Below are 55,759 nucleotides of genomic sequence, written 5' to 3' on the forward strand. Positions count from 1 at the left end.
AACTGGCGAAAGGTGCGGCCAGTTCGAAGGATTAAACCATTCGTGCTAAGCGTTCACAGCTTGTCGCCATAGGAGAGGACGCCGAGATGGACAAACGGGCTGAAGGAGACGCGGAGAGATTGGCTCGAGGCGAGTTCGAGCTCAAAGCCGAACGATATGGCGTGAACGCCTTTCTTCTCGTTGTCGAACTTATAAATCTGCTGGAAAAGCGCGGAACAATCAGCAGCGACGACGTCGCGAAAATAGCCGAGGCCGCCGCACTTGCCGTTGCCGCATCCAGCGAACCCGACATGAACAGCATCAATCTGTTGCAGGCCATCGCCGCCGCACGCCGGCCCAAATAGGGCAAATCCGGCAGCAATCGGCGCGAACCGATAACGCTATATTGAAACTGATCTCGATCGAGCGTCCGGAGCCATATTAATGTGCAATGACTACGAGCAGCACATCGCCTGGGCCGAGTATTGCCGGATGATGGCTTTGCTGACGCTCAATATTCCCAGCCATCAAACCGAACTGGATCTGCCGCAGGCGGATGACATCCACATCAACGACCCCGCGCCTGTAATGCGGGCTGCCGGCAACACAATCGAACTGGCGTCGATGACGTTCGGCTTTCCTCCGGCCGGACCAAAAGGCGGACCTGTATTCAACTTTCGCTCGGAGGGACGACAGTTCGGCAACAGCAAACGCTGCCTTGTCCCGGCGTCGGCATTCTTCGAATTCACGGGAACGAAATATCCGAAAGCCAAGCACAGGTTCACGCTGAATGGCCATCCGTTCATGGCGATTGCCGGGCTTTGGCGCGAGGCTGTCGGCAACAAGCCGCCGACGTTCACGATGCTGACGACCGATCCAAGCCCGGATGTCGCGCCGTATCACAATCGGCAAGTGGTTGTGCTGCGGCCATCGGACTGGGCGGCATGGATCCATCTGAGGAAGTCCGAGGCTGAACTCATGCGGCCGCTGCCGGAAGGGTCGCTCAGAGCGGAAACAGTTCGCGCAGGTTCCGAGTAGGAACCATCGGAAGAGCGTGGAAAAGATTATATGATTGCGCCAACATCGCAGGTAAACTTGTCGACCAAAACTGATGCCGATCTTCTCAGTCCAGCATACGACGGTCTATCGCTATAGCCGGCCGGTGAGGTTCGGCGAGCATCGGCTGATGTTCAGACCGCGCGACAGCTTCGATCAAAGACTCCTGGACCACGCCTTGTCTGTCGATCCCGAGCCGAAAGAGGTTCGCTGGATCCATGACGTTTTCGGAAACTGCGTGGCGGTGATCGATTTCGAGAACCCCGCGAAAGAGCTGCGCTTTGCGACAGACATTCGGCTGGACCACACGCCGCAGCATGCGCCCGATTTCCGTATCGACGAAGCTGCGCTTCACTATCCGTTTTCCTACGATCCCGACGAAGCCGCCGATCTCTCCCAGACGATGGAACGTCAATACGAGGATGACAGTGACGAGGTTGGCAAGTGGGCACGACAGTTCCTCAGTGCCGCAGGGCACACCGGGACCGGCAATCTGTTGATGACGCTTTGCTATGCCCTCCACGAGAGCTTTGTGTATTCCCGTCGAAGCGAGCCAGGGACGCAGCCGCCGCTGATGACGTTGCACCTGCGTCGCGGCACATGCCGGGACTTTGCGCTGTTCATGATGGAGGCGGTTCGTTCGCTCGGCTTTGCCGCCCGTTTTGTGACTGGTTACGTCTATGTGCCGAGCCGCGACAGCGCGACGGTTCTTGGCGGCGGGTCGACGCATGCCTGGTGCCAGGTCTATCTGCCGGGTGCCGGCTGGGTCGAGTTCGACCCCACCAATGGCATTGTCGGCAATCGGGATTTGATCAGGGTGGCCGTGGCCCGGCATCCTCGTCAAGCCATTCCGCTTTCCGGGAGTTATTCGGGAAGCGCGTCGAGCTTTCTTGCAATGACCGTCGAGGTGAATGTGGCGAAGGAGATCGGTGCGTAGGAAAATTAGCATCCGCTGATGTTTTCCCGGAACTGTTTGGCCGACGCGGAGTTTGCCCGGTTGCTGAATGACAACAATCGGAGCGTCGATGCGGATCCGCGCAGGTTACACCCTCACCTACGAATGTCCGCAGCCAACGCCGATGCTGTTGGCGCTCGAAATCCATCCATCGCGCCGGGTCGATCTGTTGACGGAACAGGTCATCGATTTCGATCGTCCCGTCGAAGCACGCGGCTACGTCGACGGTTTCGGCAACGCCTGCACGAGGATCGAGGCGCCCTCGGGCCAGACGACGATCTCAACCACCTTCGATATCTACGATAGCGGCGAGCCCGATGCGGTCGCCGAGCAGGCTGTGCAGCACAAGATCAAGGACCTGCCGGACGAGGTGCTCGTCTTTCTTCTCGGCAGCCGCTACTGCGATACCGATCGTCTTGGAGATTTTGCCTGGGCGAAATTCGGCAATACCGCGCCTGGATGCGCGCGTGTCCAGGCGATCTGTGATTTCGTTCACAATCACATCGTCTTCGATTACCAGAAAGCTGACCCGCTGCGGACGGCTCACGACAGCTTCACCGACCAGGCCGGCGTTTGTCGTGACTTTACCCATTTGGCGATCGCGCTATGCCGTTGCATGAATATTCCCGCGCGGTACTGCACCGGCTATCTCGGTGACATCGGGGTACCGCCGGCGCCGTATCCGATGGATTTCAGCGCCTGGTTCCAGGCCTATCTCGCCGCCACCTGGTTCACATTCGATCCTCGCCACAACCGCCCGCGCATCGGGCGGATATTGATGGCAACCGGGCGCGACGCGACCGACGTCGCCATCTCAACCAGTTTCGGTTTTTCGCGGCTTACCCGTTTCGAAGTCGTGACGGAGGAGGTCCAGGCCGAACCTTCCCTGGCGTCTGTCGAAAATTCCGCGTTCTCACCTTGAGCTGCAAGGTTCGTAGAGGTGGGTCGACGATGTCCCGAGGCCCCTCTGACCTCGAGGTCAGGGCCGCGCCGCATAGTCACGGCGACGCGCGCCATGCTCAGAACGAATGCCCGCACGATATAAGCGCTTCAGCCCCGCTTGACGTAGCCGGCGGTGACCTCGTCTTTGTGGGCGGCGAAAGCTTCCAAGACTTCGGTTTTCTCAGGCTTCGGAATTTTGAAATGATCCAGGGTTCGCCCGAGTTCCGCTGCGACCTCATCGAATTCCGCCGGGGAAATCCGCAGGTCGCGATGCGCCTCCTCGAGGCCGAGCGGCGTCGTGCCGGGCTTGGTGGCGACGAACTTGAAGGGCCCACCAGAAACGTCGCAGACCCACAGCGTGCGCATGAACTTGAGGCCGGGCAACCTTTCAAGGTTCTTGGTGTGCCATTTGCGCAATTGTGGGTTCTTCGACTTCTTGCCGACGATCGGGTTCTTCACGACGGCGTCGCTGAAATGATCGATCACCGCTGCGATGGCGAACACACCCCCCAGCCTCTCATACAGACTTTCTTCAGCTGTGGTTTTCTTGGCCTGGGCGAGTGCGTTGTCGGCAGGCAATACCGCCGTCGACGCGGCGGCCAGCGCCAGCGCGGCAACAACACTTCGTCTTGTCAAAGAGGTCGAAACGGCCGTTTTCATCCCTGGTTCCCTTCGAGGTTAGGCCAGAGCAAGCCGCAGCCTGTCTGGCGGGCTTCATGAAGTGACATTCGGACACACTTTGTCATATTTTAGCATCGTCTAAGGAACTAACGAGCCCTTCGCCCGAATTATTCCGATGGACGGCATTCTCACGGTCAACATGCGTAAAAAGGGCGAAGGCCGCGCGGATGAGGAAGGCTTAAGCACGCGTCGCTGCACGCGGCAGAGGTCGCGAAGCCACTTCGGCCGCATCGGCGGCCCGATCGATGTTGCGGGCACCGTAGTGTTCCTGGCCTCGCTGGCGGCGGTCGCCTGCGGCCAATAGCCTGTGCTTTTCAAAGATCGCTAGCTTCTGCGGATAGGTGATCCGCACCTTTGCGTTGCACCCGTCGCATTTGAAGTGCGCGATTGTTCTTAGTGCAGAGCCCTTTCTTACCGCCGGATGCGAGCAATCCGGACATTCGAATGTGAGCGCGACATCCGATAAGTCTTTGGCTAAGCCCATTTCCATCCCCTTCGCAAGCTCGGTGGCTACACTCTGGCGATTCTCAATGGGCAATTCAGATGCCAAACGGCTGTGCCAAAGCGGGATTAGACCAATTCACCTCGGAACGCCGCAAAGCTAGTGCGCCTTCTCTGTGCCCTTTGAGCGACGAAGAGACCTAACTTCCTCCAGCAGTTCGCGCTCATTGGTAGTCAAGTTTCGGAAGATTGGGACAATCATCACCGCTAAGGCTTCGGCATCCAGGCTTAAAAGGTCAATGTGTTCATCTGCGCAAACCTGATCAAACACGCGTTCACAAATAGCCAAATCGTGAGGGCTGAGGCGAGTGCTATTGAAACGCCGGCGCGACATTTGCGAGCCTTCGACGCCCGCCGCCCTGTTGCAAAAGAAGCGGGCCCTGGCAAGAAACGCGAGTCGTTGAGTGGTTGTTCCCGGCTGCAAGCTTTGCTAAGCCGCCTGCAGCAGGGGCAGACCAGAAGCCTTTCCCCGCACGCATCATGGCGCATGCGAACGGAGCTGTGCGCCGACCTTGGCATCTCAGACATTTTCGAGCGCCCGCCTGAACGGCTCTGGCTACCATGCGCGGACCGATTTTGGACGGCTGGACCGTTGGACTCACGTCAGACACAGTAGCCTGGGGGCAAGACCGCTTCAAACCATAAACGGGGCCGGCTACCCATTTGACGACGCGGAGGAGCCACGCGTTTCGCTGCTGGCACTCGTCATCGCAGCCAATGCCACCGCGACGACCTAGTTCCAATACTTGAAAACTCTCCCGAGACGGTTTGGCATCATGAACAGTCTTCTTTGGCGGCAGGCGCACTAGGGTGGCCCGAAATTGGTCCGCGCCGTAAGGCGGTACATATGCTAATAGCTAATATTGGGTCGAGGGGGCGACCATGAAAAGGGAGGACCAACCATGAAGCCGCATTCCCTCAGCGCCCGCCGTATTAGCCTGCTTATATTCTCGGTGTGTGCTTTCGGGCTGATGACGTCAGTCTCAATGCCCGCAGACAGCAAATTCGCCGTCGAGCCGGTGGTTGAGAAAAAGGTGACGGAACTGCCCTCCGGACCGTTGTACTGGCGGCTGGATAATCTGCCAACGCTGGCGCAGGCCCAAAGCGCGGCGGGCCCGACCTCGCTTGCGGCGGAGATCGCAGGCAAGGTCTGGCTGTTCACGCTTGGACCGAAGGATGGCTCGACAACCGGCGGAACCAAGGTCATCGAGATCGGACCGATCCCTCCGATCAGTGCAAGCGAGTATTTGCTGCGCGTCAACCGCGCCGGTGGAGCGCCCGGCGTCAAGACGAAGATCCATACGCATCCGGGACCGGAGGCCTTCTATGTGCTGGTCGGCAAGGTCGGCCAGAGAACGCCCCACGGAGTGACCTATGCTGAAGCTGGCANCGGAGGCCTTCTATGTGCTGGTCGGCAAGGTCGGCCAGAGAACGCCCCACGGAGTGACCTATGCTGAAGCTGGCACGGCCATGATCGGACACGGGGCCAACACGCCGATGGAGGTGTTCAACGCCGGCACAACCGATCTCGATGAGCTGGCCATCTTCGTGGTCGACGCCAAGCAGCCGTTCTCGTCGCCGGCCAGCCTCGACTGAGGCGACATTTCCCGGGGTGGTACTTCCGCTCTCCACCTGTTNCAGCCGTTCTCGTCGCCGGCCAGCCTCGACTGAGGCGACATTTCCCGGGGTGGTACTTCCGCTCTCCACCTGTTGCAGACAGTCGGTCAACGAGCTGTGAATGTCTGCCCTGGGTCGAACTCGGGTCGTTCAGCGTGGTGGGTTTTGACCCCAACGCCATCGGATTGGGTTCGCCTGACCTGCATAGCCGTCCATTTCCCGCTCGGGGCTCATATTTCCAGCGAGGCCTGACAACGACGGTCCAGGCCTTCATGGGGCGGGAAGTTTCACGATCTTGTCTCTTCTGTAGTCATAGCCGGTCTTCGGAGTTCCGTTGCGATAGTCGTTATAGGTCCAGCGGCCGGTGGCCCAAGCATTGACAAAGTCGGTGCACCACTTCACGCCTCCGGGAGGAGGTCGTCCTCGAACCCATCTCTTTTTCGATGTTACGCCTTTGAGGCAGTGCTGAATTGCAGCGCGCCTCTGTTCCGGACTCTGCAGTTTCGCTCTGCCTGCTTCAAACTGGGTTCTACCATCGCTTTGACAGCCAGCAATCAGCAGTGCTGTTGCGACGATCAATTTGCCGGCGCATTTCAAATGAGGCTCTCCAAATCGGGCACGTCAGTGTACCGCAATTAATTGGCACATGGACCGTCCCGCCACAATCGCTTGGAACGATCAACCGTGCGTCTTCGGCACGCCTGCATCAATTGTGTCGAGCCCCGGCATCTATACACGCCACCGCGAGGTCATCGCGGATGCGATGATGCGGCATGAACGGAACTTGAGAGGTGAAACGGCGAGAGGCGCTCACTTCGGTGGTGGCATCGGCGGCTTAATGTCGGTCCGGTAGAACCAATATCTTGTCCACTCAAAGGGTCCTTTACACACCATCTTTAGGGGTCTGTATTTTGGAGTTTCAAGCCAAGTGGTGCAGCGGTACGACTGGTGTTGGTCGTTGATCATTTTATCATATCTGATGACCACGGTATTTATGCCGTCCAACTTCTCTTCACCGACGCGGCTGCAAGTTCGGTTTATCGGCGTCCCGTCCGGATTCAAGTCGCTGCCCGGAGGACGTGCCGTCGCGATCCAGCGCCCAAAAGGCTGGCGTCGTGAGTATACCATATCGCCTATGTAGATCTCTTCTTGATGCAGAAACCCAGGTTGGTCACCATACCTAATTAAGTGGTCCGTAACCTGAATGGCGGGCGTCCTTAATACTCTTTCGTTGGCTTTGTTTAGAGGACTGCACGCCTCGGCCTCCTGCACATCGCGGGATGCTGTGGAGCCTGGAGCCGCTTTGGATTCCAAAGGCAGACAGATCAAGCAGACTGAAAGGGCGAGGATGAATCGAGCAAAAAGGCTCATCGTCCTTGTAAAGCACGTCCCATCGAGCACCGTGAGATAGACCCCGACTGAATTTACTCCATATCCGGCACGTCACCGCTGGTGAATAGCACGGTCGGCGGGCCGTAGTCACCAAGCGCCGGGTTCGCGTCACGGCTCCATGCGATTACGCCAACGTGCTTCCCTGCGAGCGTCTTAGCGGTGCGGATGGCGCGTTCCTCGCTTTGCTGATCAGCCGGACCAAAGGTGGGAAACAGTTCGCCGTCCTCGCCACGATCGAACGCCACGACGACGATCAGCTTGGGCTGCTTCTGGCCAGGCAGAATATGATCCGACATGGCGGTAAGCTATCACATCACAGAGGATTGAGTCGCGTTCGAGACTCGGGAGGTGAGCGTGCAAGACGATCATTTTTGACAAGCCTGCGCGCGTGGCACTCGGCAGGTCGCGGGGCGCCTATTTTTCGGCAACCTCGCCAACCGTGCACAATCATCATCGAGCAGGTCAAGCGGCCTTGGAAGGTGCGCTAGCGAAAACGATCTGGTGCTGCGAGAGAGGATTGAACTCTCGACCTCTCCCTTACCAAGGGAGTGCTCTACCACTGAGCTACCGCAGCCGCCGATGGCGGGGCTTCTGCCATATCGAACCGGCAAGCGCAAGGCCAAGACAAAGACGGGTTGAAAGGCCGCACCAGGCGATTGTTCCGGACATGGCCATGCCACAATGTTGGCTATCCCTTGATCCGCACGGGCGGGTCGCCGGCCGGGGACGGGACGATGAACGACAAGACAATTTCTCCGAACAAGGATGGTCTACCAAAAAAGGCTGGCCGGAAGGACCGGCTGGCCGAGCAGTTGCGTGCCAATCTGCAGAAGCGCAAGGCGCAATCGCGCTCACGGCGAACCGGCGGGGCCGACCAGCGGCCGGACGGGCTGCAGGCGGCAAAGCAGAAGGATTAACGCGAATCGGCTATGTTGGTCGCCGGTATTTTGGCCAAGGTATCGTGGGCCAACGCGGGGAAATAGCCTGTTTCTTGAACCAAGCCGGCCAATGGTCTAGATGGGCCGCAACTGACTCAACCGATTTAAACCGGCTTTTCGGCCGAGGGGACGCTCTTCATGGATCGCATCAGAATTGTCGGCGGCAACAAGCTTGCCGGAAGCATCCCGATCTCGGGCGCGAAAAACGCCGCGCTGCCGCTGATGATCGCCGCGCTTTTGACCGACGACACGCTGACGCTGGAAAACGTGCCGCATCTGGCCGACGTCGAGCAGCTGATCCGCATCCTCGGCAATCACGGCGTCGACTATTCGGTCAATGGCCGCCGCGAAAAGCAGCATGAGGGCTATTCGCGCACCATCAATTTCTCCGCCCGCAACATCGTCGACACGACGGCGCCTTACGAGCTGGTGTCGAAGATGCGGGCGTCGTTCTGGGTGATCGGCCCTCTGCTGGCCCGCATGGGCGAGGCCAAGGTGTCGCTGCCCGGCGGCTGCGCCATCGGCACGCGGCCGGTCGACCTCTTCCTGGAAGGCCTGCAGGCGCTGGGCGCCGATATCGACGTCGACACCGGCTATGTCATCGCCAAGACCAGGAACGGCCGGCTGGTCGGCAACCGCTACGTGTTCCCGAAAGTCTCGGTCGGCGCCACCCATGTGCTGATGATGGCGGCCTCGCTGGCCAAGGGCGAGACGGTGCTCGAAAACGCAGCCCGCGAGCCCGAGATCGTCAACCTTGCCGACTGCCTCAACGCCATGGGTGCGAAGATCTCCGGCGCTGGCACCGCGACCATCACCATCGACGGCGTCGAGGCGCTGTCGGGCGCCCGCGTCAGGGTGATCCCCGACCGTATCGAGACCGGCACCTATGCGATGGCGGTGGCGATGACCGGCGGCGACGTCGTGCTGGAAGGCGCGCGGCCCGACTTGTTGCAGACGGCGCTGGACATCATTTCGCAGACCGGTGCTGAGATCACGCAGACCAATTCCGGCATCCGCGTCAGGCGCAACGGCGCCGGCATTTCGCCGGTCGACGTGACGACGGCGCCGTTCCCGGCGTTCCCGACCGATCTGCAGGCGCAGTTCATGGGCCTGATGACGATGGCCAAGGGTAAGTCGCGCATCACCGAGACGATCTTCGAAAACCGCTTCATGCACGTCCAGGAGCTCGCCCGGCTCGGCGCCCACATCACGCTGTCCGGCCAGACGGCGATCGTCGACGGCGTGGCGAAGCTGAAGGGCGCGCCTGTCATGGCAACCGACCTTCGCGCCTCGGTGTCGCTGGTCATCGCCGGCCTTGCGGCAGAAGGCGAGACCACGGTCAACCGCGTCTATCATCTCGACCGCGGCTTCGAGCGGCTGGAAGAAAAGCTGTCCGGCTGCGGCGCGGAGATCGAGCGCATTTCGGGGTAACGATAGCAGGCTCAGGTCAGCGCCGCCCCTCATCTGCCTGCCGGCATCTTCTCCCCGTATAGGGACGGGAGAAGGACCGTCTGGCGAAGGATTTCGCCAATCTCCAGCGTTGCGGAGAGGGTGCCGAGGTTGCGGCCAGCCTCTTCTCCCGTCCCTATACGGGGAGAAGATGCCGGCAGGCAGACGAGGGGCGGCGCTGACCGGGGCGATTGCCTGGCCAAGACCTCCGGTGCGGTTGCACGAGCCGGAAAGACCGCCTAACAGAAGGTCGAATAGTCAACTCGCAGGTGCGAATTCCGCATGAATGGCCTTAAGCTTGTCGCGCTCGACGATCAGGATCTGAGCATCATCTCGGCGCATGTCCAGGATGCCGTGATGAAGGTCAGCGATCTCGAATACCTGCCTTCGGTCAAGCGCTTCGTGCTGACCATGAACCGCTTCGTCTGGGAGGCGAAATCGGGCTTCTTGCGCCAGCACAATGAGCGGCGGCAAGCGGTGCTGCATTTCGACCGGGTGCTCGCCGCCAAGACCAGCGGCATTGCCCGCGACAAACCGGACGAGGTGCTGTCGCTGCTGGCGATCAGCTTTCTCGCGCTAGACAAGCCGGCCGGCATCGTCGAGCTGATCTTTGCGGGAGGCGGCGCCATCATGCTCGATGTCGAATGCATCGAGGCGCGGCTTGCCGATGTCGGCGGTGCCTGGGAAGCGACCTCGCGCCCGGTCCACAGGGCCTGAGCCGATGGCCATCACGCTTCGCCAGTCCGACGCCGATTTCGAGCAGCGCTTTGCCGCGTTCCTGCTGACCAAGCGGGAAGTCTCGGCCGACGTCGACGCCGTGGTGCGCGAGATCATCGCCAAGGTGCGCGCCGACGGCGACGCGGCGCTCGTCGCCTACACGCAGAAATTCGGCGGCGGCGACCTGACAAGGCTCGGCATTGCGGTGTCCAAGGATGACATTGCCAAGGCTTACGATGCAGCCGATCCGCAGACGGTCGAGGCGCTGAAATTCGCCCGCGAGCGCATCCGCTCCCATCACCAGCGGCAGCTGCCTAAAGACGATCGCTATACCGACGCCGCCGGCGTCGAGCTCGGCTCGCGCTGGACGGCGATCGAGGCCGTCGGGCTCTATGTGCCGGGCGGCACGGCGAGCTATCCGAGCTCGGTGCTGATGAACGCCGTGCCGGCCAAGGTCGCCGGCGTCGAGCGCATTGCCATGGTGGTGCCAGCCTCCGGCGGCGACGTGCCGCCGCTGGTGCTGGTCGCGGCCGACCTTGCCGGCGTTTCCGAAATCTACCGCGTCGGCGGCGCCCAGGCGATCGCAGCCCTTGCCTATGGCACCGAGACGATAAAGCCCGTCGCCAAGATCGTCGGCCCCGGCAATGCCTATGTCGCGGCGGCCAAACGCCAGGTGTTCGGCACGGTCGGCATCGACATGATCGCCGGGCCTTCGGAAGTGCTGGTCGTCGCCGACGGCAGCAACGACCCCGACTGGATCGCAGCCGACCTGCTGGCCCAGGCCGAGCACGACGTGTCGTCGCAATCGATCCTGATCACCAACGACCCTGCCTTCGGCGACGCGGTCGAACAGGCGGTTGAACGCCAATTGCAGAACCTGCCGCGCGCCGCGACGGCGGCGGCGAGTTGGCGCGATTTCGGCGCCATAGTCCTGGTGCCGACGATCGAGGCAGCACTGCCGCTGGTCGACCGCATCGCGGCCGAACATGTCGAGCTTGCCATCGACGACCCAGAGCCTTTCCTGGCGCGGATGCGCAATGCCGGTGCGGTGTTTCTCGGCCGGCATACGCCGGAGGCCATCGGCGACTATGTCGCCGGCTCCAACCACGTGCTGCCGACGGCGCGCTCGGCGCGCTTTTCGTCCGGGCTTTCGGTGCTCGATTTCGTCAAGCGTACCTCGATCCTGAAGCTCGGGCCGGAACAGTTGCGGGCGCTGGCGCCGGCGGCGATCACGCTGGCCAAGGCGGAAGGACTCGATGCGCATGGACGCTCCGTCGCCATCCGGCTGAACATGTAGAAATGTCCGACTACGACGAAACCCGCGCCAGGCTGATCGATGTCGAGCTCGACGAGACGATCGGCCGATCGACGCCCGATGTCGAGCATGAGCGGGCGGTGGCGATCTTCGACCTGATCGAGGAGAACCGTTTCCAGCCGGTCAATGACGACGGTGCCGGGCCATACCGACTGAAACTGTCGCTGGCCGAATCCCGGCTGGTGTTCGCGGTGGCGCGCGAGGACGGCGCAGCCGTGGTCACCCATATCCTGTCGCTGACGCCGCTTAGGCGCATCGTCAAGGATTACTACATGATCTGTGAAAGCTATTACGACGCCATCCGCACCGCGACGCCCAGCCATATCGAGGCGATCGACATGGGCCGGCGCGGCCTGCACAATGAAGGCTCGCAGACGCTGATGGACCGGCTTGCCGGCAAGATCGACATCGATTTCGACACGGCGCGCCGGCTGTTCACGCTGGTTTGCGTGCTGCACTGGCGAGGTTAAACTGGCCGCCCCGCTGCCCCGCTCGATCCTGCCCCGCTCGATCCTGTTTGTTTGCGGCATGAACGCCGTGCGCTCGCCGATGGCCGAATTGCTGGCGCGCAAGGTGCTCCCGCCTACCACTTTCGTCGCCTCGGCCGGGGTGCGCGGCGGCGAACGCGATCCGTTCGTCGATGCCGTGCTGGCCGAAGAGGGGCTGTCGCTCGGCGAACGGCACCCGAGAACGATGGACGACCTCGAAGACGATTATTTCGATCTGATCGTGACGCTGGCGCCGGAAGCCCACCACACCGCGCTCGAACTCACCCGCTCGCTGGCCGTCGAAGTCGAATATTGGCCGATGCCCGACCCGACCGGCGTCAGCGGCACGCGCGAACAGATCATGGCTGCCTATCGCGACGTGCGCGAGCGGCTGAAGGCGCGGATCGGCCGCCGTTTTCTCGGCAACGAGGCTGAAAACGCCGCGGATTAAGCGTGTTCACAAGCGGACGTTTATCATATAGGTTCCGCGCAACTTTCCGGCCGGGGCGCTGGAAGTACCCATCCAAGCAAAGGTATCGAATGCCGAAGGAAGAAGTCCTCGAGTTTCCGGGTGTCGTGACGGAATTGCTGCCCAACGCGATGTTCAGGGTCAAGCTCGAAAACGAACATGAAATCATCGCCCATACGGCCGGCCGCATGCGCAAGAATCGCATCCGCGTTTTGACCGGCGACAAGGTCCTGGTCGAGATGACGCCCTACGACCTGACCAAGGGCCGCATCACCTACCGCTTCAAGTAAGTTCAAGGACCCGGCCGGGATCGCGATGGGCATTTTGCAGAAGCTCGTGCTTGCCTCGGGTTCGCCGCGCCGGATCGAGCTGTTGCAGCAGGCCGGCATCGAGCCGGATCGCGTGCTGCCGGCCGATGTCGACGAGACGCCGCTGCGCGCGGAGCATCCGCGGTCGCTGGCCAAGCGGCTAGCGACGCAGAAGGCCGAGAAGGCGCTGGTCTCGCTGAAAACCGAGACGGACTACCTGCCGAGCTTCGTGCTGGCCGCCGACACGGTGGTTGCCGTCGGGCGGCGCATCCTGCCCAAGGCCGAGACGCTCGACGATGCCGCCAACTGCCTCGGGCTGCTGTCCGGCCGTTCGCACCGGGTCTATTCCGGCATCTGCCTGATCACGCCGGGCGGCAAGCAGCGCTTGCGGCTGGTCGAGACCAGGGTGCGCTTCAAGCGGCTGCCGCGCGAGGAGATCGACGCCTATATCGCGTCGGGAGAATGGCGCGGCAAGGCCGGCGGCTATGCCGTCCAGGGGCTTGCCGGCGCCTTCGTCGTCAAGCTCGTCGGCTCCTACACCAACGTCGTCGGCCTGCCGCTCTACGAGACGGTGGCGCTGCTGAGCGGCGAAGGCTTCAAGGTGCACGTCAACTGGCTGGCGGGTGCGCGGATATGAGCCCGGACGACAAGGTCACGCCGCTGCGACCCAAGCGGCCCTGCCCCGAATGCGGCAAGCCATCGGCGCGCGAAACCTACCCGTTCTGCTCGAAGCGCTGCAAGGACATCGACCTCAACCGCTGGCTGAAGGGCGTCTACGTCATCCCGGGCCGCGACGACGAGGACGACGACGACCACCAGAAATAGCGCCGTCCGCCTGCAGTTTTCCACAAGCTCGGGACGGTTTCGCGGCCGCGATTGTGACCGATGATCGGCCTTGCCGACTGCCTGTCGCTTCCCGCCTGAACTCAATGTCCAGAAGCTGTTCCATCCGGGTAGAGTCGGATGGAACAGGTTCTGGCGTTTTGCCTGAGCATGATCTTTTCCGAAAACCGGATTCCACTTTTCGGGATCATGCTTTTTGTTTGAGCATGATCTTTTCCGAAAACCGGATTCCACTTTTCGGGATCATGCTCTAAGCGCTGGACAGGCCGGATTCCCGTGCTATAACCCACGCGCTTTCAAGGGGTGCCGACGGCGCTTTCATGAACCCGGTGTGCAGATTGCCGCCCGCCGGAGCAGGCCCAGATAGCTCAGTTGGTAGAGCAGCGGACTGAAAATCCGCGTGTCGGTGGTTCGAATCCGCCTCTGGGCACCACTACTTCCTCGTATAAAGTCAATGGCTTGCGGTGTCGCCAGCTTGGCGACTTACGGCATTTCATGTCGCGCCGTGTTGCGAACTGTTACCGTTGAGTTTCAAGGGTTTCCTGCGACTGTCGGCAACTCCACGCGACATGAACTTCAACAAAGACCAGCCTCATGGCAAATGCTCGGTTTCAAATTTCATGTGCCCGCCGGCTTTACCGCTTTCTGGCAACCACCAGGAAATTCTGCGCAAGCTCCGCCGGAATCCTGGCACTTGCGCAGGTCCTTTCAAACGGCACCATCAATATTTCGCACAGTCTTGGCAGCAATTTCCCGGGTCGCGGCAAAAAACCGTACCCAACTATCCGCTCGACAATAAAGCCATTTGCAATGAGCGTCTGCTCGTATCCTTTAATGCTCAAAGTGTGGCGGACTGTCCCTCCTGCATAACGGTTCAGAATGCGGCAGACCAGCCCTATTGGGGAGGTCGCATTCATGTGGATATTCGAGATTAGCAATCCACCTTCGTTCAAATGCGCGCTGATGGCCGACAGTGCATCCTTCCTGAGCTCATCTTCAGCATTGAGGAAGAATCTGAATGCCGTGACCACGTCGAACCTTTCGGCAAGCGGAGAGAACGTAAGATCAGCGCGGACCAATTTCACGTTCTTCGGAACCCGTGCGCTAGCCAGCATAGATTGGGAGATGTCAACGCCGACGACTTCACCAAAAAATGGAGCTGCGATATTTGCTATGCGGCCTGTGCCGCATGCGAAGTCCAGGCATTTCCGGTTCGGCCCGCCGACAGGCAGGAGAATACGTTCGACCAAAGGCTTTTCGATACCCGACCACAGAGCTGCATAGTAGCCGGACCGGTACGTGTCGGAGTAATGGGCACCGTACCCAGCCGTCTGGTGGCTTGCTCGGTAATCCCGACGAGCGGGTGCACGGTTCTCATGGACGCTCCCGAACGGTCGCCGCTGCGCCCGCAGAAATCTGCGAATGCCAACGAACGATCTCACCGTGAACACCATGCAACTCGCGCCTCTAGTCTGGCCCGACGCATGCCGTCGCGGGCAATCCGTGCCCCACGATGCGCGCGACGACCTGTTCGAAATTGCGTGGGTCGAGGCCGTCGACACGCATCAGCGGCCATTTGTCTTGCAGGCATTGGCCGATCTCCCTCGCGATATCCGCTTGCTTCAGGCCCCTGACCACTCCGACTTCGAGAAGGCGCTCGAGGTACGGCTGCCGCGCATACCGCTCAATGAGGCGGTGGCGCAGCGTTTCCCCGGGCGCGTCGACTTGAATGAGGAGATCCGGTCGCGGCAGGAACGTCAGGCAATTACGAACCATGTCGATACTTGGATTTCGTCCCAACAGGACGAGCGCACACAACGCCTGAACGATGCCCTCTTCGAAAATGAAGTACCCTTCTGAGGCCTTCGCCGTATTCCAGGCTTCGAAGAGCAAAACGACGTCGATCTTCAGACGCAACGCCCATATTCGGCTTTTTGGAGGGATCGATGCCAAAAGCCGCGCAGCGGCCCCCTCGCTCGGCGGGGTCGAGAACAAGACCGGACTCGCGGTGGCGAGCTTGTGCACCAGACGCTGGATACCATGGCGTGTCTCCGGGCTTTCATCCTCGACCGAATCGACTTCGCTGCCGACAGACACAAAATCAATCCGGCGATAGCCATTGACTGTCTTCACACGGATGTCGTGTTTCGCCAGCTCACGGCAAAGGGCGCGGAGAAGGGTCGTCTTGCCTGCACCAGGCGGACCGAACAACTCGATAATCATGTAGGGATCTCCCGAACAGGAAGCAGAAAGATCGGATGAAGCGAGCTCGCCCGCTCCGGCGGTGTGGCGAGCGTAAACACTCTGGCATCCGCCTGGCCGAGTTGACCCCGCTCGCTGGCATCCTGCTGACGCCGCAAAAAGCTTTGGAGGAGATGCGATGCGGTGGAAGACTGCCTTTCCATGGCGTGCAGTCCCGCCTGTTGAGCCGCGACAGCGTTGCCGGTTGACTTGAGAACTTGCAATTGCTTCTCGATCGCCTGCGCTTGCGGCTGGTTGACACGCCTGTCGCTGTCGAACTGGCTCGTCGCCCGTGCCATCTCCTGATCGATCGAGCACCCCACGGTTGCCCGTTGGTCGACGTCGGTCGTCGTGGCTTCCAGGCGTGCGAGGCTCGACGACGCCGACCCCGCCGCCTGCGCCAACACCTCCGTCGTCGCGCCGCTTGCGCCCATAGGGAACATGGACCTCAGAAAGTCTCTAAATTGCCTGGGGATCAGTGCTTACTATGAGTGCCGAACCATACCATCATCCATCTGAATGACTGTCGGCACCACGGCACGCGCGTTTGGGCGCTGAACAGGGCAACGAGTTCAGGCCGAGCGGGCGGTTTTGGCTTGACGCGACACAAACGCGACATTCGGCCTAAAATCTGAACAATATCAATCACCGACAGCGGACTGAAAATCCGCGTGTCGGTGGTTCGAATCCGCCTCTGGGCACCATTTTTTCCCTGTACGGCCCGGAGACATAGGTAACAGTTTATACCTAGACATGGGTGACAATCTCGCGCCGAGCGGATTGTCGAGGGCGTGCAAGAATTATCTGGACCATGGCGCCAGAGGCTCCTGCTCGCCGGCCAAATGGCGATGAAGAACGCCTTCAGCATCTTGGATTCCGCTCCGGCCACAACCGCTCTAAAGACCGAGGGCGCAGCCGTCCTTGCGCGGTTCAGAACCACCCAGCAGCGTCCCGTTTGCCCAATCGATGCGGATGGCCTGCGCACCGCCGATCGGGTCCGTGGCAGGAATGATTTCGAAACCGCGCCGGCTAAGTTCAGCTACGGTTTCGCGAGCGAGCCCGTGTTCGGCCTGGACCTTCATCGTGCCGCTGACAGGGGCGACCCGCGGCAGATCGATCGCCTCCTGCAGATCTATCCCGAAGTCGAGCACCTTCGTCAGCAGGTGCGCGTGGCCCATTGCCTGGTAGTAGCCACCCATAACGCCGAAAGGCATCTCTGCCCGGCCGCCTCTCGCAAGCATCCCGGGTATGATGGTATGCAGAGGTCGCTTGTTCGGCGCCACTGCATTGGAGTGCCTGGGGTCAAGCGAAAAGCTTTGCCCGCGATTGTGCAAGACGACACCGGAGCGTGGCGAGACCAGGCCCGAGCCAAAGCTGTCGAAGACCGAGTTGATGAAACTGACCGCATTGCGATCCTTGTCGACAACGGAAATATAGACCGTGTCGCTGTGCAGCGGCATATCGAACGCCGGCAGGTCCGCGCGGGCGCGCTTTAGGTCAATCATGCCCGCCAGACGATCGGCCCAAGCATTCGACAACATGTCGGCCACCGGGACCTCGGACGCATCAGGATCGGCGACGAGCACGTCACGCGCGGCGTAAGCGAGGCGTGTCGCTTCGATTTCCAGGTGAAGCCGGTCCGCGGATTGCGGGTCGCCGTGGGCTTCGAAGCGCGAGAGGATGTTTAGAATCAGCAATGCGATCACACCCTGGCCATTCGGCGGACATTCGAACACATCGCAGCCTCGAAACGCCGTGCTGATCGGGGTCACGTACTCGCCTGTTGCCGAGACGAAATCTTCGACTGTGTGCAATCCGCCGAGCCCACGAAGATAGGCGACCATGTCTTCGGCCACAGGGCCAGTGTAGAAGGCCTCTCGTCCCTTCTCGGCGATCAGCCGCAGCGTTGCAGCCAACTCAGGCTGGCGATGCACTTCGCCAACGCCTGGCGCGCGGCCGTTTGGCAGGAAAATCCGTTTCGCGGTCACATCGGAGGCCAGAAGTTCTTCCTCCAACGCCCAGTCACGATGGACCCGCGGTGAAATGGCGTAGCCTTCCTCGGCGAAACGTATAGCGGGGGCCAGGATTTGATCGAAGGGCATGTGCCCGTGATCAGCGTGCAACCTGGTCCAGGCATCGATGGCTCCCGGGATGGTGACGGAGCCAGGAGAATTGCGGGCTACCTCCGCCATGCCACGTTCGAGGAACCAGTCAATTGTGAGGGCGGCGGGTGTCCTGCCCGATCCGTTATAGGCGATGACCTCGCCGGATCCGTTTCGCGACAGAAGAGCGAAGCAATCGCCTCCAATGCCGGTCGAGGCTGGCTCGACGACACATTGCACCGCGCAGGCTGCGATGGCGGCATCCATGGCGTTGCCGCCGGTCGCCATGATCTCCACCGCCGTCAGGGTCGCCGACGGATGAGAGGTGGCGGCCATGGCCTCGCGTGAAACGACGACCGAGCGCGTTGGTTTCTCAAAATTTCGCATGCTATGCCCTTCTGATCGTGCTCAAGAGGCGGCGTCCCTCGTCGAGGGGCGGTGCCGCAGATGCCGCGACATCCAGTATTCGAGTGCCGCCAAGGCACGGATGATCGCGAAATTCAAAGTGAGATAAATGGCGCCCGCGCAGATGAAGACTTCAAAGGCGCGGTAAGTCTGGGAGATCAATCCCTGGGCAATTCCAGTCACCTCCATCAAGGTCACGATGGAGGCCAGAGACGTGCCCTTGATCATCAGGATGATTTCATTGCCGTAACTCGGCAGAGCCTGGCGAAAGGCCAGCGGCAGGATAACATGCCGATAGGTCAGACAGGTGGACAGGCCGACAGACCGGGCCGCCTCGACAAGGCCGCGCGGCACCGATTGAATCGCGCCGCGGAGGATTTCACTGCCATAGGCGGTGGTGTTGAGTGTCAGCGCGATGATTGCGCACCAGTAGGGTTCGCGGAAAACGGCCCATAATCCAATTGCCGACAGTTGGTGCCGGAACTGACCAAGGCCATAATATGTCAGAAAAATCTGCACCAGCAGGGGCGTGCCCCTGAACACGGCAACGAAGCCACGGATCGGCAAAACGACGAAGGGCGATTCCGATTGCTGGGCAAGCGCCAATGTGACGGCAAGGACGAAGCCGGCAACAATGGAAGTCAGGGCCAATTCTATCGTAAGCGGCAGGCCGGCGAGGAGCTTCGGCAGGATTTCGAGGAAAAAACTGAAATCTATCATGCCGACCGGACGCGCCACGGCGCCTTTCGTTCCAGACGGTAAAAGGCATGGCCCGTGACGGAAGCGATAGCCAGATAGAGCAAGGCTGCAGCAATGTAGAAGATGAATGGTTCACGGGTCGAACCTGCAGCGATCTGTGCCTGGCGCATCAGTTCAACGAGGCCGATTACCGATATCAGCGACGAGTCCTTCAGAACCAACTGCCACACGTTGCCGAGACCTGGCAGCGCGTAGCTCAGGAGCTGGGGAAAAATAACCTGTCGCAGCCGCTGCAGCCGGTTGAGACCAAGCGCGCAAGCGGCATCGTGCTGTCCTTGGTCGATGGCGAGGTAGGCCCCTCGATAGACCTCGGCTTGATAGGCGCCCGAGATGATTGCGATGGCCAAGGTTCCAGTGGCAAAGGCCGGAACGCCGACGAATCCGGACCCGCCCAGGCTATGACCAAGCGAGGTCAGGGCGACACTTCCTCCATAGTAAAGCAGATAAATGGTCAGAAGGTCGGGCACGCCTCGGAAAACCGTGCAATAGCCAAGGGCCAAGAACCTCAATACCTTGGAGTTGCGGAGACGGCCGGCCGCTGCCAGCCCACCGAATACAGCGCCAAGCGCAAAGCCCAGCACAGACAGAAGCACTGTAACCGAGGCCGCCATGAGAAGAGCAGCCCCCCAACCTCCGTGCTGGAAACCAAGTAGCCGGAATGCGTCAACCATCGATACCCCCGGCAGGGCGAACGGCTCAGCTCCGGAACGGGTCAGGAATGGCCGTTCGCCGACAAGCGCCTACTTGACTGGAGTGACGTCGCTCTTGAGCCATTTAAGCGACAGGGTTTTGATCGTGCCATCGGCGATCGCGGCGTCGATGGCCCCGTTGAGCATATCTTTCAGCTTGATGTCCTCTTTGCGGATACCGGCACCGGAGCCAAGACCGAAGAGCCCCCCGACAAATCCCGGCCCGGCAAGCGTATAGTCGCTGAACTCCGGTTTGCCCAGCGTGGCGGCCAGCGCTGTCTGCTGTGCGAAGAGCGCGTCGATGCGACCCGCGGCAAGATCGAGATCGTGTTGCTCGGTGGTCTTGTATTCGCGAATCTCAGCGACGTCCGAGAAGTATTTTTTCACAAATTCCAGGTTCGCCGTTGCGGCCTGAACTCCAATGATCTTTCCCTTCAGCAATGGCTTGAGCTTGTCGATTGCCGCCTGCGCAGAGGCTTCATTCTCCAGCTTGAACCGCTCGTTGGAAATGCCGACCTTGCCCAGTTCGCTATCCTTTGCGACCGCGAAACCTGAGGGATCCACCGCATATGGCTGGGTAAAGTCAATGATCTTCAGACGTTTTTCAGTGATGAACATGCTCGCCATGATCACGTCGAACTTGCCGACGGTCAGCGCGGGGATCATGCCGTCCCAGTCCTGTGCGACGATCTTGCACTCGATCTTCATTCGCCCGCACAAATCATTGGCGAGATCGACTTCGAAGCCGTCCAGTTTGCCGTCGGCTGTTGTGAAATTCCAGGGCGCGTAGGCTCCTTCGGTGGCAATGGTAATTGCCTTTGGTGTTTCTTGTGCGACGGCGGCCTGGACCAGGCCGAACAGGACCGACGCAATGGCTGCGATGCGGCTAATTTTCATGTCATTCTCCTCTTTTTTGCCGGTATGGCAGTTCCCTTTCGTCGTGCCGGATTATCTTCCGGCTTCAACGAGTTAGATGGCGTTTTCTAGCGGCGGCCGGGACTTGCGAAGTTGGCCAGAAGGGGCGCTGTCTCGACGATATGATCCCGCATGACGATCTCTGCCTTGCCGGCATCACCTGACCGCAACACCTCAATCAGGATCTCGTGCTCGGCGCGCGCGCTGGCGGGCTTGTCGACATAGTCGAACCAGATGCGCAGGTAGGGTTCGATCACGACGTGCAGGCTGGCAATCTGCCGGACCAGCTTGGGTCGGTTGCTCAGTTGGCAAATCTGCAAATGGAAGGCCTGATGGCGCACGACCCAGTCGCTGCTGCCGGTCTGGCTGGCGCGCTCCATGCGGTCGAGCTGGCGTTCCAGTTCTTCAAGCACTTCGACATCGATGTGCGGCATGGCAAGCCTCACCGCCAACCCTTCGAGCACCGAGCGCATTTCAAAGGTTTCGTAAATCTCATCGAGGGTAAGCCCGGCGACGATGCAGCCACGGTTCGGGCGAATGACCACAAGACCTTCCGCGGCCAGCTGGCGGAACGCTTCGCGAACCGGCATGCGGCTCATGCCGATTTCCGTCGCGATCTCTTCCGGGATAAGCCGGTCCCCGGCGCGGTAGCGCCCCATCCTCAAGGCACGCTGAATGTGGCGATAAGCCTCCTCCTCGGCGGTCGTGATGCCCAGCGGCTCGATTGCGTCTGCTGCCATGTCCTTGGTCCAATCAGAGCGTATCTGTGTATCCACTTATCCAGTTGTCGCGACCTGTGTCAAGCACCGAAGCTTGTGCGCGTTAGAATTTCTCTTGTGAGAATAAACACTTGGGGGGAAAATGGGGCAAGCACACCGTCATCAGCTAAGCCGCTGATCGGCCGCTTTCAACGTCCGGCAAAAAGGCCCGCCGCTCCATTTGCGAAGCGGCGAGGCCCCATATTCGGGGACGATCGCCGGAGTGTTCCCCGGCATTGCCTACAGTGCAATTCAGGTGCCAGAATCATTGACCCAAAACGGGTCACCGCACCGGAGGCGAGAAGGCGGACCTTCCGCGATCACGCTACTGCCGCGCTTTGCCATTGCTGCTACATTACTTTGCGGCGGACCTGATTTTTCCGCCTGGCCGGCGTCCGTCAGGCAACTTACCCCAACGCGCCCCCCCAAGTGACGCCGGCCATTTTCCCCATATTGCAGCACGGGCGCGCCGATTCCGTTATGCGCTTTCGAGCTATGGCAATCCGCCGGCGAGCCGCTTTGTCCAGCCTGCAATTGTCAGCCCGAAGGCCATTCCGGCGCAGTCGGCCACCCAGTCGAATAGATCCGGGTGGCGCCCTATCAGCTGCACGGCCTGAAGGCCCTCGATCGCCGCGCCCGTGAGCACGAGGAGGACGATCAGCTTCGCCTTGTGTTCCGGCCAGCCGAGACTTCCGAGAGCCGCCAGCACGACGAAGGCGGCGGCGTGATTGAGCTTGTCGTGACCAAACGTGAAAGCCAGGCCAAGACCCTGCAGGAGCTGCTCCGGCAAAAGGGCAAACAGCAGAACGCCGGCAAACGCGGCGGGAAAAGCAATCCTTGCCACGATCTGATAAGAATCCAGGCGCAACAAGGGTGAAATGGCCTTTCGTCCGAAATCTGCAGGGAACACCGCTGGCCGCTGAATCGAGAGCGAACGCGGCGTCCAATTTCCGCCGTCCGGGCGTCCGGTGCATCGTCAGAATGAATGAATGCTTCGGGTCAGCCGCTGCACAGGCCGGGCTCGTGGCAAGTGGTCTGCAATGGTGTGGCTTCCGCGATCACGCAATTACCCGCCGCGTCAACGCAGCTACTATCTGGCTGCGGCGGACCTGATTTCCGCTTGGCCGGCGCTGCATCTTGATGCATGTCGTTATCGCAAAACCGCTTCACACTTTTGCGCGACATGCATTGGATTTCCACCGGTTGCGCGATGACCCGGCCCGCATCAAAAAGCCCGCCGCCCTGTCGGACGACGGGCTCCGTTGCCTGCGCGCCAGGGCGCCGCGGTAGCGACTTCTGCTACTTATGCTCCCGCAGGTTTCCAATATGCTGCCACCGCATGGCGTTGCGCATCGGCTAAACAAACGAAGCCCGCGCCTCTGGCGGAGGGCGCGGGCCGACCGGGTTGCACCCCGATCTGCAGCAGAAACCCAGGAGGTTCCCGCTGCTTAAGATAACAATTAGAGACTTCTAATGTTCCCTTGGGGAAGATGCCGGCTGCTCCAGAAATCTCATGGTCGGCACGACAACGATCGGGCCGTCAACTCATGCGCATGTTGATCTGGAAAATCCGTTCGTCGAAATGCCGCGTTTCGACGGCAAAGGTCAAAGCCACTTCAAGCACCAGACCGTCATGGTCGTTCCGGACCTTGACTGTGATCCTACGGTGAGGAAGGCCATCCCTGGCCATCTCGCCCAATTTGCGAAGGGCTTCTTTCCTGACCAGCGGGAAATCGTCACATAACGTTCCCTGATCGTCGGAATAGACGATTTCGTCTTCATCGGAATCGAAGAAATAAAGGGGCATTGGCTTGGCCGAAGCAGCGGCATCCGGGCACGTTGTCGATAGCTGACCGGAATTCTCGGCAGATCGTGATCAGTGCCTTTCCAACCGCCGGCTCCGCCGCCGTCTCACTTGCGCTCGCGCAATGCTTTCACCGCTTGCGAGAGGATCATCCGGTCGCCACCGGTCCTTTTGATCAGCTTGCTCACCTGGCTGGGCGAGACACCATTTTCCCGCGCGAAATATTCGACCTCATAATACTCATCCGCCGACACGCGGTTGCGGTCGCTGAAGTCTCGCTTGCTCTTGTCATCGGCCATTTCTCTTCTCCTCGTCTCTTCTCCTCGCCTCAGGGTCAACTTTGGTCAGAAGCACGCTGCAATTGAGGGTTCGCCCGCCACAAAAATGACGCGCGAACCCTATCGGCGCAGGAAGGGACAGGGCTGCGCAGATGCCAGGTTCGATCGGAATGGAAACAGCCAAGATCGGTGCGAGCAACCGTCGACATTTTCCAAAGAATCCTCCCGGAACGTGCAGCCAGCAACGAGTTTGAGCGGCGGCGGTTCCGGGCTTCGCGACAAACCTACCCTTTGCCCGCGAGGATCAGACTTAGGTCCTGCGGCAACACGTCGATTGGTCCCCGCCGGGTGGGACCGAAGCCCCGTCGACGGAACGTTTTCAGCTGGCTTCCGTTCGAATGAGCCTTGGCGCGAAGAGCGGACCGAGTTCGCAAAGGAGACGACCATGAGAATGCATCTTTCCACCGCGGCGGCGGGACTTTTGCTGCTGGCAGGCGTCGGCGCCGCTGCGGCGCAAGACGTTGTCATCGAACCGCAGCAGGAAACCGTCATCAGGGAGTATGTGAAAAAGCAGCCGCTGGCCTCGGTGAAAATCCCTGGGGTGGAGCTCAACATCGGCTCGACGCTCCCCGACACCGTCGAGCTTCATGAGGTCCCGAACGTTAAATATCGTTATGTCGTCATTGACAACCGCACCGTTGTCGTCGACCCAGGCACGCGCAAGGTCATCAAGGTCATCGAGTGACGTGAAAACTCGGGCAGCCGTCGCCCGTCGCTCGGAAATGAGCGGCGGGTGACGTTTGCGTCAGGCGGTTCCTCGGCGCTCAGCTGGGACCCGCCTTACCGTCGAGGGCCGGGGGGCCTCACAGGCAGTTTCAATGCGAACAATCAGCAGACTTTTCGATTCCCATGACCAGGCGGCCCGTGCCGTCGAAACGCTTCAGGCAGCAGGAATTGCTCGCCAGGAGATCAGCGTCATCGGACCCTACGATGATGAAATCGGCGCCGTCTTGCGCGATCCAGGTACGGGTGCCGTCCTTGGCGCGGCAGCCGGTTTGTTGGCCGGCCTCGGCGCCTTTGATATGCCCGGCATCGATCCCCTCGGCGCGGGATGGCTGGCATCGGCCCTCGTCGGTGCAGTCTTGGGCGGCGTTGCCGGCGCGACATTGTCCCGTATCGGCAAGCAGCCGGGCCAGCCGGATGCCGCACAAGGTGTGATCCTGGTGCTGGCGCATGTCGATGAAAGACAGGCCGACACCGCACAGGCGGTGCTTGGAGCTTCCGTTCAGGCGACGCAGTCTTTGGCCAGGGCGGCTTGAAGATTAAGCTCGGGCAAAGCACTTTGATCAGACCGAGCAGCAGGGCGATCAAAGCACGCACCCAAAAATCTCTGGCAAGCCGCCGCCAGAAAGTGTTGAACACCGTGCCGATCACATTCGGCGAGCGGTTGCGCTCGGCGAGGCTTGATGATTTGCTGTCGGTTTGCGGAGAACGAATGATGCATGAGCCTGTCGGTCAAGACGAATATGGGTCGACCAGCCCGTTCGATCCGGACGATCTGTCGAGGTTGAACGCGATCGGCCCGAGCGCCGGCAGCAACGATTTCGAAAAATACGCGGTAGCCGTGATCATCGTATTCGGCGCCCTGATCATCGGCGGCCTGATGGCCGCCGGCTTGAGCTTCGGGCGCCGCAGCACCTTCTTTTTCGCGCTTGGCGGCGCCACCGCGGCATGGATATCCGGCAACGCGCTCCTGCTCGATCGGCCGCGCATCTACGCCCTGTTCGTCGGCGTCGCGGCGTTGATGCTGATTGCGTCGACCATCGCGCTGGTCACCTGAAGCAAGGCGAATCTTCCTATTGACCGTGACCTTATCCGAAAACCGGTTCCGCCTTTTGAGACCATGGTCTAATACCCGATAGCCTCGCCGGATGCGGCGCGGCTGTCGATAGCACCGTTGTAGCGGGCGCCGCCGCCCTTCTCGATTTCCGCCAGACTCTTGCCGCCGACCAGGATGCCGGCCGCCTGGCCCCAATTCGCCTCGGCGAGATCGAGGCGGTAGCCCATGCCGGTAAGCAGCTTTTCGGTATCCGGCGACAGGCCGAAGGGTTCGATATAGACCGTGTCGGGTAACCATTGGTGGTGGATGCGCGGCGCGTCGATCGCTTCCTGGATGTTCATGCCGTGATCGATGACGTTGACGATCGCCTCCAGCGTGATGGTGATGATGCGAGATCGGAAGAGCACACGTCTNGTCGATCGCTTCCTGGATGTTCATGCCGTGATCGATGACGTTGACGATCGCCTCCAGCGTGATGGTGATGATGCGTGAACCGCCAGGGCTGCCGATGACCATGAACGGCTTGCCGTCTTTGGCGAGGATGGTCGGGCTCATCGACGACAGCGGCGTCTTTTTCGGCGCGATCGCATTCGCCTCGCCCTGGACGAGGCCGTAGAGATTGGGCACGCCGGGTTTCTGGGTGAAGTCGTCCATCTCGTTGTTGAGCAGGATGCCGGTGCCGTCGGCGACGACGCCGGCGCCGAAAGAGCCGTTCAGCGTGTAGGTTACCGCGACGGCGTTGCCGTCATTGTCGATGATCGAATAATGCGTCGTCTCGTTGCTCTCGCCAAAGCCCTTCGGCATCAATTCCTGCGACACGCCGGCCCGGAACGGATCGATCTTTTCGCGGATTTCCCTGGCGTAATTCTTGTCGAGCAGTTTTGCCACCGGATTGTCGACGAAGCCGGGATCGCCGAGCGCCGAATTCCGGTCGACATAGGCGTGGCGCATCGCCTCGACCATGACGTGAACCGTCTCGGCCGAACCAGCGCCGAGATAGGACAGCGGGTAGAACTCAAGCACGTTGAGGATCTCGCAGATGATGACGCCGCCGGAGCTCGGCGGCGGCGAGGACGTGATCTCGTAGCCGCGATAATTGCAGGTCGCCGGCTTGAGCTCGCGCACCGCGTAGTTTTCGAAATCCGCCTTGGCCAGAATGCCGCCCTTCTCGCCGCTCGCCTTGACGATGGCGTCGGCGATCGCGCCTTTGTAGAAGGCATCCGCACCGCGTTCGGAAATGGCGGCAAGCGAAGCCGCGAGATCGGGCTGAACGAGGCGCTCGCCGACGGTGTAAGGCTTGCCGTCCGGCTTGAGGAAAACGACCGCCGCCGCTCGGTCCCTCGCCAACCGCTCCGCACCGCCCTGGAGCGAGGCCGCATCGCCCTGCTCCAGTACGAAGCCTTCTTTGGCAAAGCGGATGGCCGGCGCCAGCAAGTCCTGCCGCGTCAGCGTGCCGTATTTCTCCCGCGCCATCTCGAAGCCGGCGACCGAACCCGGCACGCCGACGGCCAGATAGCCGTCGAGACTGGCGCCCTTTACCGGCTTGCCGTCCTTGTCGAGATACATGGTTTTGGTTGCGGCGAGCGGCGCGCGCTCGCGGAAATCGAGGAAGGTCGAGCGGCCGTCCTTGAAGCGGATGGTCATGAAGCCGCCACCGCCGATATTGCCGGCGGTCGGATAGACCACGGCCAGCGCATAGCCGACGGCGACCGCGGCATCGACGGCATTGCCGCCCTTCTTCAGCACCTCGACGCCGACTTCAGACGCAAGATGCTGGGCGGTCACCACCATGCCGTGCTCGCCCTTCGCCGGCTGTGGCGAAGCGGCGAAGGCGAGGAACGGCAAGAAGGTCAGGGTGAGGGAAAGGCTGACGGCGATTAGGGTTCGGCGGTGCATGGCCGTTCTCCGTGGCTTGGGGTGAGCCTAGGAAACGCGCTTGGCGCGGTTGAGTCTACTGACAATAATCGGAAGATACGGCGAGGCTTCGCGCCTCCGGCTGAGCTGCCGATCTCCCCCCTTGCGGGGAGATGGCCGGCAGGCCGGAGGGGGGTGCTGTCCCTCGGACCTCTCCAGCAATGCGCGGGCACATCCTCTGGCTATTTTGCAGGTTGCACGGTTCGACGTTGGAGATCCTTCCCACCCCCCTCTGTCCTGCCGGACATCTCCCCCGCAAGGGGGGAGATCGGATTTCGCCTTTGGTTTTCGCCAACATTCAACGCTGGCGAGCAACTTTGTTCTTGCTTTGTGCCGGCAGCTATGCTACTAATCTATCTATGGTGCTGAATCGCACCGCGACCCGCCTCTGGCGGGTTTTTCATTTTTCACCCCGACATCAAACAATCCCGCCGCCGACGCTCGCCACCGCCGGCCGTTCGGCTGCGACCTTCGCCCGGTAGCCGGCGGCGCGGTAGGCTGCGACCGGATCGATGGCGCCGCCGGTCTTTAGTCGTGCCATGGCGAGGATCGGCTCGACATCGGTGCGATAGGCTATCTTCAGCGTCTGCGTTGCCATCAGCGCATCATTGGCGTCCTGGAAGCCTTCGAGCGCCTTGCGATCGACCAGCAGCGCCTGGGCATAGGCGCGCTGCACTTCAACCGCCGACAGCATCAGGCTTTCGATCGGATCGGTGACGTTGTGGCTCTGGTCGAGCATGTGGGCCGGATCGAACCCTTCGGCACCGGAAAGCTCGGCATCGACCAGTTCGTTGAAGACCAGGAACAGCCGGTAGGGATCGATCGAGCCGGCGTCGAGGTCGTCGTCGCCATATTTCGAATCGTTGAAATGGAAGCCGCCGAGCTTCTTGAACTGGATCAGCCGCGACACGATCATCTCGATGTTGACGTTGGGGGCGTGATGGCCGAGGTCGACCAGGCAGAACGCCTTGTCGCCAAGCTCTTTGGCGATGATGTAGTTGGTGCCCCAATCCTGCACGACGGTCGAATAAAAGGCCGGCTCGTACATCTTGTGCTCGGTGAACAGCTTCCAGTCGTCCGGCAGTCCGGCATAAATCTCCTTCATCGCGTCGAGATAACGCTCGAACGCCTTGGCGAAATTAACCTGGCCGGGAAAATTCGAGCCGTCGCCGATCCACACCGTCAGCGCTTTCGAGCCCAGCGTCCTGCCGATCTCGATGCATTCGAGATTATGCTCGACCGCCTGCCGGCGTGTTGCGGCATCGGCATGCGACAACGAGCCGAACTTATACGAAAGTTTTTGGTCCCTGGCGTCGGAGAAGGTATTGGAGTTGATGGCGTCGAAGCCGAGGCCGAAGCGGGATGCCGCCTGCTTCAGCCGGTTCGGATCGGCCTTGTCCCACGGAATATGCAGCGAGACGGTCGGCGTCGCCTGCGTCAGCTGGCGGATGACGGCGCAGTCCTCGATCTTGTCGAAAATGTCGCGCGGCTCGCCAGCGCCGGGAAAGCGGGCAAAGCGGGTGCCGCCGGTGCCGACGCCCCAGGACGGGATGGCGACGGCGAATTTCTCGACCTTGTCGCGGATGGCATCGATGGCGATGCCGCGGCGGTCGAGGCGCTCGCCGAGGGACTCGTAGTCGCGCTTGAGGTCGGCATTGCGCGCGGCATTGTGCCTGTCGACGAGGTCGGCGGAGATGATGGTTTCGGACATGGTGGTTTCCTCCCAATTTGCGTTGGTCGGCGCTGCCCCTCACCCTTACCCCTCTCCCCGTAAAGAACGGGGAGATCACCGGCGTTGGAGCGCTTCCCTTCTCGGCGTCACTATTACGGGGAGAAGGTGCCGGCAGGCGGATGAGGGGCAGCGCAATCCTCAAAGACGGTCGCTTATCGCGTAAAACTCTGCGCGTTGCCGGCATCGACGTTGATGATGTTGCCGGTCGATTTTGCCGACATGTCGGAGGCGAAAAAATAGATCGCTTCGGCGATGTCCTCGGGGAATACCGACCGCTTCAGCATCGAGCGCGAGCGGTAATGCTCTTCGAGATCGTCGGTCGACATCTTGTAAGCGGCGGCGCGCTGTTCCTTCCATTCGCCGGTCCAGATCTTCGAGCCGCGCAGCACGGCGTCGGGATTGACGACATTGACCCTGATCTGGGCTTCCGCGCCTTCCAGCGCCAGGCAGCGCGCCAGATGGATCTCGGCAGCCTTGGCCGTGCAGTAGGCGGCGGCGTTTGGCGATGCGGCAAGGCCGTTCTTAGAGGCGACGAAGACGACGTTGCCGCCGATCTTTTGCGTCCGAAACAGCCGGAACGCCTCCCGCGAAACCAGGAAATATCCCGTCGACAAGATGTCCATGTTCTTGTTCCACAGCGCCAGCGTGGTGTCCTCGATCGGCGCCGAGGAGGCCAGGCCAGCGTTGGACACCAGGATGTCGATGCCGCCGAACTCGACCGCTGTCTCGGCAAAGCCGGAGATCACCTGATCCTCGGACGTGACGTTGATGACGACGGGCCGCACGAAATCCTTGCCGTAGGCCTTGGCAAGCTCGTCATTGGCGCTGGCAAGGGCTGCCTCGTCGATATCGGCCAGCACGACGCAGGCGCCTTCGCGCAGCAGCCGGTTGGCGGTGGCGCGGCCAATGCCGCCGGCGCCGCCGGTGACCAGCGCGATTTGGCCGGCAAGAGCTTTCGGTTTCGGCAGGCGCTGCAGCTTTGCCTCTTCGAGCAGCCAGTATTCGATATCGAAGGCTTCCTGGTCGGGCAGCCCGACATAGGTCGACACCGTCGAGGCGCCGCGCATGACGTTGATGGCGTTGACGTAGAATTCGCCCGATATACGCGCCGTCGCCTTGTCGCCGGCGAAGGTGAACATGCCGACACCGGGCATCAGATAGACCACGGCGTTCGGATCGCGCACCGGTGGCGAATCCGCGTGCTTGCAGCGGTCATAATAGGCCTGATAGCCGACGCGATACTCCGCCACATCGTCGACAAGACGGGCAATGACGGCATCGACATCGGGATTCCTGGGATCGAACTCGATGACCAGCGGCCGGATCTTGGTGCGCAGGAAGTGGTCCGGGCAGGATGTGCCGAGTGCCGCCAACGGCCGCAAATCCCTGGAATTGACGAATTCGAGCACCGCAGGAGAATCGTCGAAATGGCCGAGCTTGTGGCTTTTCTCCGAGATCAGGCCGCGGATCCTCGGCATCAGTTTTGCAGCCACAGCGCGACGCGCCGGTGCATCGAGCGATTTGACGATTTCGCCGCCGAAGATCGGCTTGCCCTGGCTCTTGCGCTCGAACCAGTCGATCGCCTGGTTGATCACCGAAATCGTCGTCTCGTAGCATTCCTTCGGCGTGTCGCCCCAGCTGAACAGGCCATGGCTTGCCAGCACGACACCCTTGGCCTCGGGGTTCTCGAGGCAGAATTTCTCCAGCCACAGGCCGAGTTCGAAGCCCGGGCGCTTCCATGGCAGCCAGCCGATCGTGTCGCCGAATATCTCCTTGGTCAGCGCCTGCGAATCCTTGGCGGCGGCAATAGCGATGATGGCGTCGGGGTGCATGTGGTCGACATAAGGCTTCGGCACGAAGGCATGCAGCGGTGTGTCGATCGAGGCCGCGCGCGGGTTGAGGTTGAAAGTGCAGTGGGGCAAATAGCCGACCATCTCGTCTTCATGTTCGAGGCCACGATAGAGACCTTTCAGCGCGCGCAATTTGTCCATGTAGAGCGTGGCGAAGCCGTCGAGTTTGATCGAGGCGCTGTCGCCGCCCGAGCCCTTGACCCACAGCACTTCCACGCTCTGCCCAGTGAGCGGATCGTTTTGCCAGATCTTGGAGGAGGTGTTGCCGCCGCCATAATTGGTGACGCGCTTGTCGGAGCCAAGAACATTCGAGCGATAGACCAGACGTTCGGGCTCGCTCATCGCTTGCGCTTTTGCGTCATCCCAAAGATTGGCGAGGCGCGTGCCGGAGCGCTTGTCGAGCATAGGTAATCCTCCCTTTGGGACACGCAAACGGCGCGGGTCCCTTTTGTGCGAATTTCTACGCAAGCGGCTGTCTTGTCAATCACAAACGATCAATATCAATCATATTGCACTGCACAATGAAATTATCTGATCGGAAATGATTGACACTGCGCGCTTTGGGTGCCTAGATGCTCAAGCAGGGAGGAACCATGCACGAGAAAGAGCGCCACAGGATCATTCTGTCCGCCGTCCAGGAAAAGCCTGTGGTGACGGTGCAGGAGATGGTCGACCTGACGGAGTCGTCGGAGGCGACGATCCGGCGCGACATCGCGGCATTGCATGTGCAAAAGCGGCTGCGCCGAGTGCGCGGCGGCGCCGAGGCGCTCTCGCCTCCGCAGTTCATCGGCCTTGCCGGCCGGCCGTTTTCCGTCAACGAGACGATCAACGCTTCGCAGAAGCGGGCGATCGCACGAGAGGCCGTGGAACTCTGCAAGGACGGCGAGCCGATCATCATCAATGGCGGCACCACCACGTTCCAGATGGTGCATTTCCTGAGCGGCCGCCGCATGCCGATCTTCACCAATTCCTTTCCGATCGCCGAGCACCTGCTCAGGCATTCCAAGAACACGGTGATGCTGTCGGGCGGCACCATCTACCGCGAGCAGAACATCATCCTGTCGCCCTTCGACAATGACGTGACGCGCAATTTCTACGCGCGCCGCATGTTCATGGGCGCGCAGGGACTGGGGCCGCTGGGTCTTATGGAAGGCGACCCGCTGCTGATCCAGGCCGAGCAGAAGCTTATCGACCAGGCGGACGAATTGGTGGTGCTGGTCGACTCCTCGAAATTCCGCAAGCGCTCGAGCCTGATCCTGTGCGGCCTGTCGCGCATCGCCACGGTGATCACCGACGACGGCATCGAGGATCGCGAAGCCAAGATGCTGGAGACCGCCGGCGTGACGCTGATCGTCGCCCGCACAACGCTAGGCAATAAGGAAGAATCTTCGCTGCAGGCCTGAGAAAACTCACGCCCGCAGCGGCGATGGAATGCAACGCTCAAGGGAGGATATTCGATGAGCTTTCTGAAGAAACTGATGGTTACGGCGGCGTTTTCCGCCGCCATGTTCGTGAATGCCGCCTATGCCGAAAACGTCAAGATCGCGCTGGTGGTGAAGTCGCTCGGCAACGGCTTCTTCGACGCCGCCAACAAGGGCGCCGAAGAGGCGGCCAAGGAACTCGGCGACGTCGAGATCATCTACACCGGCCCGACCAAGGCGACCGCCGAAGCGCAGATCGAAGTGGTCAATTCGCTGATCGCCCAGAAGGTCAACGCCATCGCCATTTCGGCCAATGACGCCGACGCGCTGGTTCCGGCGCTGAAGAAGGCGATGGAACGCGGCATCACCGTCATCTCGTGGGATTCAGGCGTCGCGCCGGAAGGCCGCCAGCTTCACCTCAACCCTTCCGACACCAACCTGATCGGCGAGACCATCATCAAGCTTGCCGCCGACTACCTGCCGGAAGGCGGCGATGTCGCCATCCTGTCGGCTTCGTCCACCGCGACCAACCAGAACGCCTGGATCGACGCGGCCAAGAAGGTGCTGCCGGAGAAGTTCCCCAAGATCAAGCTCGTCGCCACCGTCTATGGCGACGACGACTCGGCCAAGAGCACGGACGAGGCCAAGGGCTTGCTGAAGTCCTACCCGAACCTCAAGGCGATCATCGCACCGACCACGGTCGGCGTCGTTGCCGCCGCGCAGGTGGTGACCGATGAAGGCCTGATCGGCAAGGTCAACGTCACCGGCCTGGCGCTGCCGTCGGAGTTCAAGAAGTTCATCGACAACGGCGCCAGCCAAGCGGTTGCGCTGTGGAACCCGATCGACCTCGGCTATTCGGCCGTCTACCTCGCCCACGACCTGGCGGTGAAGAAGGAAGAGGCGAAGCCCGGTGCTACGCTGTCGATCGGCCGCGTCGGCAAGGTCACGCTCGACGACACCAACTCGGCTGCGATGGCTCCGCCCTTCCAGTTCGACAAGTCGAACATCGAAAAGTTCTCCAAGATCTATTGATCCTGGAGCCTTCGAACTGGTGCGGCGGGACCGTGGCCCCGCCGCGGCCTCAACCGGACCTAGTTTCAGGGCTTGATACGATTATGGACACGACAGCCCAACACGAAGTGGCGAAGGAAGCGCCTTTGTCTCCCGGGCCGCGGCTGACGCTGTCCGGCATCTCGAAAAGCTTTCCCGGCGTGCGCGCGCTGCACGATGTCAGCCTGTCGCTCTATCCCGGCCAGGTGACCGCGCTGATCGGCGAGAACGGCGCCGGCAAGTCGACGCTGGTCAAGATCATGACCGGCATCTATCAGCCCGATTCAGGCACAATCAACATCGACGGCCAGCCCGTCGCTTTGCCCAGCGCCCATGCCGCCTTCGGGCATGGCATCACCGCCATCCATCAGGAAACCGTGCTGTTCGACGATCTGACGGTGGCCGAAAACATCTTCCTCGGCCATGCGCCGCGCACCCGCTTCAAGACCATCGACTGGCGCACCATGCGCAAGAATGCCCGCGAGGTGCTGGACACGATGGGCGCCGGCCATATCGACGCCGATGCCAGGCTGAAGGATCTCGGCATCGCCAACAAGCATCTCGTCGCCGTTGCCCGCGCCATGTCGATCGACGCGCGGATCGTCATCATGGACGAGCCGACGGCAGCACTTTCGATGAAGGAGATCGAAGAGCTTTTCCTGCTGATCGAATTCCTCAAGAGCGACGGCAAGGCGATCCTGTTCATCAGCCACAAATTCGATGAGATCTACCGCATCGCCGACCGCTATACCGTGTTCCGTGACGGCGAGATGGTTGGCGAAGGCCTGATCAAGGATGCCGGCCAGAGCCAGATCGTGCGCATGATGGTCGGCCGCGCGGTCGACCATATCTTTCCGCAGCGCAAGGCCGAGATCGGCGCGCCGGTGCTGGCCGTCTCCGGCCTGTCGCATCCGACCGAGTTCGATGATATCGGCTTCGAGCTGCACAGGGGCGAGATCCTCGGCTTCTACGGTCTTGTCGGCGCCGGGCGCAGCGAGGTGATGCAGGCGATATCAGGCATCACCCGCACCAGCGGCGGCACGATCACGCTGGAAGGCAAAGCGATCGCGCCGAAATCGGCGGCGGATTCGATCGATGCCGGCATCGTCTATGTGCCGGAGGAACGCGGCAAGCAAGGCGTGGTGATCGGCCTGCCTATCTTCCAGAATGTCTCGCTGCCTTCGCTCAAGCGAACCTCCAAATCCGGCATATTGCGGGTGGCGGAAGAGTTTGCGCTAGCCCGCTCCTACACAGAGCGGCTCGACCTGCGCNGCAACCAGCAGAAGGTCGTCATCGCCAAATGGCTGGCGACCGCGCCCAAGGTGATCATACTGGACGAGCCGACCAAGGGCATCGACATCGGCTCGAAGGCCGCCGTGCACGGCTTCATGGCCGAGCTCGTCGCGCAAGGCCTGTCGGTTATCATGGTGTCGTCCGAACTGCCGGAAATTCTCGGCATGTCCGACCGTGTCGTCGTTATGCGCGAGGGCCGCATTGCCGCGGTCTACGACAATAAGGGGCTCGACGCCGAAACGCTGGTCAGGACGGCAGCGGGGATCGCGGCATGAAGGCTCTTCTCAAATACCGCGAAGTCTGGCTGCTGGCGGCAATCGCCGTGCTGATCGGGCTGATCTCGATGCGTTTTCCGGGCTTTGCCGCTCCCGGCAATGTGCGCCAGGTGTTCAACGACACGTCGATCCTGATGATCCTGGCGCTCGGCCAGATGGTGGTTATCCTGACCCGCTCGATCGACCTGTCGATGGCAGCCAATCTCTGCTTCACCGGCATGGTGGTGGCGATGCTGAACGCCGCGCATCCGGCAATCCCGATCCCGCTGCTGATCGTCATCGCACTTCTAGTCGGCCTGGTGCTCGGCGCCATCAGTGGCCTGTTGGTGTGGCGGCTGAACATTCCCTCGATCGTGGTAACGCTCGGCACTCTCACCATCTACCGCGGCGCCACCTTCGTTATTTCAGGCGGCGCCTGGGTCAACGCCGACCAGATGAGCCCCGATTTCATCGGCCTGCAGCGCGCGGCGTTCCTCGGCATTCCGGTGCTGTCATGGATTGCCCTGCTGGTCATCGCCTTGTTCTTCCTTGTGATGACGCGCACCGCGCTCGGCCGCTCGATCTACGCCATCGGCGTCAACCCGACGGCATCGGTCTATGCCGGCATCGACGTCGGCCGGACGAAATTCATCGTCTTCTGCATTTCGGGGATGATCGGCGGCCTCTGCGGCTATCTCTGGATTTCGCGCTACGTCATCGCCTCGGTCGAGGTCGCCAATGGCTACGAGCTCAACATCATCGCCGCCTGCGTCATTGGCGGCATCTCGATCGCCGGCGGCATCGGCTCGGTCGGCGGCGCGGTGCTCGGCGCGCTGTTCCTCGGTATCATCTCCAACGCGCTGCCGGTCATCAACATCTCGCCCTTCTGGCAAATGGCGATTTCGGGCAGCGCCATTATCCTGGCCGTGGTGCTCAACGCGCGCGGCGAGCGCCGGCAAGGCCGCATCATCCTCAAGAAAGCGGAAGCGGCATGACCGATACCCCTGCCCCGCGCCATATTCCGAACCGACTCGACAAGCCGTTCACTTCGGCGATCTTCTCCTGGGAGGCGCTGCTGGTCGTCGTGGCGGTCGCTATCTTTGCCATCAACAGTTTTGCCTCGCCCTATTTCCTCGACGCGTGGTCGTTGTCGGACCTGACGTTCAACTTCACGGAAAAGGCGCTGATCGCGCTGGCCATGGCGCTGCTGATCATCTCCGGCGAGATCGACCTGTCGGTCGCGGCGATCATCGCGCTGGCCTCGACGATGATGGGCATGGCGGTGCAGGCTGGCGCCGGGACGCCTGCCCTTGTGGCGATCGGCATCGTCGTCGGGCTCGGCTGCGGCGCCTTCAACGGGCTGCTCGTCACCAGGCTGGGGCTGCCGTCGATCGTCGTCACCATCGGCACGATGAGCCTGTTTCGCGGCGTTGCCTTCATCATCCTCGGCGACCAGGCCTACAAGGGCTATCCCGCGAGCTTCGCCTTCTTCGGCCAAGGTTATGTCTGGTGGGTGGTGTCGTTCGAACTGACGCTCTTCCTCGTCGCGGCCGTCGTCTACTGGTTCCTTCTGCACCGGACGAGCTTCGGCCGCCGGGTCTTTGCCATCGGCAACAACCCGGTTGCGGCGCAGTTTTCCGGCGTGCGTGTCGGCCGTATCAAATTCATCCTGTTTTGCCTGACCGGCCTGATGGCAGGCATCGCCTCGGTGCTGATCACCTCGCGGCTCGGCTCGACCCGGCCGTCGATCGCGCAGGGCTATGAGCTCGAAGTCATCACCATGGTGGTGCTCGGCGGCGTCAGCATTCTCGGCGGCGCCGGCAGCATTCTGGGCGTCGTGCTGGCGGCCTTCATCATGGGGCTGGTAACTTTTGGCCTTGGCCTGCTCAACGTGCCGGGGATCGTCATGTCGATCTTCATCGGCCTGCTGCTGATCATCGTCATCGCACTGCCGATCCTGTGGCGGCGCGTACGGCGGGAGCGCTTTGCCTGATGCCCGAAAAATATGCGTTCAAGATGAAGCTCAATCCCGGCATGAAGGCCGAATACAAGAGGCGCCACGACGACATCTGGCCGTCACTCGTCGCGTTGCTAAAACAGGCTGGTATCTCCGATTACTCGATCCATCTCGACGAGGAGACCAACACCTTGTTCGGCGTGCTGTGGCGCCGTGACGACCATGGCATGGACGAATTGCCTAAGCATCCGGCGATGCAGCGCTGGTGGGCCGAGATGGCAGACATCGTGGAAACCAAGCCGAACAACGAGCCGGTGGCGGTGCCGCTGGAAACAATGTTCCATATGGAATGACCCGCCACGTCGCCGTCATCGATATCGGCAAGACCAACGCCAAGGTGGCGCTGGTCGATCTCGCCGCAGCAAGCGAAGTGGCGCTGCGCAGGATGGTGAACGAGCCGGTTCGGCAACGCCCGTATCCGCATCACGACGTCGAGCGGTTATGGGCGTTCATCCTCGGCAGCCTGGCCGAGATCGATCGCGAGCAGCGCATCGACGCGATATCGATCACCACCCATGGCGCAACGGCGGTGCTGGCCGACGCATCAAGCGAACTGGCGCTGCCGGTGCTCGATTACGAGTTCGACGGTCCGGATGCCTTCGCCAAGGACTACGACGCGATCCGTCCGGCATTCTCCGAGACCGGCTCGCCGCGACTGCCGGCCGGCCTCAATCTCGGCGCGCAGTTGTTCTGGCAGCAGAAGCGCTTTCCAGCGGATTTCGCCAGGGCCGCCGCGATGCTGATGTATCCGCAATACTGGGCCTTGCGCCTGACCGGCGTCGCCGCCAGCGAGGTAACTTCGCTCGGCTGCCACACCGATCTGTGGAACCCGTGGAGAGCCGATTTTTCGTCATTGGTCGACAAAATGGAATGGCGGCGCCTGATGGCGCCCGTGCGGCCGGCGAAGGATTGGCTCGGGCCGATCCTGCCCGCCCTTGCCCAGCAAACCGGGCTCGACCCGCAAACGCCGGTGTTTTGCGGCCTGCACGATTCCAACGCCTCGCTGCTGCCGCATCTCCTGTCCGACAAGCCGCCTTTCTCCGTCGTCTCAACCGGCACCTGGGTGGTGTCGATGGCGGTTGGCGGCAGCAAGGTCACGCTCGATCCGGCCCGCGACACGCTGGTCAATGTCAACGCGCTCGGCGATCCCGTGCCTTCGGCGCGCTTCATGGGCGGCCGCGAGTTCTCCGTGCTGACGGAAGGCCAATCGGAGGATTGGACCGAAGACGATGTCGCCGCGGTGCTGGCGCGCAAGGCATCACTGCTGCCTTCGACCCAACAAGGCTCGGGGCCATTCCCGCATCATACCGCATCATGGCTTAACGCGGACGGCATCAACAATGGCCAGCGCTTTGTCGCCATCTCGTTCTACCTGGCGCTGATGACCGCGACGAGCCTCGATCTGATCGGCGCCGACGGTCCCACCATCGTCGAGGGGCCCTTTGCCCGCAACCGGCTGTTCACCCGCATGCTGGCGGCGGCGACGGCGCGGGCCGTGATTGCCTCCGAGGCCGCAACAGGCACCAGCATCGGCGCCGCCTTGCTGGCGTCGGACCAGGGGACACCGCAAGGCAGAGGCGAAAGGACCGAACCGTCGGCCGATCCACTCTGGACAAGTTACGTGCGCTCCTGGCGTTCGGCAGTCGACGAACGAGCCTAACCGCCGAGCTCATGGCGCCCTGCGGTCAGGCCGTTGCTAGCCCGCGTAGAGCAATCCTTGTGGATCGATCTCCGGCTTGCGGCCGGCGACCACGTCGGCAAGGAATTTTCCCGAACCGCAGGCCATGGTCCAGCCGAGATGGCCGTGGCCGGTATCGAGATATAGATTGTCATACCGCGCCCGGCCGATGACCGGCACGGAGTTCGGCATCATCGGGCGCAAGCCGGCCCAGAGCACGGCCTTGCTCTCGTCGAAGGCGCCGGGAAAAAGCTCTTTGCCGGTTTTGAACATGGCAGCAAAGTCGCTCGGCCGGTGGGTGCGGTCGAAGCCGGTGAATTCGGCGGTGGAAGTGAGCCGCAGCCGGTTGCCGAGCCTGGAATAGGCGATCAGCTGGTCCTCGTCGGCGCCGCCCATGGTCGGCCCCTTGCCCTCATCCTCCAGCGGGATGGTCGCGGTATAGCCCTTCACCGGATAGACCGGCAGGTCGATGCCGTAGCGGCGGCCGAGCAGACCGCTCTCCGGCCCCATCGAGATGACCACCGCATCGCCAGCCACCGGACCGGCCGAGCTCATCACCGCGCGCACCCGGTCGCCGTCGATGTCGAGGCCTTCGACCGTCGTGCCGTAGAGGAATTGGACGCCGAGTTTTTCGGCGGCATAGGCAGCGAGGCGCTGCGTGAATTGACTGGAATCGCCGGTCTGGTCGATCGGCGAATAGACGCCGCCGGCAATCTTGTCCTTGGCGCCGGCGAGGCCTGGCTCGAGCTCGACCAGCCGGTCGCGGCCGACGATCTCGATCGGCAGGCCGTGTTCGCCGAGATAGCGGTAATTGTCGATCCCGGTATCAAAGCTCTGCTGCGAGCGGAAGAAATACAGAATGCCTTTCTTGCGCTCGTCATAGTGGATGCCGGTGTCGGCGGAGATGGCGTTGATGCAGTTGCGCGAATAGAGCGCCAGCCGCAGCTTGATCTCGGTGTTGGCGCGCATGCGCTTGTGCGTGCACTGGCGCAGGAAGCGCAGGCTCCAGGCGACAAAATACGGATCGAAGCGCAGCCGCACCTTGATGCCGAGATCGTGGTTGTAGAGGGCTCGCAGGAACGTTTTAAGCGCGGCGGGCGAAGCCCAGGCGGTGGCATCGCCGGGAGATACCAGGCCGGCATTCGACTGGCTGGTGCCGCGCGCCGCCGCCGGATGGCGCTCGATCACCGTGACTTCATGGCCGTCGCTGGCCAGACAATAGGCCGCCGCCGTGCCAACGACGCCGGCTCCAAGCACCGATATTTTCATGCCGCCCCCAAGTCGAACGCAGCCGAACGCCTGCACGCTCAGCCGTGAGGCCCTTCAATAGCGCCTCTGCCTCCTGCCGACGAGCCCTTGCGGAGAGCCCGCGCTTAGCCCAGAGCCGAATTCTTGCTGGTCAGGATGCGCTCCCAGGCAAGCGCATCGGAGACGATCTGGTCGAGGTTGTCACGCTGCGGGGTCCAGCCGAGTTCGCCGCGGGCCAGCTCCGAATTGGCGACAACCGCGGCGGCGTCACCGGGGCGGCGCTCGCCCATCCGCACCTCGAAATCATGGCCGAAGACGCGGCGTACGCTGTCGATGACCTCGAGCACCGAATAGCCGTGGCTGTAGCCGCAATTGGCGACCAGGCTCGATCCGCCGGCACGCAGCCGCTGCAGGGCCAGCCGATGCGCCGCCGCCAGGTCGCTGACATGGATATAGTCGCGCATGCAGGTGCCGTCCGGCGTCGGATAGTCGGTGCCGAACACCTGCATGAAGGGGCGCTTGCCGAGCGCCGTCTCGCAGGCGACCTTGATCAGATGCGTGGCGCCGGGCGTCGACTGGCCGGTGCGGCCCTTCGGGTCGGCGCCAGCGACGTTGAAATAGCGCAGCGCCGTATAGCGCAGCCCATAGGCAATAGCCGCGTCGCGGAGCATCCATTCGCTCATCAGCTTGGACAGGCCGTAGGGCGATTCCGGCGCAAGCCTGGCGTCCTCGCGCACCGGCTCCAGGCCGGCGCCGCCATAGACGGCGGCGGTCGAGGAAAAGATGAAATTGGGCACGCCTTCGCGCACCGCGGTCTCGATCAGGGTGCGTGTCTTGCAGGTGTTATTCTCGTAATAGGCAAGCGGGTCGGCCACCGATTCGGGCACGACAATCGAGCCGGCGAAATGGATGATCGCGTCGACCTTGTTGTCGCGGATGATCGAGGCGACCAATTCCTTGTCGGCGACATCGCCGACGACGAGCTTTGCTTCCGGAGCCACCGCCCATTCAAAGCCGGTCGAAAGCCGGTCGAGGACGACGACGCTGTCGCCCGTGTCCAGCAACTCCCAGACCATATGGCTGCCGATATAGCCGGCACCGCCTGTCACCAAAACCGTCATCCGCATCCTCGCTATTCATGATTTATCGGAACTGTCTCAATCGTCGCCGTACTGGAAAACCTGCCGCCAGGCCATTACAATCTGCGGTAACCAGTCTCATCGGCGGGTGGCATTGTCCTGAAACAAGATTGATCCACATCAAGGGAATAGGCCACGTTCCGTGGTCGTTAGGAACAGGCCTGGGGCGTGGCATTTTGACCAAAACGGTGCGGTGGACGGCGAATAGGCCAATGACTATGATCCCGCGCAAAATTGGGAAGGCGACATGAATTACCAGCGGTTCTTCGAGGAAGCGATCGACCAGCTCCATGCAGAGCGTCGCTATCGCGTCTTCGCCGACCTTGAGCGTATCGTGGGAAAATTCCCGCGCGCCATCTGGCGTGCCAATGGCCGCGCCGAGGAAATCACCGTCTGGTGCTCCAACGATTATCTCGGCATGGGCCAGCATCCCGACGTCATCGCCGCGTTCCAGAAGGCGGCAGGCAAAATGGGATCGGGGGCCGGCGGCACCCGCAACATTTCGGGCACCAGCAACCCGCTGGTCGAGCTCGAACTGGAGCTTGCCGACCTGCACGACAAGGAAGCGGCACTGGTTTTCACCTCCGGCTTCGTTTCAAACGAAGCGTCGATCTCGACCATTGCAAAGCTGCTTCCCAATTGCCTGATCATCTCGGACGAGCTTAACCACGCTTCGATGATCGAGGGTGTGCGGCGCTCGGGCGCCGAGAAGAAGATCTTCCGCCATAACGACGTCGCGCATCTCGAAAGCCTGCTGCAGGCGGCCGGCCGCGAGCGTGCCAAGCTGATCGTCTTCGAGAGCGTCTATTCGATGGATGGCGACATCGCGCCGATCAAGCAGATCGTCGACCTCGCCGAGCGTTACAATGCGATGACTTATATAGACGAGGTCCATGCCGTCGGCATGTACGGGCCGCGCGGCGGCGGCATCACCGAGCGCGAAGGGCTGGCCGACCGCATCGACATCATCGAGGGCACACTGGCCAAGGCGTTCGGCACGCTTGGCGGCTACATCACCGGTACCAGCGCCGTGATCGACGCCGTGCGCTCCTATGCGCCGGGCTTCATCTTCACCACGGCGCTGCCGCCGGCGATCGCTGCCGCGGCAACCACCTCGATCCGCCATCTCAAGCGCTCGCAGGCCGAGCGCGACGCGCAGCTGCGTCAGGCGACGCGGACCAAGGAAGTGCTTGCCGCGGCCGGCCTGCCGGTAATGGAGTCACCTACCCACATCGTGCCGCTGCTGGTCGGCGATCCCGAGCTCTGCAAGATGGCCAGCGACCGCCTGCTCGGCGTGCACGGCATCTATATCCAGCCGATCAATTACCCGACAGTGCCGCGCGGCACCGAACGGCTGCGCATCACGCCGACACCGTTCCATTCTGACGCGCTGATTGCCTCCTTACAGGACGCGCTAGTCGAGACATGGGATGCGTTGGGGATTCCCTACGGTTCGGCCGGCCGGCCTTCAGTGGCCAAGAGCGACCGCGTCATTCCGTTGCTGGTGCCGAAGTCGGGCGGGTAACCTCCGCCGCTACGGGCACCATTGCGGAAGCCGCCTATCGGTGCCGCCTCATTTTTCAGTGCTGCGATGCCTGGCGCGAAGCTCAACACACCTCACACAGTCTTCATCCATTTCGCCAGCCGGTGCGCGGCTTCTTCGAGCTGGTCGAGGCGGCGGTGGAAGCATAGCCTGAGGAAAGCTTCGCCGCCGGGGCCGAAGGCGGTGCCGGGGGCCAGGCCGACATTGGCGCGGTCGACCATGTCGAAAGCGGCAGCGCGGGAATCGGTGATGCCGTCGACGGCGAAGAACAGATAGAACGCGCCCTGCGGCACGGTGAACCGCGCCCTGCCGGTTTCGGCGAGAATGCCGCAGACGAGGTCGCGCGCCGCCCTCGCCCGCTCCACCTGTTCGACGATGAAGGCATCGCCCTCGTCGAGGGCGACGACGGCGCCGCGCTGCATGAACTGCGCAACGCCGGAAGTCGAATACTGGACCAGGTTCTCGAACACCTGCTGCAAGGCGGGATGGATCTTGATCCAGCCGATGCGCCAGCCGGTCATCGCCCAGTTCTTGGAAAAGGAATTGACGAACAGGATGCGGTCCTCATCGGCCATGATGTCGATGAACGACGCCGCGCGGCCATGGCCGTAGTGGAACAGCGAATAGATCTCGTCGGCAATGATCCACAGGCCCCTTTCGCGGGCGAGATCGAGGATTGCCTGCAGCGTCTCCTTGTCGGCGGTCCAGCCGGTCGGGTTGGACGGCGTGTTGACGAACAGCGCCTTGGTCCGTGGCGTGATCGCCGCTGCGATCTTGTCGATATCGCAGGACCAGCCATTGCCGGACTGATCAAGGGTGACTGCAACCGGAACGGCGCCGGCCACGCCGGCGGCGGCGGCGAAATTCGGCCATGCCGGCGACAGGTAGACAAGTTCGTCGCCCTTGCCGGCCACCGCGTCGATGGCCATCTGGATGGCATGCATGCCGGAGCCGGTGACGATGAATTCTTCGTTGGCGAAAGTCTTGCCGAAATGCCTGGTGTAGTAGCGGGCGAGCGCCTGCCTGAGTTCGGGAATGCCCCGCTGCCAGGTGTAGAAGGTCTCGCCCGCGGCCAGCGCCTTGGCGGCGGCATCGGTGATGAAGGCAGGCGTCGGCAGGTCGCCCTCGCCGGCCCAAAGCGGGATCATACCGTCGCGGCCGCGGCCACGATTCATGACGGCGACAATGCCGCTTTCGGGCGCCGCCCGCGCTTCGGCGCGCAGAGTATCGATCAGGGTCATGGATGGGTCCGTTTTCGTTTGCTCGACTGCTAGCGTGTTTCAGGGCGGACGAAAACAGAAAACCCCGGCCGCAAGCGACCGGGGTTTTGGTCCAGAAAGTTGCCGCAGGCGCTACTTTCTGGCGAGGAGATCGCGAATTTCGGTGAGCAGCGCGACGTCGGCTGGTGGCGGAGCGGCCGGGGTAGCCGGTTTCTCGCGCTCCAGCCGCTGGCGCAGATTGTTCACCGCCTTGACCATCAGGAAGATAATGAAGGCGAGAATAAGGAAGTTCAACGCCACGGTGATGAAGCTGCCATAGGCGAAGACCGCGCCCTGTTTCTTGGCATCCGCCAGCGATGTGGCGTTAACGGCCGAGGACAAGGGCAGAAAGTAGTTGTTGAAGTCTAATCCGCCCAAAATCGCCCCGATGACCGGCATGATGATGTCGTCGACCAGCGAGGTGACGATCTTGCCGAAGGCAGCGCCGATGATGACGGCGACGGCCAGGTCCATCACATTGCCCCTGGAAATGAATTCCTGAAACTCTTTCAGCATTCGACCCTCCTTTTCCTGACCGGCCGTGCTGCCGTCCACGCCCTCGGCATCGACCGGCAGGCAGAATAGCAAAAACCTGCGGTTGCGACAGGAGCAAAGACGTGTTTCCCCGGCCTGGATTGCGCGAAGCCGCGGCCATAATGCGCCGAAAGCCGCGATGGACTCGGTGGCCAAGCTGTGATTGCGTCTGCAAGGCCGGATGAAAAAGCCGGCGCAGGGAGGAAGTTCGAGGCGTGCAGGGCTGGTTCATCGTCATCATCGCGATCGCCTATGTGACGTTGCTGTTTGCTATCGCCAGCCTGGGCGACCGGCGCTCGACTTCATCCGGGCCTGGCCGCGCCCGGCCCTTTATCTATGCGCTCAGCCTCGCCATCTACTGCACCTCCTGGACCTTCTTCGGCTCGGTCGGGCTCTCCTCCGAGCGCGGCCTCGAATTCCTCGGCATCTATATCGGACCGGTTCTGGTGTTCGTGTTCGGCTTTCCGCTGCTGCAGCGCATCGTCAGGCTGGCAAAGACCGAGAAGATCACCTCGATCGCCGACTTTCTCGGCGCCCGCTACGGCAAGAGCTTCGCTGTCGCGGCGATCGCCACGCTGATCGCAACCATAGGCGCGGTGCCTTACATGGCGCTGCAATTGAAGGCGATCTCCGGCTCGGTCAGCCTGATGGTCGAGCACTATACCGGCTCGCCGCCGTCGTTCGATCCGTTCGTCAGCGACATCTCGCTTGTCGTTGCCATGCTGCTGGCGCTGTTTGCCGTGCTGTTCGGCACGCGCCATGCCGACGCCACCGAACACCAGGACGGTCTGGTGCTGGCGGTGGCGGTCGAAACCGTGGTCAAACTCGCCGCCTTCCTGGCGATAGGCCTGATGGTCACGTTTCTGATCTTCGGCGGGCCAGGCGATATGTTCGACCGGCTCGCCGAAAACACGCAGGTGCGCCAGGCGATGGGCTACAACACCTCGCTCGCGACCTGGCTGGTACTGACATGCCTGAGCGGCTTTGCCATCCTCATGCTGCCGCGCCAGTTCTACGTGACCATCGTCGAGAACCGCAGCGAGGCCGAGCTGCGCACCGCGACATGGGTGTTTCCGCTCTATCTCGTGGCAATCAACCTGTTCGTGCTGCCGATCGCGCTGGCCGGCCTGGAACTGGTCGGCCCCAGGACCAGCAGCGACCTCTATGTGCTGTCACTGCCGCTGTTCAGCGGCCACGACGTTCTGGCCATGGCCGCCTTTATCGGCGGCCTGTCGGCGGCGACGGCAATGGTGATCGTCGAAAGCGTCGCGCTGTCGATCATGATCTCCAACGACCTGATCATTCCGCTGTTCGTGCGCCGGCTGCTGCGGACCACGACCTCAGAGAGCGAGGACTGGTCGACGCTCATCCTCAATGTGCGGCGGGCGGCGATCTTCATCATGCTGTTCATCGCCTTCCTCTATTATCGCGAGAGCACCAACAGCGCGCGGCTATCCTCGATCGGCCTGATGTCGTTCGCCGCGATCGCGCAGTTCGCGCCGGCAATGATCGGCGGCCTGGTCTGGCGCGGCGCCAACGGAAGGGGTGCGGCACTCGGCATGGTGGCCGGCATCGTCGTCTGGAGCTACACGCTGCTGCTTCCCTCGCTCGCCGCGCCCGACACCGGCATCCTCGTCCACGGCCTGTTCGGCTTCGATGCATTGCGGCCGCAGGCTCTGTTCGGCACCGTCGCCGAGCCGCTGAACCATGGCGTGCTGTGGAGCCTGTCGATCAACACGCTGTTTTTTGTGTTCGGCTCACTGTCACGCGCGTCGGTGCCGCTGGAACGCATCCAGGCGTCGATCTTCGTGCCGCGCGAGGCGGGGCCGCTGCCGAGCCTGCGCCGCTTCCGCACCACGATCACCGTCAACGACCTCAAGGACACGATCGCGCGCTATCTCGGTGTCGAACGCACCGAGCGCTCCTTCCAGTCATTCGAGAAGAGCAGCGGCACTTCACTGCACGGCAACGAACAGGCCAGCATGGATGTCATCCGCTTCTCCGAGCAGCTTCTGGCCAGTGCCGTCGGCTCCTCCTCGGCGCGGCTGATCCTGTCGCTGCTGCTGCGCCGCAACGACCGCGAATCCAAGGACGCCTTCCGCCTGCTCGACGACGCCACCGAGGCGCTACAGCACAATCGCGACCTGTTGCAGATCGCACTCGACCAGATGGAACAAGGCATCACCGTCTTCGACCGCGATTTGCGGTTGATCTGCTGGAACCGCCAGTACCGGGCGCTGTTCGACCTGCCAGACGAGATGGGCCAGGTCGGCGTTTCGCTCGATCATATCCTGCGCCACCTTGCCGAGCGCGGCGATATACCGGCAGACCAGCGTGTCACCATGCTAAACCGCCTGACCAGGTTCGTCAGCCCATGGCAGATGGAGCTGAAGACCAGCGGGCGCATCCTGGAATTGCGCTCCAATCCGATGCCGGACGGCGGCATCGTCGCCACCTATGCCGACATCTCAGGGCGCGTCGAGCAGGATCTGGCGCTGAAGCGCGCCAATGAATCGCTGGAACAGCGCGTGAAGAGCCGCACCGCCGAGCTCACCCGCGTCAACGAGGAGCTGGCGCAGGCGCAGATGCTGGCCGAGGAGGCCAATCTCGGCAAGACGCGCTTCCTCGCTGCCGCCGGCCACGACATCCTGCAGCCGCTGAACGCCGCCCGCCTCTATTGCTCGTCGCTGATCGAGAAGACCGGCAAGGGGCCTGCCGGTAAGGCGGCGATGAATATCGAATCGTCGCTGGAATCGGTCGAGACCATCCTCGGCGCGGTGCTCGACATTTCGCGCCTCGATGCCGGCGCGATGAAGCCGGACGATACGAGCTTCGGCCTCGACGGGCTGCTGCGCCAGATCGGCAACGACTTCCGGCCGCTTGCCGCCGAAAAGAAGCTCGAACTCTCGATCATGCCGTCGTCGCTCAGCGTCATGACGGATCGAAATCTGCTGCGCCGGCTGATCCAGAACCTGGTCTCCAACGCCATCAAATATACGCGCCATGGCCGCATCCTGGTCGGCGTGCGGCGGCGCGGCGAACTGGCCGAGATCCAGGTTATCGACACCGGCATCGGCATTGCCGGCGACAAGCTCAACACCGTGTTCCGCGAATTCACCCGGCTCGACGAGGGCATGCGCGAGGCGGAAGGCCTCGGCCTGGGGCTCTCCATCGTCGACCGCATCGCCCGCGTCCTGCGCCTTGAAATCCGGATCTTCTCCAATCCCGGCAAGGGCACGCGCTTTTCCGTGCTGCTGCCGGTGGCGGCCGTGCAGGCACCGCGGCGCGAGGCCGAGGCGAAGCCGCCTGCCCGCGCTACGACCTCGCTTGCCGGGCTGCATGTGCTCTGCATCGACAATGACGGCCGCATCCTCGACGGCATGCGGCTGCTGCTCGAGGGCTGGGGCTGCAGCGTCGACACGCTTTCCGGCGCGGAGGATCTCGACAGGTCCGCCATGCATCGGCCGGACATTGTGCTTGCCGACTATCATCTCGACGACAAGACCGGCCTCGAACTGATCGCCCAGTTGCGTGCGATCCATGGCGAGGACCTGCCGGCCGTGCTGGTCACCGCCGACCGCTCCAGCGAGGTTCGCGCCGCTGCTGGCAGGCTCGACGTGCCGGTGATCAGCAAACCGCTGAAACCGGCGATGCTGCGCTCGATGATGGCCAGGGTCAGGCCGCTGGCGCCGGCGGCCGAATGAGAATCAGCCAGCCGCCTGAACCGGGTCGCTGCCGATCTTGGACAAAAGGATGACCGCCTGGGTGCGGCTGTCGACGCCGAGCTTCTGCAGGATGGCCGAGACATGCGCCTTGATCGTCGCTTCGGAGACGCCGAGCTCATAGGCTATCTGCTTGTTGAGCAGTCCCTCCGCCAGCATGCCGAGCACGCGCGTCTGCTGTGGCGTCAGCGCCTGCAGCCGCTTGATCAGGTCGGAAATCTCGGGATCGCGCTCGACGCCGAGATCGACCCCGGCGGGTGCCGCGATGTCGCCTGCGAGCACCGACTGCACCGCATTGCGGATCTCTTCCATGCTGGCCGATTTGGAGATGAACCCCGAGGCGCCCAGGTCGAGCGCGCGCCGGATCGTCACCGGATCGTCATGCGCCGAGACCACCATCATCGGCACCGCCGGATGGATGCCGCGCAACGAGATCAGGCCGGAAAGGCCGCTTGCGCCCGGCATCGAGAGGTCGAGCAGGACCAGATCGACATCCTCATTGGCCAGGACCAGCGCCTTGGCGCTTTCGAAATCGCCGGCCTCGTGAATGGCGGCAACATCTCCGATGCCGGCGAGTGCCTCCCTCAATGCACCGCGAAAAAGCGGATGATCGTCGGCAATGACGAATGTGTAGCCCAACGGTTATATCCCTCCCCGAATCCCGTTGGCGATTTTCCGCCTTGCAGGATCTGAACGATCATAACGCTACGCCTGCTGTTCGGCGTGGCCGGCTTGCTATTCCCGCCCTAGGTCTTTTTGCGAATTGCCTAGGTCTTTTGCGAATTGGGCTTGGCGCCGTCTTCGTCCTTGTCCATGTCCTTGACGATATCCATGAAGCTGCGCAGGAAGCGCTCCATGTAGCCCATCGTCTTGTTGAAATCCTCCTCGCTGGGCAAAGTCGATTCGAAACGGGCGGCTAGCGAATTTTCGAGCTTGGCGACGCGTTCGTCGAGCGCCTTCACCGAATTTTGCAGCCGGTCGACCTGATCCTGGAAGGCGGCACGTTCGTCGGCCGCTGTCTTGCAGAAGAGCTGACCGGAACGCTCCACGCAGAGCGACATGGCGCCGGTCTGCGTATCCATGCGCACATAGCCATTGGCCGATTTTTCCAGCCGGTAGCGATCGGCTTCCTCGGAAAAGGCCGAAGCTGCGACAAGCGAGACCAGTGCTGCGGGGATCAAGACGTGTTTCAGACGCATGTTTTCCTCCATGAGCCAGTCGGCGCAATCTATCACAGTTTGCGCCGGAATTGGGGAAGAACCTGAAATGGGGAAGAACGCGGGCCTGCCCTTCCCCGCATGATCTGTTCGGACTATAGCGCAATGATGTCCGAGATCATCTACAAGATAGTTCCCGAGGCGCTGTGGCGCGAGGCTGAAAGAGAAGGCCGCTTCACCGGCGCGCCGATCGACGTCGCCGACGGCTTCATCCATTTTTCCACCGCCGGGCAGGTTCGGGAAACGGCGGCCAGACATTTCACCGGCCAAAGCGGGTTGCTGCTGGTCGCCGTCGACAGCGCGCGCCTCGGCGACGCGCTGAAATATGAGGTCTCGCGCGGCGGCGCCTTGTTCCCTCATCTCTACGGCGGGCTCGGCCTCAATGCGGTCGTTTCTGTGCAGGCATTGCCGCTCGGCGCCCACGGCCGGCATGAATTCCCGGCGCTGGAGGCCGAATGAGCGCGTTCGACCGGATCGGCCAAAAACTGCTGTTCACGCTCGATCCGGAAACCGCGCATGGGCTGTCGATTGCCGCGCTGAGATGCGGCCTGCCGGTCGCCGGGCGCCCTTTGCGAGACGACAGGTTGAAGACACGCATCTGCGGGCTCGATTTTCCGAACCCGCTCGGCATGGCCGCGGGTTACGACAAGAATGCCGAAGTGCCGGACGCGCTGCTCGGCCTCGGCTTCGGCTTCGCCGAGGTCGGCACGATCACGCCGCTGCCGCAGACGGGCAATCCGAAGCCGCGCATCTTCCGGCTGCCTTCGGACGGGGCAGTGATCAACCGGCTGGGCTTCAACAATGAAGGCCACGCCGCCGCGGAAAAGCGTCTTGCTGCCCGCAAGGGCCGCGCCGGCGTCGTCGGCGTCAACATCGGCGCCAACAAGGACAGCGCCGACCGCATCGGCGACTATGAGCGCGGCGTGATCAGGTTTGCGCGATACGCCGGCTATCTGACGATCAACATCTCCTCGCCAAACACGCCGGGCCTGCGCAACATGCAGGCGCGCGAACAGCTTGGTGAACTCCTGTCGCGGGTCATGGCCGCGCGTGCGGCGGCACCGGCAAAGCCGCCCGTCTTTCTCAAGATCGCGCCGGACCTGGTCGAGGCCGAACTGGAGGACATCGCCGCCGAGATCACCGACAAGCAAATAGACGGCGTCATCATCTCCAACACCACGATCGCGCGACCCGGCCTGCGCAACGCCGGCATTGCCGGCGAGACCGGCGGGCTTTCGGGAAAACCCTTGTTCGAGCGCTCGACCATCGTGCTGGCAAGGATGCGAAAACTGCTTGGCCCGGATTCCGCCATCATCGGCGTCGGTGGCGTCGATTCCGCCGAGACGGCGCTGGAAAAGATCCGTGCCGGCGCCGATCTCGTCCAGCTCTATACCGGCATGATCTATGCCGGGCCGGCGCTGCCGGGGCGCATTCTTTCCGGCATGGTCCGTTTCATGGACAGTCAAGGGCTGAAATCGCTGCGCGAGCTTCGCGACAGCCGCCTCGATCACTGGGCGACGAAACCGCTTTAGCGATCAGTTAAAGGCCGTGCGCACCCGCAGCCGCAATATAGCGAGCAGGCTAAAGCCGCGCACCAGCAGGAACACGTGCAGCGCGGCCCACAGGCCGTGATTGCCGAACGCCGGTGCCAGGATCACCAACGCGGCGCTGAACGCCAGGAACGACAACAGCATCATGTTGCGCATGTCGCGCGACCATGTCGCGCCGATGAACACCCCGTCCATCTCGAAGGCCAGCGCGCCGCTGAGCGCAGCGAACGCCGCCCACGGCAGGTAGATGTCGGCAATGGCGCGGACGTCTGTCGAGGTCGTGATCAGGGCGATCAGATCCGTGCCCTCCAGCAACAAGAAGAGCGTCGCAGCGCCGGCCAGACCGAGCCCCCAGAACAGCGTCAGCCGCACCGCCTGGTCAAACGCCGTGGCGGCACGGGCGCCGATGGCGCGCCCGGCGAGCTGTTCGGCGGCGGTGGCGAATCCATCGAGGAAATAGCCGGCAACCAGGAAGAGGTTCATCAGCACGGCATTGGCGGCCAGCGTCAGAGTGCCGAACTGCGCGCCCTGGCGGGTGAACAGCGCGAAGGCGGCGAGCAGTGAGAAGGAGCGGATCATGATATCGCGATTGAGCGACATCATGCGCAGGAATGCCGCCAGATCGAGCACGCGATGGCGTGGCAGCCTGGGTGCGGCCCAGAAGCGCCGGCCGACGATGGCGAGACCAAGCAGCATGGCGACGAATTCGCCGGTGAGCGTCGCCCAGGCGACGCCGGCAACACCCCAGCCAAGCTCCAGGCCAAGCAGGAAGCAGAGGGCGATGTTAATGCCGTTCAGTATCAATTGCAGCATCAGCCCTAGCCCGCCCTCGCCGCGCCCCAGCACATAACCAAGGATGGCGTAATTGATAAGCGAGAACGGTGCTGCGAGCATCCTGATGCGGATATAGACGTCCATCGCCGCGCCGACGCGCGGCTCGGCGCCGATGAACCATTGCCCGGCAGCCGAAACCAGGGGCGCAAGTGCGGCAAACACGATGCCGGCGACGACCGCGATCAGCACGGCGCGCCAGAACACCGCCTGCTCCTCCAGCGCATCGCCGCGCCCGAAGGCCTGGGCGACGAGGCCGGTGGTGCCGGAGCGCAGGAAGTTGAAGGTGGTGAAGACGACGTCGAAGATCAGGGCGCCGGCCGCCAGGCCGCCGAGAAGGGCGGCGTCGCCGAACTGTCCGACCACCGCCGTGTCGACAATTCCGAGCAACGGCGTCGTCAGATAGGCAAGCGTCATCGGCACGGCGATGGCGAGCACCGAACGGTTGGTGACCACGAAAGCCCTGGCTTCGGTGACGTGGGCTTCGGTGGGTAAAGCCTGCTCCAAACGCGTGTCGCTTCCTGTTGCGGCTTGATCGGCTAGCCGATGTGCCCCAATTTGCGGACCTCGCGCAACCATCCATCCCGGTATGGTCAACCGAAACCCGCCTCTGGCGCACCGGCCGTCCCACGCCCTTGCAGATCGTTCATCATCCCGACTACGACGCCGGCTTCGCCGTCAACCATCGCTTCCCGATGAGCAAATATCCGCTGCTAATGGAAGCCTTGCGGACACGCGGCCTGGCGCGGCCCGAAGCGCTCAACATGCCAGCGGCGGCGCGGCCATCATGGCTGAAGCTTGCCCACGCTGCAGACTATGTCGACCAGGTGCTTGCCTGCGACGTGCCGGTGAGGATCGAGCGCGAGATCGGCTTTCCCGTGGGACCGCGGGTTTCGCTGAGGGCGCAGCTCGCCACGGCCGGCACGGTGCTGGCGGCGCGGCTGGCTTTGCTGAACGGAATCGCTTGCAACACGGCCGGCGGCAGTCATCACGCGCGGCGCGCGCAAGGCGCCGGCTTCTGCACCTTCAACGACGTGGCCGTTGCCGCGCTGGTGCTGCTCGCCGAAGGTGCCGCCCAAAACATCCTGGTCGTCGACCTCGACGTGCATCAGGGCGACGGCACGGCGGATATCCTGAACGACGAGCCGCGCGTGTTCACCTTCTCCATGCATGGCGACCGCAACTACCCCGCGCGCAAGATCGCCTCCAACCTCGACGTCGCCCTGCCCGACGGCACCGGCGATGCAGCCTATCTGGAGCGGCTGGGCGCCATCCTGCCGGAGCTGTCGGCGCGAGCGCGCTGGAATCTCGTCTTCTACAATGCCGGCGTCGACGTCCATGCCGAGGACCGGCTCGGCAGACTGTCGCTCACGGATGACGGGCTGCGCGCCCGCGACGATATGGTGATCCGCCATTTCCGCACGCTAGGCGTCCCGGTGTGCGGGGTTATCGGCGGCGGCTATTCAACGGATGTCGCAGCACTTGCCGCACGCCACGCCATCCTGTTCGAGGTGGCTGCTGCCTACGCCTGAAAAGTCACTTCCGGTAGTTGGCAATCCTGAGCAGGATGAAGGCCGGCACGACGATCGCGGCGCCGAGCAGGATGTAGCCGAGGAAGCGGTCGATGGCGTGGAAGCCCAAATTCCACAGGTCGATGAAGAATTTGCGGATGCCGTAGAGCACGTCCATCGGCGACCAGCCGAAGGCATTCATGACCAGGCCGACGAGGAACGACACCACAAGCAGCTTCAAGATCACCCGGAGCGGCGTATCGCCGAGAAAGCGGTTCAGTGCGGACAAGGCCTGTCTCCACAGTCGGGTGCCGCGATTCGGGCACATGCCCAGAAATACGCAGTTGACCGCCCGGCATCAAGCCGAGCCCTCAAACCGGATTGCGCATCGGCGCCGGGCCATGATATCGGAGGAACCAGCGCGGGTATGATGTAATGGTAGCTTGTCAGCTTCCCAAGCTGAACGCGCGGGTTCGATTCCCGCTACCCGCTCCAGCTTTTGCCACACGGGTTGCGCCTGAGTTGGCGATGTTGAAAACTTGCGGCTTTACAGGCAGTTTTACAGCTGCTGGCCGTCCTTCATCTGTTTGGCCGATGTGCCAGTTCGTCGAATATCTCACATTGAGGGTCGGCGGGGCCTCGAATGACCCCAACCGGAATGTCTACCCTTGGCCCGCTGGCTTCTGCTGGCGGGCTTTTTTTGAGCATCACGCAGCAGTTGTGGCCGACGTGCATCGGCGCCGCTGCTGGTGGGCCTGTCTGGTCGTCTGGCCGGCCACGGGATGCGCCCCGCTACCCGCTCCAATCCTCAGCCCACCTCCCGCAAAATAAAATCGTGCAGCATCTTGGCCGCCGGCGACAGCGCGCGGTTCTTTACCGTGATCAGGCTGTAGGGCCTGACCTCGATGTCGAACTCGGTCTGGACGACGTCGATGGCGCCGTCGAGCCCTTCGGGGTTCTGAATGAACTTCGCGACCTGGATCGACACCGGCGCGATCGCGTCGGATTGCGCGACCATGACCAGAGTCAGTAACAGCGAGCTGGTGTTGAGGATGCGATCCGGCAGCGCGATGTTGCGGTTCAAAAAGTTGCTTTCCATGGCTTGGCGCAGCGGCGAGCCGCCCGACTGGAAAACCCAGTCATAGGCGGCGGTGTCTTCCAACCGCACTGCCTTGCCCTTGGTCAGCAGGTGGCCGCGGCGCACGATCAGGCAGGCCTTCTCGACGCCGATGACGCGGGCCTCGAACAGCCGCGGATTGAGGTCGTCGGGGATGCGGGCGATGATGAAATCGTGCCGAGAGGCGATCAGCTCGCGCGCCAGCACGTTCGAGGTCTCGACCTGCATGGTGATCTCGATGCGCGGATAGAGGCGCCGGATCTCGCGGATCGCCGGCACCGCCAGCTCGATCGCCGGTGCCGTGACCGCGCCCAGGAACACCGAGCCGCCCTTGCCCGCCTTGAGCTCGAAGATCTCGCGGTCGACCTCGCGCATCTCGAGCAGGATCGACCGCGCGCGCCGTGCCAACGCCTTGCCATAGGGCGTCAGCGTGATGCCACGCGGCAGCCTTTCGCAGAGCTTGACGTCGAGCACCGCCTCCATCTCGGCGATCATGCGCGAAGCCGCCGGCTGCGAGATGTTCATGACCTGGGCCGCGGCACTCACCCGGCCGTGCTCGTCGAGGGCTGCGATCATACGCATGTGACGCAGGCTCAAGCCGCTGCGCAGCAGGGTTCCGCCATCGCGCGGAATCTCATCGTAACCGGCTGATATTCCACCAGGATTTCGCAGCGCCGCCATGATTTTTCCCTACTCCTACGCCCGGCGCGCCAGCTGGATCCGGCAGCGTCGTCACTAGCCTAAGCCATATCAGTCTCGATATAGCAACCATCAAAGATCGCATTTGACAGTTATGGCAAAGCGACACACCCTTCGCGCGTCCTGAGACTTGACGGTCGGTGACGAGGGAAAACTCGTATCGATTGAACCAGAGTTTCGGGGCCGATTGGGAGGATACCGGAGATCGATTGACGGCAGCGGCGCGTTTGGCGCTCCTGCACGATTGCGCGGCCCACGAAACCCAAGGGTACGCGTCCATCAACCAGGGAGAGTTAATGTGAAGATTATCAAGACACTGGCCGCCGTCGCGGCCCTAGGCATCGCGGCTATGACGCTGCCGGCGCAAGCGGGCGAAGGCCTGGTCGGCGTGCTGATGCCCACCAAGACCTCGCAGCGCTGGATCAACGACGGCGACGCCGTCAAGTCCCAGCTCGAGGCTCTGGGCTACACTGTCGACCTGCAATACGCGCAGGACGACATTCCGAACCAGCTCAGCCAGCTGGAAAACGAAATCACCAAAGGCCCGAAGGCGCTGATCATCGCTTCGATCGACGGCACCACGATGGGGGATGCGCTGCAGAAGGCGAATGACGCCGGCGTCGTCGTCGTCGCTTACGACCGCCTGATCAAGAAGACGCCAAATGTCGACTACTACACCACCTTCGACAATTTCGGCGTCGGCGTCATCCAGGCCAAATCGCTGCTCAAGGGCCTCGGC

Annotated in this window: 56 protein-coding genes, 3 tRNA genes and 1 pseudogene (1 of these 60 running past the window's edge); 34 read left to right on the top strand and 26 right to left on the bottom strand. The window is 62.2% G+C overall.

The annotated features are described in order from the left end of the window. The first annotated feature begins 86 nt into the window (after window positions 1-86). The 4 genes from X760_RS55725 to X760_RS55740 all read left to right on the top strand — a co-directional run bounded on the left by X760_RS55725 (window position 87) and on the right by X760_RS55740 (window position 2,912). On the top strand, window positions 87-344 hold the full coding sequence (locus tag X760_RS55725) for a hypothetical protein (RefSeq protein ID WP_023719431.1): 258 nt from the start codon (window positions 87-89) through the stop codon (window positions 342-344). Window positions 345-423: 79 nt separating this feature from the next. After that, window positions 424-1,017: an SOS response-associated peptidase family protein gene (locus X760_RS55730; RefSeq protein ID WP_023719432.1), complete on the top strand. Its 594-nt coding sequence runs from the start codon at window positions 424-426 to the stop codon at window positions 1,015-1,017. A gap of 73 nt (window positions 1,018-1,090) precedes the next feature. Then, window positions 1,091-1,972: a transglutaminase family protein gene (locus X760_RS55735; protein ID WP_023719433.1), complete on the top strand. Its 882-nt coding sequence runs from the start codon at window positions 1,091-1,093 to the stop codon at window positions 1,970-1,972. 88 nt (window positions 1,973-2,060) lie between these two features. Beyond that, a complete protein-coding gene (locus X760_RS55740; protein WP_023719434.1) occupies window positions 2,061-2,912 on the top strand; it encodes a transglutaminase family protein in 852 nt (283 codons plus the stop codon). 128 nt (window positions 2,913-3,040) lie between these two features. Here the strand turns inward: X760_RS55740 and X760_RS55745 are convergent, their stop codons facing one another. After that, on the bottom strand, window positions 3,041-3,592 hold the full coding sequence (locus X760_RS55745; RefSeq protein ID WP_023719435.1) for a group 1 truncated hemoglobin: 552 nt from the start codon (window positions 3,590-3,592) through the stop codon (window positions 3,041-3,043). A gap of 136 nt (window positions 3,593-3,728) precedes the next feature. On the opposite strand from X760_RS55745, the gene X760_RS76390 reads away from it, so the two are divergent. The 3 genes from X760_RS76390 to X760_RS78870 all read left to right on the top strand — a co-directional run bounded on the left by X760_RS76390 (window position 3,729) and on the right by X760_RS78870 (window position 5,710). Then, complete coding sequence (locus X760_RS76390) at window positions 3,729-3,917, top strand: hypothetical protein (RefSeq protein ID WP_023719436.1); 189 nt, start codon at window positions 3,729-3,731, stop codon at window positions 3,915-3,917. Window positions 3,918-5,016: 1,099 nt separating this feature from the next. Beyond that, entirely contained in the window at window positions 5,017-5,571 is a 555-nt protein-coding gene (locus X760_RS55755) for a cupin domain-containing protein (protein ID WP_245278606.1), read from the top strand. A 13-nt stretch (window positions 5,572-5,584) separates the two neighbouring features. Beyond that, window positions 5,585-5,710 (top strand): hypothetical protein, encoded by a 126-nt coding sequence (locus tag X760_RS78870; RefSeq protein ID WP_023719438.1) that lies wholly within the window; start codon window positions 5,585-5,587, stop codon window positions 5,708-5,710. A 1,445-nt stretch (window positions 5,711-7,155) separates the two neighbouring features. Here X760_RS78870 and X760_RS55760 read toward each other — a convergent pair. After that, window positions 7,156-7,419, bottom strand: a complete 264-nt coding sequence (locus X760_RS55760) for a hypothetical protein (protein WP_023719439.1) — start codon at window positions 7,417-7,419, stop codon at window positions 7,156-7,158. 203 nt (window positions 7,420-7,622) lie between these two features. Beyond that, window positions 7,623-7,697: transfer RNA gene (locus X760_RS55765), tRNA-Thr, on the bottom strand. A 160-nt stretch (window positions 7,698-7,857) separates the two neighbouring features. On the opposite strand from X760_RS55765, the gene X760_RS55770 reads away from it, so the two are divergent. The 10 genes from X760_RS55770 to X760_RS55815 all read left to right on the top strand — a co-directional run bounded on the left by X760_RS55770 (window position 7,858) and on the right by X760_RS55815 (window position 14,083). Beyond that, on the top strand, window positions 7,858-8,040 hold the full coding sequence (locus X760_RS55770; RefSeq protein ID WP_023719440.1) for a hypothetical protein: 183 nt from the start codon (window positions 7,858-7,860) through the stop codon (window positions 8,038-8,040). Between the two features lie 159 nt (window positions 8,041-8,199). Then, window positions 8,200-9,492 carry a UDP-N-acetylglucosamine 1-carboxyvinyltransferase gene (gene murA, locus X760_RS55775; protein ID WP_023719441.1) on the top strand — a complete coding sequence of 431 codons (1,293 nt, stop codon included), beginning with the start codon at window positions 8,200-8,202 and terminating at the stop codon, window positions 9,490-9,492. Window positions 9,493-9,792: 300 nt separating this feature from the next. After that, on the top strand, window positions 9,793-10,227 hold the full coding sequence (locus tag X760_RS55780) for a DUF2948 family protein (RefSeq protein WP_023719442.1): 435 nt from the start codon (window positions 9,793-9,795) through the stop codon (window positions 10,225-10,227). 4 nt (window positions 10,228-10,231) lie between these two features. Next, a complete protein-coding gene (gene hisD, locus X760_RS55785; protein WP_023719443.1) occupies window positions 10,232-11,524 on the top strand; it encodes a histidinol dehydrogenase in 1,293 nt (430 codons plus the stop codon). A gap of 2 nt (window positions 11,525-11,526) precedes the next feature. Further along, window positions 11,527-12,012 (top strand): UPF0262 family protein, encoded by a 486-nt coding sequence (locus X760_RS55790; RefSeq protein ID WP_023719444.1) that lies wholly within the window; start codon window positions 11,527-11,529, stop codon window positions 12,010-12,012. 58 nt (window positions 12,013-12,070) lie between these two features. Then, entirely contained in the window at window positions 12,071-12,481 is a 411-nt protein-coding gene (locus tag X760_RS55795; protein WP_023719445.1) for a low molecular weight phosphatase family protein, read from the top strand. 89 nt (window positions 12,482-12,570) lie between these two features. Continuing rightward, window positions 12,571-12,789 (top strand): translation initiation factor IF-1, encoded by a 219-nt coding sequence (infA, locus tag X760_RS55800; RefSeq protein ID WP_006200926.1) that lies wholly within the window; start codon window positions 12,571-12,573, stop codon window positions 12,787-12,789. Window positions 12,790-12,814: 25 nt separating this feature from the next. Then, window positions 12,815-13,444 carry a Maf-like protein gene (locus tag X760_RS55805; RefSeq protein WP_023719446.1) on the top strand — a complete coding sequence of 210 codons (630 nt, stop codon included), beginning with the start codon at window positions 12,815-12,817 and terminating at the stop codon, window positions 13,442-13,444. Continuing rightward, window positions 13,441-13,632, top strand: a complete 192-nt coding sequence (yacG, locus tag X760_RS55810) for a DNA gyrase inhibitor YacG (RefSeq protein ID WP_023719447.1) — start codon at window positions 13,441-13,443, stop codon at window positions 13,630-13,632. Before X760_RS55805 ends, yacG begins: the two co-directional genes overlap by 4 nt. A 375-nt stretch (window positions 13,633-14,007) precedes the next feature. After that, window positions 14,008-14,083: transfer RNA gene (locus tag X760_RS55815), tRNA-Phe, on the top strand. Between the two features lie 202 nt (window positions 14,084-14,285). On the opposite strand, the gene X760_RS55820 is transcribed toward X760_RS55815, so the two are convergent. The 11 genes from X760_RS55820 to X760_RS55875 all read right to left on the bottom strand — a co-directional run bounded on the left by X760_RS55820 (window position 14,286) and on the right by X760_RS55875 (window position 23,622). Continuing rightward, complete coding sequence (locus tag X760_RS55820; RefSeq protein WP_245278607.1) at window positions 14,286-14,900, bottom strand: class I SAM-dependent methyltransferase; 615 nt, start codon at window positions 14,898-14,900, stop codon at window positions 14,286-14,288. 217 nt (window positions 14,901-15,117) lie between these two features. Next, window positions 15,118-15,873: an AAA family ATPase gene (locus X760_RS55825; protein WP_023719449.1), complete on the bottom strand. Its 756-nt coding sequence runs from the start codon at window positions 15,871-15,873 to the stop codon at window positions 15,118-15,120. Next, entirely contained in the window at window positions 15,870-16,325 is a 456-nt protein-coding gene (locus tag X760_RS55830; protein WP_156948087.1) for a hypothetical protein, read from the bottom strand. The genes X760_RS55825 and X760_RS55830 overlap by 4 nt, the downstream gene beginning before the upstream one ends. 462 nt (window positions 16,326-16,787) lie before the next feature. After that, window positions 16,788-18,380 (bottom strand): gamma-glutamyltransferase, encoded by a 1,593-nt coding sequence (gene ggt, locus X760_RS55840; RefSeq protein ID WP_023719451.1) that lies wholly within the window; start codon window positions 18,378-18,380, stop codon window positions 16,788-16,790. Between the two features lie 21 nt (window positions 18,381-18,401). Next, a complete protein-coding gene (locus X760_RS55845) occupies window positions 18,402-19,118 on the bottom strand; it encodes an ABC transporter permease (protein ID WP_023719452.1) in 717 nt (238 codons plus the stop codon). Continuing rightward, complete coding sequence (locus X760_RS55850; RefSeq protein WP_023719453.1) at window positions 19,115-19,828, bottom strand: ABC transporter permease subunit; 714 nt, start codon at window positions 19,826-19,828, stop codon at window positions 19,115-19,117. Before X760_RS55850 ends, X760_RS55845 begins: the two co-directional genes overlap by 4 nt. Window positions 19,829-19,897: 69 nt before the next feature. Next, window positions 19,898-20,743: a transporter substrate-binding domain-containing protein gene (locus X760_RS55855; protein ID WP_023719454.1), complete on the bottom strand. Its 846-nt coding sequence runs from the start codon at window positions 20,741-20,743 to the stop codon at window positions 19,898-19,900. Between the two features lie 86 nt (window positions 20,744-20,829). Continuing rightward, the gene (locus X760_RS55860; protein ID WP_023719455.1) at window positions 20,830-21,501 is read right to left on the bottom strand and encodes a GntR family transcriptional regulator; all 672 of its coding nucleotides are present in this window, start codon (window positions 21,499-21,501) and stop codon (window positions 20,830-20,832) included. A 511-nt stretch (window positions 21,502-22,012) separates the two neighbouring features. After that, a complete protein-coding gene (locus tag X760_RS55865) occupies window positions 22,013-22,363 on the bottom strand; it encodes a hypothetical protein (RefSeq protein WP_031194161.1) in 351 nt (116 codons plus the stop codon). Window positions 22,364-23,059: 696 nt separating this feature from the next. After that, on the bottom strand, window positions 23,060-23,326 hold the full coding sequence (locus X760_RS55870; RefSeq protein ID WP_023719458.1) for a hypothetical protein: 267 nt from the start codon (window positions 23,324-23,326) through the stop codon (window positions 23,060-23,062). A 104-nt stretch (window positions 23,327-23,430) separates the two neighbouring features. After that, complete coding sequence (locus X760_RS55875) at window positions 23,431-23,622, bottom strand: DUF3606 domain-containing protein (protein WP_023719459.1); 192 nt, start codon at window positions 23,620-23,622, stop codon at window positions 23,431-23,433. 424 nt (window positions 23,623-24,046) lie between these two features. Between X760_RS55875 and X760_RS55880 the strand changes: the two genes are divergently transcribed. The 3 genes from X760_RS55880 (at window position 24,047) to X760_RS55890 (ending at window position 25,441) form a co-directional block, all read left to right on the top strand. Further along, window positions 24,047-24,346 carry a DUF1236 domain-containing protein gene (locus X760_RS55880; protein WP_023719460.1) on the top strand — a complete coding sequence of 100 codons (300 nt, stop codon included), beginning with the start codon at window positions 24,047-24,049 and terminating at the stop codon, window positions 24,344-24,346. A gap of 133 nt (window positions 24,347-24,479) precedes the next feature. Further along, window positions 24,480-24,920: a hypothetical protein gene (locus tag X760_RS55885; RefSeq protein WP_023719461.1), complete on the top strand. Its 441-nt coding sequence runs from the start codon at window positions 24,480-24,482 to the stop codon at window positions 24,918-24,920. A 257-nt stretch (window positions 24,921-25,177) separates the two neighbouring features. Then, entirely contained in the window at window positions 25,178-25,441 is a 264-nt protein-coding gene (locus X760_RS55890) for a hypothetical protein (protein ID WP_348633224.1), read from the top strand. Between the two features lie 68 nt (window positions 25,442-25,509). Here X760_RS55890 and ggt (X760_RS55895) read toward each other — a convergent pair. The 3 genes and pseudogenes from ggt (X760_RS55895) to X760_RS55905 form a co-directional block, all read right to left on the bottom strand. Continuing rightward, window positions 25,510-27,337 (bottom strand): annotated as a pseudogene (gene ggt / locus X760_RS55895) (gamma-glutamyltransferase). Window positions 27,338-27,773: 436 nt separating this feature from the next. Further along, complete coding sequence (gene rhaI, locus X760_RS55900; protein ID WP_023719463.1) at window positions 27,774-29,066, bottom strand: L-rhamnose catabolism isomerase; 1,293 nt, start codon at window positions 29,064-29,066, stop codon at window positions 27,774-27,776. A gap of 173 nt (window positions 29,067-29,239) precedes the next feature. Continuing rightward, window positions 29,240-31,342 (bottom strand): bifunctional rhamnulose-1-phosphate aldolase/short-chain dehydrogenase, encoded by a 2,103-nt coding sequence (locus X760_RS55905; protein ID WP_023719464.1) that lies wholly within the window; start codon window positions 31,340-31,342, stop codon window positions 29,240-29,242. A 188-nt stretch (window positions 31,343-31,530) separates the two neighbouring features. Between X760_RS55905 and X760_RS55910 the strand changes: the two genes are divergently transcribed. From X760_RS55910 to X760_RS55940, 7 genes are all read left to right on the top strand, one after another. Next, window positions 31,531-32,340: a DeoR/GlpR family DNA-binding transcription regulator gene (locus X760_RS55910; protein ID WP_023719465.1), complete on the top strand. Its 810-nt coding sequence runs from the start codon at window positions 31,531-31,533 to the stop codon at window positions 32,338-32,340. Between the two features lie 54 nt (window positions 32,341-32,394). Next, window positions 32,395-33,390, top strand: coding sequence for a rhamnose ABC transporter substrate-binding protein (gene rhaS, locus X760_RS55915; protein ID WP_023719466.1), 996 nt, complete (start codon window positions 32,395-32,397; stop codon window positions 33,388-33,390). A gap of 83 nt (window positions 33,391-33,473) precedes the next feature. After that, window positions 33,474-34,976, top strand: a complete 1,503-nt coding sequence (locus X760_RS55920) for a sugar ABC transporter ATP-binding protein (protein ID WP_023719467.1) — start codon at window positions 33,474-33,476, stop codon at window positions 34,974-34,976. Beyond that, window positions 34,973-35,950, top strand: a complete 978-nt coding sequence (locus tag X760_RS55925; RefSeq protein WP_023719468.1) for an ABC transporter permease — start codon at window positions 34,973-34,975, stop codon at window positions 35,948-35,950. Before X760_RS55920 ends, X760_RS55925 begins: the two co-directional genes overlap by 4 nt. Next, window positions 35,947-36,948 (top strand): ABC transporter permease, encoded by a 1,002-nt coding sequence (locus X760_RS55930; RefSeq protein WP_023719469.1) that lies wholly within the window; start codon window positions 35,947-35,949, stop codon window positions 36,946-36,948. The genes X760_RS55925 and X760_RS55930 overlap by 4 nt, the downstream gene beginning before the upstream one ends. Beyond that, the gene (rhaM, locus tag X760_RS55935; protein ID WP_023719470.1) at window positions 36,948-37,265 is read left to right on the top strand and encodes an L-rhamnose mutarotase; all 318 of its coding nucleotides are present in this window, start codon (window positions 36,948-36,950) and stop codon (window positions 37,263-37,265) included. Before X760_RS55930 ends, rhaM begins: the two co-directional genes overlap by 1 nt. Then, entirely contained in the window at window positions 37,262-38,632 is a 1,371-nt protein-coding gene (locus X760_RS55940) for an FGGY-family carbohydrate kinase (protein ID WP_023719471.1), read from the top strand. Before rhaM ends, X760_RS55940 begins: the two co-directional genes overlap by 4 nt. 36 nt (window positions 38,633-38,668) lie before the next feature. Here X760_RS55940 and X760_RS55945 read toward each other — a convergent pair whose 3' ends face one another. Continuing rightward, complete coding sequence (locus X760_RS55945; protein WP_023719472.1) at window positions 38,669-39,919, bottom strand: D-amino acid dehydrogenase; 1,251 nt, start codon at window positions 39,917-39,919, stop codon at window positions 38,669-38,671. 104 nt (window positions 39,920-40,023) lie between these two features. Next, window positions 40,024-41,019, bottom strand: coding sequence for a UDP-glucose 4-epimerase GalE (gene galE / locus X760_RS55950; RefSeq protein ID WP_023719473.1), 996 nt, complete (start codon window positions 41,017-41,019; stop codon window positions 40,024-40,026). 265 nt (window positions 41,020-41,284) lie between these two features. Between galE and hemA the strand changes: the two genes are divergently transcribed. After that, entirely contained in the window at window positions 41,285-42,562 is a 1,278-nt protein-coding gene (hemA, locus tag X760_RS55955) for a 5-aminolevulinate synthase (protein ID WP_023719474.1), read from the top strand. A gap of 92 nt (window positions 42,563-42,654) precedes the next feature. Here hemA and X760_RS55960 read toward each other — a convergent pair whose 3' ends face one another. Beyond that, entirely contained in the window at window positions 42,655-43,821 is a 1,167-nt protein-coding gene (locus tag X760_RS55960) for a pyridoxal phosphate-dependent aminotransferase (protein ID WP_023719475.1), read from the bottom strand. A 111-nt stretch (window positions 43,822-43,932) separates the two neighbouring features. Then, window positions 43,933-44,355 carry a large conductance mechanosensitive channel protein MscL gene (gene mscL / locus X760_RS55965; RefSeq protein WP_023719476.1) on the bottom strand — a complete coding sequence of 141 codons (423 nt, stop codon included), beginning with the start codon at window positions 44,353-44,355 and terminating at the stop codon, window positions 43,933-43,935. Between the two features lie 233 nt (window positions 44,356-44,588). On the opposite strand from mscL, the gene X760_RS55970 reads away from it, so the two are divergent. After that, window positions 44,589-48,077, top strand: a complete 3,489-nt coding sequence (locus X760_RS55970) for a PAS domain-containing hybrid sensor histidine kinase/response regulator (protein ID WP_023719477.1) — start codon at window positions 44,589-44,591, stop codon at window positions 48,075-48,077. A 3-nt stretch (window positions 48,078-48,080) separates the two neighbouring features. On the opposite strand, the gene X760_RS55975 is transcribed toward X760_RS55970, so the two are convergent. Next, window positions 48,081-48,734, bottom strand: a complete 654-nt coding sequence (locus X760_RS55975; RefSeq protein ID WP_023719478.1) for a response regulator transcription factor — start codon at window positions 48,732-48,734, stop codon at window positions 48,081-48,083. Window positions 48,735-48,862: 128 nt separating this feature from the next. Then, window positions 48,863-49,294, bottom strand: a complete 432-nt coding sequence (locus tag X760_RS55980; RefSeq protein WP_023719479.1) for a hypothetical protein — start codon at window positions 49,292-49,294, stop codon at window positions 48,863-48,865. A 126-nt stretch (window positions 49,295-49,420) separates the two neighbouring features. Here X760_RS55980 and X760_RS55985 point away from each other — a divergent pair, with 126 nt between their 5' ends. Together X760_RS55985 and X760_RS55990 are read left to right on the top strand one after the other, a co-directional pair. Then, window positions 49,421-49,771, top strand: a complete 351-nt coding sequence (locus X760_RS55985) for a DUF952 domain-containing protein (RefSeq protein ID WP_023719480.1) — start codon at window positions 49,421-49,423, stop codon at window positions 49,769-49,771. Further along, a complete protein-coding gene (locus X760_RS55990) occupies window positions 49,768-50,844 on the top strand; it encodes a quinone-dependent dihydroorotate dehydrogenase (RefSeq protein WP_023719481.1) in 1,077 nt (358 codons plus the stop codon). The genes X760_RS55985 and X760_RS55990 overlap by 4 nt, the downstream gene beginning before the upstream one ends. Window positions 50,845-50,847: 3 nt before the next feature. Here the strand turns inward: X760_RS55990 and X760_RS55995 are convergent, their stop codons facing one another. Continuing rightward, on the bottom strand, window positions 50,848-52,272 hold the full coding sequence (locus X760_RS55995; RefSeq protein WP_031194167.1) for an MATE family efflux transporter: 1,425 nt from the start codon (window positions 52,270-52,272) through the stop codon (window positions 50,848-50,850). Between the two features lie 116 nt (window positions 52,273-52,388). Here X760_RS55995 and X760_RS56000 point away from each other — a divergent pair, with 116 nt between their 5' ends. Next, on the top strand, window positions 52,389-53,225 hold the full coding sequence (locus X760_RS56000) for a histone deacetylase (protein ID WP_245278609.1): 837 nt from the start codon (window positions 52,389-52,391) through the stop codon (window positions 53,223-53,225). Window positions 53,226-53,229: 4 nt separating this feature from the next. Here X760_RS56000 and X760_RS56005 read toward each other — a convergent pair whose 3' ends face one another. Then, window positions 53,230-53,493 (bottom strand): DUF6460 domain-containing protein, encoded by a 264-nt coding sequence (locus X760_RS56005; protein ID WP_023677362.1) that lies wholly within the window; start codon window positions 53,491-53,493, stop codon window positions 53,230-53,232. A 132-nt stretch (window positions 53,494-53,625) separates the two neighbouring features. Between X760_RS56005 and X760_RS56010 the strand changes: the two genes are divergently transcribed. Continuing rightward, window positions 53,626-53,699: transfer RNA gene (locus X760_RS56010), tRNA-Gly, on the top strand. 313 nt (window positions 53,700-54,012) lie between these two features. On the opposite strand, the gene X760_RS56015 is transcribed toward X760_RS56010, so the two are convergent. Further along, entirely contained in the window at window positions 54,013-55,002 is a 990-nt protein-coding gene (locus X760_RS56015) for a LysR family transcriptional regulator (RefSeq protein ID WP_023719484.1), read from the bottom strand. A gap of 316 nt (window positions 55,003-55,318) precedes the next feature. On the opposite strand from X760_RS56015, the gene chvE reads away from it, so the two are divergent. Then, window positions 55,319-55,759: the start of a multiple monosaccharide ABC transporter substrate-binding protein gene (gene chvE, locus X760_RS56020; RefSeq protein WP_023719486.1), read on the top strand. The gene runs 624 nt beyond the window's last position; only the first 441 of its 1,065 coding nucleotides appear in the window; its start codon is at window positions 55,319-55,321; its stop codon lies beyond the right edge, outside the window.

This window comes from Mesorhizobium sp. LSHC420B00, assembly GCF_000503055.1.
In the GTDB taxonomy this organism is placed as follows: Bacteria; Pseudomonadota; Alphaproteobacteria; order Rhizobiales; family Rhizobiaceae; genus Mesorhizobium.

Excerpts from the sequence above, each read along its gene's own strand:
- X760_RS55725 (WP_023719431.1), top strand. The coding sequence starts at position 87 with ATGGACAAACGGGCTGAAGGAGACGCGGAGAGATTGGCTCGAGGCGAG.
- X760_RS55730 (WP_023719432.1), top strand. The coding sequence starts at position 424 with ATGTGCAATGACTACGAGCAGCACATCGCCTGGGCCGAGTATTGCCGG.
- X760_RS55735 (WP_023719433.1), top strand. The coding sequence starts at position 1,091 with ATGCCGATCTTCTCAGTCCAGCATACGACGGTCTATCGCTATAGCCGG.
- X760_RS55740 (WP_023719434.1), top strand. The coding sequence starts at position 2,061 with ATGCGGATCCGCGCAGGTTACACCCTCACCTACGAATGTCCGCAGCCA.
- X760_RS55745 (WP_023719435.1), bottom strand. The coding sequence starts at position 3,592 with ATGAAAACGGCCGTTTCGACCTCTTTGACAAGACGAAGTGTTGTTGCC.
- X760_RS76390 (WP_023719436.1), top strand. The coding sequence starts at position 3,729 with ATGGACGGCATTCTCACGGTCAACATGCGTAAAAAGGGCGAAGGCCGC.
- X760_RS78870 (WP_023719438.1), top strand. The coding sequence starts at position 5,585 with ATGATCGGACACGGGGCCAACACGCCGATGGAGGTGTTCAACGCCGGC.
- X760_RS55760 (WP_023719439.1), bottom strand. The coding sequence starts at position 7,419 with ATGTCGGATCATATTCTGCCTGGCCAGAAGCAGCCCAAGCTGATCGTC.
- X760_RS55770 (WP_023719440.1), top strand. The coding sequence starts at position 7,858 with ATGAACGACAAGACAATTTCTCCGAACAAGGATGGTCTACCAAAAAAG.
- murA (WP_023719441.1), top strand. The coding sequence starts at position 8,200 with ATGGATCGCATCAGAATTGTCGGCGGCAACAAGCTTGCCGGAAGCATC.
- X760_RS55780 (WP_023719442.1), top strand. The coding sequence starts at position 9,793 with ATGAATGGCCTTAAGCTTGTCGCGCTCGACGATCAGGATCTGAGCATC.
- hisD (WP_023719443.1), top strand. The coding sequence starts at position 10,232 with ATGGCCATCACGCTTCGCCAGTCCGACGCCGATTTCGAGCAGCGCTTT.
- X760_RS55790 (WP_023719444.1), top strand. The coding sequence starts at position 11,527 with ATGTCCGACTACGACGAAACCCGCGCCAGGCTGATCGATGTCGAGCTC.
- X760_RS55795 (WP_023719445.1), top strand. The coding sequence starts at position 12,071 with ATGAACGCCGTGCGCTCGCCGATGGCCGAATTGCTGGCGCGCAAGGTG.
- infA (WP_006200926.1), top strand. The coding sequence starts at position 12,571 with ATGCCGAAGGAAGAAGTCCTCGAGTTTCCGGGTGTCGTGACGGAATTG.
- X760_RS55805 (WP_023719446.1), top strand. The coding sequence starts at position 12,815 with ATGGGCATTTTGCAGAAGCTCGTGCTTGCCTCGGGTTCGCCGCGCCGG.
- yacG (WP_023719447.1), top strand. The coding sequence starts at position 13,441 with ATGAGCCCGGACGACAAGGTCACGCCGCTGCGACCCAAGCGGCCCTGC.
- X760_RS55825 (WP_023719449.1), bottom strand. The coding sequence starts at position 15,873 with ATGATTATCGAGTTGTTCGGTCCGCCTGGTGCAGGCAAGACGACCCTT.
- X760_RS55830 (WP_156948087.1), bottom strand. The coding sequence starts at position 16,325 with ATGGGCGCAAGCGGCGCGACGACGGAGGTGTTGGCGCAGGCGGCGGGG.
- ggt (WP_023719451.1), bottom strand. The coding sequence starts at position 18,380 with ATGCGAAATTTTGAGAAACCAACGCGCTCGGTCGTCGTTTCACGCGAG.
- X760_RS55845 (WP_023719452.1), bottom strand. The coding sequence starts at position 19,118 with ATGATAGATTTCAGTTTTTTCCTCGAAATCCTGCCGAAGCTCCTCGCC.
- X760_RS55850 (WP_023719453.1), bottom strand. The coding sequence starts at position 19,828 with ATGGTTGACGCATTCCGGCTACTTGGTTTCCAGCACGGAGGTTGGGGG.
- X760_RS55855 (WP_023719454.1), bottom strand. The coding sequence starts at position 20,743 with ATGAAAATTAGCCGCATCGCAGCCATTGCGTCGGTCCTGTTCGGCCTG.
- X760_RS55860 (WP_023719455.1), bottom strand. The coding sequence starts at position 21,501 with ATGGCAGCAGACGCAATCGAGCCGCTGGGCATCACGACCGCCGAGGAG.
- X760_RS55870 (WP_023719458.1), bottom strand. The coding sequence starts at position 23,326 with ATGCCCCTTTATTTCTTCGATTCCGATGAAGACGAAATCGTCTATTCC.
- X760_RS55875 (WP_023719459.1), bottom strand. The coding sequence starts at position 23,622 with ATGGCCGATGACAAGAGCAAGCGAGACTTCAGCGACCGCAACCGCGTG.
- X760_RS55880 (WP_023719460.1), top strand. The coding sequence starts at position 24,047 with ATGAGAATGCATCTTTCCACCGCGGCGGCGGGACTTTTGCTGCTGGCA.
- X760_RS55885 (WP_023719461.1), top strand. The coding sequence starts at position 24,480 with ATGCGAACAATCAGCAGACTTTTCGATTCCCATGACCAGGCGGCCCGT.
- rhaI (WP_023719463.1), bottom strand. The coding sequence starts at position 29,066 with ATGTCCGAAACCATCATCTCCGCCGACCTCGTCGACAGGCACAATGCC.
- X760_RS55905 (WP_023719464.1), bottom strand. The coding sequence starts at position 31,342 with ATGCTCGACAAGCGCTCCGGCACGCGCCTCGCCAATCTTTGGGATGAC.
- X760_RS55910 (WP_023719465.1), top strand. The coding sequence starts at position 31,531 with ATGCACGAGAAAGAGCGCCACAGGATCATTCTGTCCGCCGTCCAGGAA.
- rhaS (WP_023719466.1), top strand. The coding sequence starts at position 32,395 with ATGAGCTTTCTGAAGAAACTGATGGTTACGGCGGCGTTTTCCGCCGCC.
- X760_RS55925 (WP_023719468.1), top strand. The coding sequence starts at position 34,973 with ATGAAGGCTCTTCTCAAATACCGCGAAGTCTGGCTGCTGGCGGCAATC.
- X760_RS55930 (WP_023719469.1), top strand. The coding sequence starts at position 35,947 with ATGACCGATACCCCTGCCCCGCGCCATATTCCGAACCGACTCGACAAG.
- rhaM (WP_023719470.1), top strand. The coding sequence starts at position 36,948 with ATGCCCGAAAAATATGCGTTCAAGATGAAGCTCAATCCCGGCATGAAG.
- X760_RS55940 (WP_023719471.1), top strand. The coding sequence starts at position 37,262 with ATGACCCGCCACGTCGCCGTCATCGATATCGGCAAGACCAACGCCAAG.
- X760_RS55945 (WP_023719472.1), bottom strand. The coding sequence starts at position 39,919 with ATGAAAATATCGGTGCTTGGAGCCGGCGTCGTTGGCACGGCGGCGGCC.
- galE (WP_023719473.1), bottom strand. The coding sequence starts at position 41,019 with ATGACGGTTTTGGTGACAGGCGGTGCCGGCTATATCGGCAGCCATATG.
- hemA (WP_023719474.1), top strand. The coding sequence starts at position 41,285 with ATGAATTACCAGCGGTTCTTCGAGGAAGCGATCGACCAGCTCCATGCA.
- X760_RS55960 (WP_023719475.1), bottom strand. The coding sequence starts at position 43,821 with ATGACCCTGATCGATACTCTGCGCGCCGAAGCGCGGGCGGCGCCCGAA.
- mscL (WP_023719476.1), bottom strand. The coding sequence starts at position 44,355 with ATGCTGAAAGAGTTTCAGGAATTCATTTCCAGGGGCAATGTGATGGAC.
- X760_RS55980 (WP_023719479.1), bottom strand. The coding sequence starts at position 49,294 with ATGCGTCTGAAACACGTCTTGATCCCCGCAGCACTGGTCTCGCTTGTC.
- X760_RS55985 (WP_023719480.1), top strand. The coding sequence starts at position 49,421 with ATGTCCGAGATCATCTACAAGATAGTTCCCGAGGCGCTGTGGCGCGAG.
- X760_RS55990 (WP_023719481.1), top strand. The coding sequence starts at position 49,768 with ATGAGCGCGTTCGACCGGATCGGCCAAAAACTGCTGTTCACGCTCGAT.
- X760_RS55995 (WP_031194167.1), bottom strand. The coding sequence starts at position 52,272 with ATGGTTGCGCGAGGTCCGCAAATTGGGGCACATCGGCTAGCCGATCAA.
- X760_RS56000 (WP_245278609.1), top strand. The coding sequence starts at position 52,389 with ATGAGCAAATATCCGCTGCTAATGGAAGCCTTGCGGACACGCGGCCTG.
- X760_RS56015 (WP_023719484.1), bottom strand. The coding sequence starts at position 55,002 with ATGGCGGCGCTGCGAAATCCTGGTGGAATATCAGCCGGTTACGATGAG.